The 57671-nt window shown below is 42.4% G+C and carries 54 protein-coding genes and 1 pseudogene (1 of these 55 running past the window's edge); 34 read left to right on the top strand and 21 right to left on the bottom strand.

Going from position 1 to position 57671, the window contains the following annotated elements:
• The 3 genes in view from ACGF49_RS04370 to ACGF49_RS04360 are tightly spaced (at most 12 nt apart) and all read left to right on the top strand, a layout consistent with a single transcriptional unit that may run on beyond the window.
• Window positions 1-733, top strand: partial view of a YdbH family protein gene (locus tag ACGF49_RS04370; protein WP_387489830.1) — the end only. The gene continues 1895 nt to the left of window position 1, outside the view; the window shows 733 of its 2628 coding nt (coding positions 1896-2628); its start codon lies off the left edge, out of view; the stop codon is at window positions 731-733.
• Window positions 730-927 (top strand): YnbE family lipoprotein, encoded by a 198-nt coding sequence (locus tag ACGF49_RS04365; RefSeq protein WP_011146401.1) that lies wholly within the window; start codon window positions 730-732, stop codon window positions 925-927. Before ACGF49_RS04370 ends, ACGF49_RS04365 begins: the two co-directional genes overlap by 4 nt.
• A gap of 12 nt (window positions 928-939) precedes the next feature.
• A complete protein-coding gene (locus tag ACGF49_RS04360; protein ID WP_113040619.1) occupies window positions 940-1266 on the top strand; it encodes a YdbL family protein in 327 nt (108 codons plus the stop codon).
• Between the two features lie 78 nt (window positions 1267-1344).
• Here ACGF49_RS04360 and ACGF49_RS04355 read toward each other — a convergent pair whose 3' ends face one another.
• On the bottom strand, window positions 1345-1947 hold the full coding sequence (locus ACGF49_RS04355; RefSeq protein WP_387489826.1) for an FMN-dependent NADH-azoreductase: 603 nt from the start codon (window positions 1945-1947) through the stop codon (window positions 1345-1347).
• A 266-nt stretch (window positions 1948-2213) separates the two neighbouring features.
• Between ACGF49_RS04355 and hrpA the strand changes: the two are divergent.
• A pseudogene (gene hrpA / locus ACGF49_RS04350) lies at window positions 2214-5945 on the top strand (ATP-dependent RNA helicase HrpA); the annotation flags it as partial.
• A 343-nt stretch (window positions 5946-6288) separates the two neighbouring features.
• On the opposite strand, the gene ACGF49_RS04345 reads toward hrpA, so the two are convergent.
• The 6 genes from ACGF49_RS04345 to ACGF49_RS04320 form a co-directional block, all read right to left on the bottom strand.
• On the bottom strand, window positions 6289-6822 hold the full coding sequence (locus tag ACGF49_RS04345) for a hypothetical protein (protein WP_113040616.1): 534 nt from the start codon (window positions 6820-6822) through the stop codon (window positions 6289-6291).
• A gap of 548 nt (window positions 6823-7370) precedes the next feature.
• Window positions 7371-7514, bottom strand: coding sequence for a hypothetical protein (locus ACGF49_RS04340; RefSeq protein WP_158536453.1), 144 nt, complete (start codon window positions 7512-7514; stop codon window positions 7371-7373).
• 211 nt (window positions 7515-7725) lie between these two features.
• Window positions 7726-8718: a fimbrial protein gene (locus ACGF49_RS04335; protein ID WP_262978448.1), complete on the bottom strand. Its 993-nt coding sequence runs from the start codon at window positions 8716-8718 to the stop codon at window positions 7726-7728.
• A gap of 19 nt (window positions 8719-8737) precedes the next feature.
• A complete protein-coding gene (locus ACGF49_RS04330; RefSeq protein WP_387489822.1) occupies window positions 8738-11359 on the bottom strand; it encodes a fimbria/pilus outer membrane usher protein in 2622 nt (873 codons plus the stop codon).
• A complete protein-coding gene (locus tag ACGF49_RS04325; protein WP_228902816.1) occupies window positions 11316-11990 on the bottom strand; it encodes a molecular chaperone in 675 nt (224 codons plus the stop codon). The genes ACGF49_RS04330 and ACGF49_RS04325 overlap by 44 nt, the downstream gene beginning before the upstream one ends.
• A gap of 113 nt (window positions 11991-12103) precedes the next feature.
• Entirely contained in the window at window positions 12104-12634 is a 531-nt protein-coding gene (locus ACGF49_RS04320; protein ID WP_113040612.1) for a fimbrial protein, read from the bottom strand.
• A gap of 532 nt (window positions 12635-13166) precedes the next feature.
• On the opposite strand from ACGF49_RS04320, the gene ACGF49_RS04315 reads away from it, so the two are divergent.
• Entirely contained in the window at window positions 13167-14009 is an 843-nt protein-coding gene (locus tag ACGF49_RS04315) for an alpha/beta fold hydrolase (RefSeq protein ID WP_113040611.1), read from the top strand.
• 393 nt (window positions 14010-14402) lie between these two features.
• Here ACGF49_RS04315 and ACGF49_RS04310 read toward each other — a convergent pair whose 3' ends face one another.
• Together ACGF49_RS04310 and ACGF49_RS04305 are read right to left on the bottom strand one after the other, a co-directional pair.
• Complete coding sequence (locus ACGF49_RS04310) at window positions 14403-15794, bottom strand: amino acid permease (RefSeq protein ID WP_113040610.1); 1392 nt, start codon at window positions 15792-15794, stop codon at window positions 14403-14405.
• 245 nt (window positions 15795-16039) lie between these two features.
• Window positions 16040-16171, bottom strand: a complete 132-nt coding sequence (locus ACGF49_RS04305) for a hypothetical protein (RefSeq protein ID WP_262405092.1) — start codon at window positions 16169-16171, stop codon at window positions 16040-16042.
• Window positions 16172-16873: 702 nt separating this feature from the next.
• On the opposite strand from ACGF49_RS04305, the gene stlC reads away from it, so the two are divergent.
• The 3 genes from stlC (at window position 16874) to stlE (ending at window position 19298) form a co-directional block, all read left to right on the top strand.
• Window positions 16874-17821: a stilbene biosynthesis aromatase StlC gene (gene stlC, locus ACGF49_RS04300; protein ID WP_113040609.1), complete on the top strand. Its 948-nt coding sequence runs from the start codon at window positions 16874-16876 to the stop codon at window positions 17819-17821.
• Entirely contained in the window at window positions 17822-18970 is a 1149-nt protein-coding gene (gene stlD / locus ACGF49_RS04295) for a beta-ketosynthase StlD (protein ID WP_113040608.1), read from the top strand.
• A gap of 85 nt (window positions 18971-19055) precedes the next feature.
• Window positions 19056-19298 carry a stilbene biosynthesis acyl carrier protein StlE gene (gene stlE / locus ACGF49_RS04290; RefSeq protein WP_113040607.1) on the top strand — a complete coding sequence of 81 codons (243 nt, stop codon included), beginning with the start codon at window positions 19056-19058 and terminating at the stop codon, window positions 19296-19298.
• Window positions 19299-19376: 78 nt separating this feature from the next.
• Here the strand turns inward: stlE and ydgH are convergent, their stop codons facing one another.
• The gene (gene ydgH / locus ACGF49_RS04285) at window positions 19377-20330 is read right to left on the bottom strand and encodes a DUF1471 family protein YdgH (RefSeq protein WP_113040606.1); all 954 of its coding nucleotides are present in this window, start codon (window positions 20328-20330) and stop codon (window positions 19377-19379) included.
• A gap of 268 nt (window positions 20331-20598) precedes the next feature.
• Between ydgH and pntA the strand changes: the two genes are divergently transcribed.
• Both pntA and pntB read left to right on the top strand, forming a co-directional pair.
• On the top strand, window positions 20599-22128 hold the full coding sequence (pntA, locus tag ACGF49_RS04280) for a Re/Si-specific NAD(P)(+) transhydrogenase subunit alpha (protein ID WP_387489813.1): 1530 nt from the start codon (window positions 20599-20601) through the stop codon (window positions 22126-22128).
• A 10-nt stretch (window positions 22129-22138) separates the two neighbouring features.
• Window positions 22139-23527: a Re/Si-specific NAD(P)(+) transhydrogenase subunit beta gene (gene pntB, locus ACGF49_RS04275; RefSeq protein WP_113040604.1), complete on the top strand. Its 1389-nt coding sequence runs from the start codon at window positions 22139-22141 to the stop codon at window positions 23525-23527.
• 126 nt (window positions 23528-23653) lie between these two features.
• Here the strand turns inward: pntB and ACGF49_RS04270 are convergent, their stop codons facing one another.
• From ACGF49_RS04270 to ACGF49_RS04260, 3 genes are all read right to left on the bottom strand, one after another.
• The gene (locus tag ACGF49_RS04270; protein ID WP_113040603.1) at window positions 23654-23953 is read right to left on the bottom strand and encodes a type II toxin-antitoxin system RelE/ParE family toxin; all 300 of its coding nucleotides are present in this window, start codon (window positions 23951-23953) and stop codon (window positions 23654-23656) included.
• Entirely contained in the window at window positions 23941-24231 is a 291-nt protein-coding gene (locus tag ACGF49_RS04265; RefSeq protein ID WP_113040602.1) for a CopG family ribbon-helix-helix protein, read from the bottom strand. The genes ACGF49_RS04270 and ACGF49_RS04265 overlap by 13 nt, the downstream gene beginning before the upstream one ends.
• A gap of 99 nt (window positions 24232-24330) precedes the next feature.
• Window positions 24331-25356 (bottom strand): HoxN/HupN/NixA family nickel/cobalt transporter, encoded by a 1026-nt coding sequence (locus tag ACGF49_RS04260; protein ID WP_113040601.1) that lies wholly within the window; start codon window positions 25354-25356, stop codon window positions 24331-24333.
• A 369-nt stretch (window positions 25357-25725) separates the two neighbouring features.
• On the opposite strand from ACGF49_RS04260, the gene ACGF49_RS04255 reads away from it, so the two are divergent.
• The 8 genes from ACGF49_RS04255 to ACGF49_RS04220 all read left to right on the top strand — a co-directional run bounded on the left by ACGF49_RS04255 (window position 25726) and on the right by ACGF49_RS04220 (window position 31451).
• Complete coding sequence (locus tag ACGF49_RS04255; protein WP_113040600.1) at window positions 25726-26028, top strand: urease subunit gamma; 303 nt, start codon at window positions 25726-25728, stop codon at window positions 26026-26028.
• Window positions 26029-26119: 91 nt separating this feature from the next.
• Complete coding sequence (locus ACGF49_RS04250; protein WP_113040599.1) at window positions 26120-26509, top strand: urease subunit beta; 390 nt, start codon at window positions 26120-26122, stop codon at window positions 26507-26509.
• The gene (locus ACGF49_RS04245; RefSeq protein ID WP_158536452.1) at window positions 26499-26663 is read left to right on the top strand and encodes a hypothetical protein; all 165 of its coding nucleotides are present in this window, start codon (window positions 26499-26501) and stop codon (window positions 26661-26663) included. Before ACGF49_RS04250 ends, ACGF49_RS04245 begins: the two co-directional genes overlap by 11 nt.
• Window positions 26664-26717: 54 nt before the next feature.
• On the top strand, window positions 26718-28433 hold the full coding sequence (locus ACGF49_RS04240; RefSeq protein ID WP_262978452.1) for an urease subunit alpha: 1716 nt from the start codon (window positions 26718-26720) through the stop codon (window positions 28431-28433).
• 76 nt (window positions 28434-28509) lie between these two features.
• A complete protein-coding gene (gene ureE, locus ACGF49_RS04235; protein ID WP_112895841.1) occupies window positions 28510-29106 on the top strand; it encodes an urease accessory protein UreE in 597 nt (198 codons plus the stop codon).
• Complete coding sequence (locus tag ACGF49_RS04230) at window positions 29103-29789, top strand: urease accessory protein UreF (RefSeq protein WP_113040597.1); 687 nt, start codon at window positions 29103-29105, stop codon at window positions 29787-29789. The genes ureE and ACGF49_RS04230 overlap by 4 nt, the downstream gene beginning before the upstream one ends.
• A gap of 52 nt (window positions 29790-29841) precedes the next feature.
• On the top strand, window positions 29842-30477 hold the full coding sequence (gene ureG / locus ACGF49_RS04225; RefSeq protein ID WP_113040596.1) for an urease accessory protein UreG: 636 nt from the start codon (window positions 29842-29844) through the stop codon (window positions 30475-30477).
• Window positions 30474-31451, top strand: a complete 978-nt coding sequence (locus ACGF49_RS04220) for an urease accessory protein UreD (protein ID WP_113040595.1) — start codon at window positions 30474-30476, stop codon at window positions 31449-31451. The genes ureG and ACGF49_RS04220 overlap by 4 nt, the downstream gene beginning before the upstream one ends.
• Before the next feature lie 63 nt (window positions 31452-31514).
• On the opposite strand, the gene uspE is transcribed toward ACGF49_RS04220, so the two are convergent.
• Together uspE and ACGF49_RS04210 are read right to left on the bottom strand one after the other, a co-directional pair.
• The gene (uspE, locus tag ACGF49_RS04215) at window positions 31515-32459 is read right to left on the bottom strand and encodes a universal stress protein UspE (protein ID WP_113040594.1); all 945 of its coding nucleotides are present in this window, start codon (window positions 32457-32459) and stop codon (window positions 31515-31517) included.
• Window positions 32460-32594: 135 nt separating this feature from the next.
• Window positions 32595-33350, bottom strand: a complete 756-nt coding sequence (locus ACGF49_RS04210) for an FNR family transcription factor (RefSeq protein WP_387489802.1) — start codon at window positions 33348-33350, stop codon at window positions 32595-32597.
• Window positions 33351-34161: 811 nt separating this feature from the next.
• On the opposite strand from ACGF49_RS04210, the gene ectB reads away from it, so the two are divergent.
• The 10 genes from ectB (at window position 34162) to ACGF49_RS04160 (ending at window position 46604) form a co-directional block, all read left to right on the top strand.
• Window positions 34162-36291, top strand: coding sequence for a diaminobutyrate--2-oxoglutarate transaminase (gene ectB / locus ACGF49_RS04205; protein ID WP_387489799.1), 2130 nt, complete (start codon window positions 34162-34164; stop codon window positions 36289-36291).
• Window positions 36292-36380: 89 nt separating this feature from the next.
• Window positions 36381-37583 (top strand): hypothetical protein, encoded by a 1203-nt coding sequence (locus tag ACGF49_RS04200; protein ID WP_387489796.1) that lies wholly within the window; start codon window positions 36381-36383, stop codon window positions 37581-37583.
• A gap of 2 nt (window positions 37584-37585) precedes the next feature.
• Window positions 37586-38704, top strand: coding sequence for a ThiF family adenylyltransferase (locus tag ACGF49_RS04195; protein WP_113040593.1), 1119 nt, complete (start codon window positions 37586-37588; stop codon window positions 38702-38704).
• A gap of 10 nt (window positions 38705-38714) precedes the next feature.
• Window positions 38715-39722 (top strand): TauD/TfdA family dioxygenase, encoded by a 1008-nt coding sequence (locus tag ACGF49_RS04190; protein ID WP_158536450.1) that lies wholly within the window; start codon window positions 38715-38717, stop codon window positions 39720-39722.
• A gap of 48 nt (window positions 39723-39770) precedes the next feature.
• Window positions 39771-40211 (top strand): GNAT family N-acetyltransferase, encoded by a 441-nt coding sequence (locus tag ACGF49_RS04185; protein ID WP_011146446.1) that lies wholly within the window; start codon window positions 39771-39773, stop codon window positions 40209-40211.
• A 35-nt stretch (window positions 40212-40246) separates the two neighbouring features.
• Window positions 40247-41347, top strand: coding sequence for a CapA family protein (locus ACGF49_RS04180; protein ID WP_113040591.1), 1101 nt, complete (start codon window positions 40247-40249; stop codon window positions 41345-41347).
• 8 nt (window positions 41348-41355) lie between these two features.
• Window positions 41356-42543, top strand: coding sequence for an acetyl-CoA carboxylase biotin carboxylase subunit family protein (locus tag ACGF49_RS04175; protein ID WP_011146449.1), 1188 nt, complete (start codon window positions 41356-41358; stop codon window positions 42541-42543).
• 40 nt (window positions 42544-42583) lie between these two features.
• Window positions 42584-43846: a phosphoribosylamine--glycine ligase gene (gene purD / locus ACGF49_RS04170; RefSeq protein WP_011146450.1), complete on the top strand. Its 1263-nt coding sequence runs from the start codon at window positions 42584-42586 to the stop codon at window positions 43844-43846.
• A gap of 17 nt (window positions 43847-43863) precedes the next feature.
• Entirely contained in the window at window positions 43864-45258 is a 1395-nt protein-coding gene (locus ACGF49_RS04165) for an MFS transporter (protein WP_262978096.1), read from the top strand.
• Window positions 45255-46604, top strand: coding sequence for an amidase (locus tag ACGF49_RS04160; protein WP_113040590.1), 1350 nt, complete (start codon window positions 45255-45257; stop codon window positions 46602-46604). Before ACGF49_RS04165 ends, ACGF49_RS04160 begins: the two co-directional genes overlap by 4 nt.
• A gap of 301 nt (window positions 46605-46905) precedes the next feature.
• On the opposite strand, the gene ACGF49_RS04155 is transcribed toward ACGF49_RS04160, so the two are convergent.
• The 3 genes from ACGF49_RS04155 to hcaR all read right to left on the bottom strand — a co-directional run bounded on the left by ACGF49_RS04155 (window position 46906) and on the right by hcaR (window position 49658).
• The gene (locus ACGF49_RS04155; RefSeq protein WP_113040589.1) at window positions 46906-47688 is read right to left on the bottom strand and encodes a fumarylacetoacetate hydrolase family protein; all 783 of its coding nucleotides are present in this window, start codon (window positions 47686-47688) and stop codon (window positions 46906-46908) included.
• Window positions 47689-47757: 69 nt separating this feature from the next.
• Complete coding sequence (locus tag ACGF49_RS04150) at window positions 47758-48657, bottom strand: alpha/beta fold hydrolase (RefSeq protein ID WP_271859437.1); 900 nt, start codon at window positions 48655-48657, stop codon at window positions 47758-47760.
• A 116-nt stretch (window positions 48658-48773) separates the two neighbouring features.
• The gene (gene hcaR, locus ACGF49_RS04145) at window positions 48774-49658 is read right to left on the bottom strand and encodes a DNA-binding transcriptional regulator HcaR (RefSeq protein WP_011146455.1); all 885 of its coding nucleotides are present in this window, start codon (window positions 49656-49658) and stop codon (window positions 48774-48776) included.
• 136 nt (window positions 49659-49794) lie between these two features.
• On the opposite strand from hcaR, the gene hcaE reads away from it, so the two are divergent.
• The 6 genes from hcaE to hcaD are packed head-to-tail and all read left to right on the top strand — an operon-like array spanning window position 49795 to window position 54968.
• On the top strand, window positions 49795-51156 hold the full coding sequence (hcaE, locus tag ACGF49_RS04140) for a 3-phenylpropionate/cinnamic acid dioxygenase subunit alpha (protein WP_387489787.1): 1362 nt from the start codon (window positions 49795-49797) through the stop codon (window positions 51154-51156).
• On the top strand, window positions 51153-51695 hold the full coding sequence (gene hcaF / locus ACGF49_RS04135; RefSeq protein ID WP_228900449.1) for a 3-phenylpropionate/cinnamic acid dioxygenase subunit beta: 543 nt from the start codon (window positions 51153-51155) through the stop codon (window positions 51693-51695). The genes hcaE and hcaF overlap by 4 nt, the downstream gene beginning before the upstream one ends.
• Window positions 51695-52012 carry a 3-phenylpropionate/cinnamic acid dioxygenase ferredoxin subunit gene (gene hcaC, locus ACGF49_RS04130; protein WP_011146458.1) on the top strand — a complete coding sequence of 106 codons (318 nt, stop codon included), beginning with the start codon at window positions 51695-51697 and terminating at the stop codon, window positions 52010-52012. Before hcaF ends, hcaC begins: the two co-directional genes overlap by 1 nt.
• Complete coding sequence (hcaB, locus tag ACGF49_RS04125) at window positions 52012-52854, top strand: 3-phenylpropionate-dihydrodiol/cinnamic acid-dihydrodiol dehydrogenase (RefSeq protein WP_271859436.1); 843 nt, start codon at window positions 52012-52014, stop codon at window positions 52852-52854. Before hcaC ends, hcaB begins: the two co-directional genes overlap by 1 nt.
• Complete coding sequence (locus ACGF49_RS04120; protein WP_113040585.1) at window positions 52844-53797, top strand: 3-carboxyethylcatechol 2,3-dioxygenase; 954 nt, start codon at window positions 52844-52846, stop codon at window positions 53795-53797. Before hcaB ends, ACGF49_RS04120 begins: the two co-directional genes overlap by 11 nt.
• A gap of 1 nt (window position 53798) precedes the next feature.
• Entirely contained in the window at window positions 53799-54968 is a 1170-nt protein-coding gene (gene hcaD, locus ACGF49_RS04115) for a phenylpropionate dioxygenase ferredoxin reductase subunit (RefSeq protein WP_113040584.1), read from the top strand.
• Between the two features lie 326 nt (window positions 54969-55294).
• Here the strand turns inward: hcaD and ACGF49_RS04110 are convergent, their stop codons facing one another.
• The 3 genes from ACGF49_RS04110 to ACGF49_RS04100 all read right to left on the bottom strand — a co-directional run bounded on the left by ACGF49_RS04110 (window position 55295) and on the right by ACGF49_RS04100 (window position 57250).
• Complete coding sequence (locus ACGF49_RS04110; protein ID WP_011146462.1) at window positions 55295-55612, bottom strand: type II toxin-antitoxin system mRNA interferase toxin, RelE/StbE family; 318 nt, start codon at window positions 55610-55612, stop codon at window positions 55295-55297.
• The gene (locus tag ACGF49_RS04105) at window positions 55609-56064 is read right to left on the bottom strand and encodes a hypothetical protein (RefSeq protein ID WP_011144683.1); all 456 of its coding nucleotides are present in this window, start codon (window positions 56062-56064) and stop codon (window positions 55609-55611) included. The genes ACGF49_RS04110 and ACGF49_RS04105 overlap by 4 nt, the downstream gene beginning before the upstream one ends.
• Before the next feature lie 625 nt (window positions 56065-56689).
• Window positions 56690-57250: an ABC transporter substrate-binding protein gene (locus tag ACGF49_RS04100; protein WP_349010436.1), complete on the bottom strand. Its 561-nt coding sequence runs from the start codon at window positions 57248-57250 to the stop codon at window positions 56690-56692.
• Window positions 57251-57671: the final 421 nt, after the last annotated feature.

The raw sequence follows: 57671 nt of genomic DNA, 5'->3' as shown, positions 1-57671 counted from the left end.
TGGTGAAATCAGTGGGCTTGATTTTGTCTTACCGTGGCGACTGAGAGATAGTATCTGGCAATTTGGTGTTAAATCGCCGGTACAGCTACGAGTGAAAACGATTAATAACCTGTTTGTAATGCGTAACTTGACGGCGGATTTACAGGGATTTTATCCACCATCGGAACAAAAACCGCTGGAATTGACTAATGTGAATATAAGTATATTGGATGGACATATTAACCTAGATAAATTAAGGCTTCCTCAGCAGCATCCTGCTATTTTGACGCTTGATAAATTGGAGTTAAGTCGCCTTTTTACTGTATTGAAAGTTAAACAATTTGCGATGTCCGGCAAAATCAGCGGAAAATTGCCGTTGTTTATTAATAATGAACGTTGGATAGTTCAGCAAGGGCGGATTGCCAATATCGACCATATGACCTTACGTCTGGATAAAGACACGATAGATTCCATTAACAAAGATAATATTTCCGCTGGCGCCGCTATGGATTGGTTACGCTATTTAGAAATCAGTCTCTTACGGGCGCAAGTCAGTCTTGATAATTTAGGGGTTCTGACACTTAATGCTGAAATTCAAGGTGTTAATTCATTAAGAGATAAAAAACGGCAAGTCAAACTGAATTACCATCATGGAGAGAATATCTTTCACTTATGGCGTAGTTTACGGTTTGGCAACAATCTTGAAGATTGGCTACAGCAGAATATATCTGTATTAAATGGGAGTGATAAATGACAAAACAAACTGGAATGAAGCTGTTCTTACTATCAATGGGGCCTTTAATGCTGTCAGGTTGTATACGCCTTGAAGTGGCAACACCGGAGAAGCCCATTAATATTAATATGAATGTCAAAATTGAGCATGAAATTCAGATAAAAGTAGACAGGCAAGTTGAAGAGATGCTTAAGAATAACACGGGTTTATTCTAGGGGGTTGGCATTATGAAGAGAACAGGTACGGGGATATTGTTATTGGCTGGTGTATTGTTCAGCTCTTCCGTTGTAGGAATGACCCTGAATGAGGCAAAGCAGAAAGGGTTGGTCGGTGAAACTTTCAGTGGTTATCTGGCTATAGTGAAAACAGATAGTCAGGCACAAGCTTTGGTGGCAGAAATTAATCAAGCCCGTGAGAAAAAATACGCAGAAATAGCGGCTGGCAATAATATTTCTACAAAGCAAGTGGCTAAACTTACTGGCGAAAAATTGGTGAACAGAGCTGAACCTGGTGAGTATGTGCTTGGTATTAATGGTAAGTGGTTGAAGAAATAAAAGCGCGTCGAATGACGCGCAAAAGACAACAATATAAAAATATAGGCAATGTATGAATTAGGAACAAAAACGTGGCTATCAGGAAGCTATTGCTTGCAAAACTTCACGGGCGGTTTGTTGCGCTTGATTTACGGCATCAGGGCCTAATGCTACACCTTCGGTAAATACGAACTCTATATCAGTGAGCCCAATGAAACTTAGGAACAGACGCAGATAAGGCACTAACAGATCACTGGGGCCGTCTTTATGGATGCCGCCACGGCTGGTCAGGATGATGACTCGTTTGCCTTTTAGCAGACCTTCAGGGCCATTCTCGGTATAACGGAAAGTCACGCCAGCACGGGCTATCATATCAAAATAGCTTTTCAGTTGGGTTGGAATGTGGAAGTTGTACATAGGCGCAGTGATAACAATAACGTCATTATCCTGCAATTCCGCAATAAGTTCGTCAGATAATGCTAACGTCTCTTTTTGGCGAGCGGTCATTTCATTGCCACTCGGACGCAATGCATAAACCCGTTCATTATCCAGAGCAGGAATGGGTTGTGCAGTCAGATCGCGTACTGTAATGCTGTCATCAGTATGATTGGCTTGCCACTTTTCAATGAAGAAATCGGCCATTTGGTTAGTATGTGAATGCTGCGCCATAATGCTGGATTTAAGAACCAGAACTTTACTCATGTTTATTCCTTAAAATTAACCTTTGATAGTTCACTTGTTAATCACGATATAGTTATTTTATGAGTTATTGACTTATGGTAACAGATCAATATTTAGAGAATAAAATTCAAATTTATTGAAAGACTTTTATCCACGTTGATATAACGTGGTGGAAATACTAGCTGAAATTATTGCCAATAAATAGGATGTGTTACTATATCGCCAATAAAAACTGGCTAATTAGCAAAGTAAGAAGTTACAAGGATCAATATAAGGTGAAAGAGTCTCAGAAAATCATTAACCGTCAGGCTGCTTGTCCAACGATCAAATATCCGGAAAACTTGCCCGTCAGCCAGAAGAAAGATGATATCTACAAAGCTATTCGTGACCATCAAGTTGTCATTATTGCCGGTGAAACCGGTTCGGGTAAAACAACACAGATCCCGAAAATTTGTCTTGAACTAGGTCGGGGAATAAAAGGACTTATCGGTCATACTCAACCCCGTCGATTGGCTGCTCGTGCGGTTGCCAATCGTCTGGCGGAAGAATTGGAAACCTCAGTGGGTTCTGCTGTTGGTTATAAAGTCCGTTTTAGTGATCATGTGGGCGATAACACGTTAGTTAAACTGATGACCGATGGTATTTTGCTGGCGGAACTGCAAAATGACAGGCTACTTAAACAGTATGACACGCTCATTATCGATGAGGCGCATGAACGCAGTCTGAATATTGATTTTATTCTGGGTTATTTGCGCCAATTACTGCCAAAACGTCCCGATTTGAAAGTGATCATTACCTCCGCGACTATCGATCCTGAGCGCTTTTCTCGCCATTTTAATCATGCGCCAATTATCGAAGTTTCTGGTCGAACCTATCCGGTAGAAGTGCGTTATCGTCCTGTCATGGGGGAAGATAATGATGGAGAGCGGGATCAGCTTGAGGCAATTATTGATGCTGTTGATGAACTCAACCGTGAAGGGCCTGGAGATATCCTGATCTTTATGAGTGGAGAGAGGGAGATTCGTGATACAGCAGATGCGCTGAATAAACAGAATCTGCGTCATACCGACGTATTGCCATTATTTGCGCGTCTTTCTAACAGTGATCAGAATCGAATTTTCCAATCACATACGGGGCGGAGAATTGTGCTGGCAACTAACGTGGCAGAAACCTCGTTGACGGTACCGGGAATTAAATATGTGATTGATACCGGGTATGCACGTATCAGCCGTTACAGTTATCGTACGAAAGTACAGAGATTGCCGATTGAACCTATATCACAGGCGTCGGCTAATCAGCGGAAAGGGCGTTGCGGACGTGTATCTGACGGGATCTGTATCCGGCTGTATTCAGAAGACGATTTCCTTTCTCGGCCAGAGTTTACTGATCCAGAAATCCTGCGTACTAACCTGGCATCGGTCATTCTGCAAATGACGGCAATTGGTCTTGGGGATGTCAGTGCATTTCCATTTGTGCAACCGCCTGATAAACGTAATATTCAGGATGGTGTTCGGCTTCTGGAGGAGCTTGGAGCTATTGACCAGAACACAACGGCTAAGAGTAATTACTGTCTTACATCAATAGGGCGACAGCTTGCTCAGCTCCCGGTTGATCCTCGGTTGGCGCGTATGGTATTGGAAGCTCGTCATCATGGTTGTGTACGTGAAGTGATGGTGATCACTTCTGCGCTATCTATTCAGGACCCAAGAGAGAGGCCACTGGAGAAACAGCAGGCTTCTGATGAGAAACACCGTCGATTTGCTGATAAAGACTCCGATTTTATTGCATTTCTGAAATTATGGGATTTTTTGAAAGAGCAGCAAAAGGCACTCTCCTCTTCGCAATTTCGCAAACTTTGCCGTCAAGATTATCTTAACTACCTGAGAGTCAGAGAGTGGCAGGATATCTATGCCCAGTTACGACAAGTTGTGAAAGAAATTGGTCTGTCGGTAAATAGTCAGGATGCAGATTACCGTGGTATTCATACTGCGTTACTTTCTGGGCTGTTATCTCATATCGGCCAAAAAGATACAGATAAACAGGAATATACCGGTGCGCGTAATGCCCGTTTTGCTATTTTTCCTGGTTCTGGTTTATTCAAGAAGCCGCCTAAATGGTCAATGGCGGCGGAATTGGTTGAAACCAGTCGCTTGTGGGGGCGGATTGTTGCGCGGATCGAACCTGAATGGGTTGAAGCGTTAGCCGGGCATCTGGTGAAATATCAATATAGCGAGCCGCACTGGCAAAAATCTCAGGGTGCGGTAATGGCTAGAGAAAAAGTCACTTTATATGGTTTGCCAATTGTGGCTAGTCGTCTGGTTAATTACAGCAAAATTGACCCAATGCTCTGCCGTGAGTTGTTTATCCGCTATGCGCTGGTGGAAGGCGATTGGCAAACTCGACATGCATTTTTCCGAGCGAATCTGAAATTACGTGAGGAAATTGAGGAGCTGGAACATAAATCCCGTCGTCGCGACATTTTGGTGGATGATGAAACCTTGTTTAGTTTCTATGATCAACGGATACCTCAGAGTGTGGTTTCTGCTCGCCATTTTGATCGCTGGTGGCTGAAGACAGGTAAAGAGCAACCGGACTTGCTTAATTTTGAAAAAAATATGTTGATCAAAGGCGATGCCGATAAAATCAGTGCGCTGGATTACCCTAATTACTGGTATCAGGGGGCATTGAAATTACGGCTTAGTTACCAGTTTGAACCGGGTACGCAAGCTGATGGTGTGACAGTTCATATTCCGCTGCCGGTGTTGAATCAGGTTAAGGATGAAGGGTTTGATTGGCAGATCCCCGGTATTCGTTATGATCTGGTTGTTGCGCTGATTAAATCATTGCCGAAACCGGTTCGTCGTAATTTTGTCCCTGCGCCAAACTATGCTCAGGCATTTATGGAGCGGGTACCTCAACCACAATCGACCTTGTTAGATAGCTTTGAGAAAGAGTTACGGCGGATGACTGGTGTTACGGTGTCACGTGATGATTGGCAGTTAGAGCAAGTCCCAGAGCATCTCAAAATGACATTCCGAGTGGTAGGAGAGAAGAACCGGACTATCGCTGAAAGTAAAGATTTATCTGCGCTGAAATTACGCTTGAAAGAGAAAGTTCAGGAAACACTTTCCGCTGTTGCTGATGATGGGATTGAACAGAGTGGGCTGCATATTTGGAGTTTCGGTGAATTACCGGGACGGTATGAGCAGAAACGTGGTGGTTACTCTGTTAAAGCATTTCCAGCGCTGGTGGATGAAAAAGAGAGTATCGGTATCAAATTGTTTGAAACCGAACCGGAGCAACAAATTGCCATGTGGGAAGGTACCCGTCGTCTGTTGTTACTCAATATTCCTTCACCAATTAAATACTTACATGAGAAATTGCCGAATAAATCCAAATTGGGACTCTATTTTAACCCTTATGGCAAGGTATTGGATTTGATTGACGATTGTATCGCCTGTGGTGTGGATAAATTGATGGCAGGGAATGGTGGGCCGGCTTGGAATGAACAGCATTTTATTCAGCTACAGGACAAGGTTCGGGCTGAGTTGAATGATACTGTTGTGGAAATAGCCAAGCAGGTGGAACAGATACTCACCACTATTTTTGCTATCAATAAACGTCTCAAGGGGAGAGTGGATATTTCATTTGCCTTGGCATTATCGGATATCAAAGAGCAGCTTTCTGGTCTGGTTTTCAAAGGATTTGTCACCACTAATGGTTGGAAACGCTTGCCGGATGTCCTGCGTTATCTGCAAGGTATTGAGCGCCGTCTTGAAAAATTGGCAATTGATCCGCATAGAGATAGAGCACAAATGGGGCGTGTCGAAAATGTTCAGCAACAGTGGCAGCAATGGCTGGCGAAATTATCACTGCAACAGAAACAGTTACCTGAGGTGCAAGAGATTCGTTGGATGATTGAAGAACTGAGGATCAGCTTGTTTGCTCAACAACTGGGTACGCCATATCCAGTTTCTGATAAACGAATCTTGCAAACAATGGAGCAAATTGCCTCCTGATCAAAGAGGACGGTCATATTCTAAACTGCGTCCAAAATTTTACATTTGTGATGCAGTTTTTTATAGATCAGCAAAGCCACCTATTCTAAAGGTGGCTTTTTATTTAGATAGACTATACCCGTCATCTTTCAAGTTGCCTCTTTGTTGGCTGCACTCACTCACCCCGGTCACATCGTTATCTATGCTCCCGGGGATTCGCTCCCTTGCCGTCGCGATGCATCTTGAAATCCATTGGGTATAAAACGAATGAGCTGGTTAGCAGGTACTTTCCGTATGTTTGGCTTTGTTAGCTTCAATGAAAGCATTAACCATAGCGGTTTTATTTTTGCGGTTACGAGCGTAGTCAGCCTGAGTTGCCTTCTTCTTGGTTGCTGTAGCACGTTTTAACAACATAATCGCCTCCTCCTAAATCTTCATACTCTAATATTAATCTTGACTGTACCTTTTGTAAAAGTCTTTCATAGGTTCTTTTATGAGAATCACTGTAACCACTAAAGTACAAGTAATGAACTTTAGATTCTTCAATATAATCCAGAATGTATGATATTAAAACATTAAAAAAGTAGTTATTTTCATTTCTATTGTAATGAACAGCTTTATCTATTTTATCAAATGGAGTCCTACCGTTTAATTCGTCTGTAGGGATTAATTCATAAGCTTGATCGAAAAAGATAATAGACACAGCAAATAAAATTTTGGGATTAACATCGTACACTTCAGCAATTCTTTCGGCTCCGACAACATCGTCAGTTAATGGAAAGAATACCAACCGAAAGGTTTGTGGTTTTTTGCCGTTAAAAGTGAATTCAATATCGTAACTGCTAATCTTACCGATTCCACCAATGGTTTTATTCTTGAGACTATGATACTTGGTCATTCTTTAACACTGTTGCTGTTTGAATAGTGGTTTATTATACCAAAATTCCTTTGTCACTATTCTTTCTAATTATCTAATATGCGAGCGGGTTCCAAATTTTATGTAGTTGCGTCATTCAGCTAATTGGGTTTCCACGCCCGGTCACAAATTTATCTGTGACGTATTTGACTTACCTGAACCTAAACAACACGTCAATAAAATTTATTGAAAATAATTGTTAATTGTGTTAGAAAACGCTATTTTTACCACTAATACTTTATTTCATTCTCATTTATGATGACATTATGGATTTTTTTTAAACAAGGTGTGCAAAATGCCATTCATCGCCATGTTTTTTATGTCAATTATAACGTTTTTCTTCTTAACTATATTAGTTAACTATTTTTTCATATTAGAACGAAATGTAAAAAAACCATATGGGTATCGTTATTAATGGCTGTTATTTTCATATTCAGCCTCTTTGCCCCAACAATTCTTTATCAAAATATTTTCTAGTTGACAAATATATTTCATATAGTCGCTCATTAAATGATCGACTAATGGCTGTTTTATCGATTGTTTTTATTGACCAAGGCAGTGATCTTACGCTCTAATGTATTACTCTGGTAGTTGATAATAATGTTGATAAATATTATATACCCGTCATCTTTCAAGTTGCCTCTTTGTTGGCTGCACTCACTCACCCCGGTCACATAGTTATCTATGCTCCCGGGGATTCGTTCCCTTGCCGTTATATTACTCCGACTATTGCATTTATTGACTCTAATAAAGAAAAAATATTTTATATATAATGTTGTGATTTCACGAAGAGAAATTTTCTCAAAGATTTTTCAGATAAAAACAATCAAATAACAGCGCATCAGCCAAGAAATAAACTTTCTATAACTGATGCAGATAAATTAATTACTGATAAGTTAATGTCATTGTTGCGGTTACATTTGCCTGCCCAGGGGTAATATTGCGATCGGTCTGAAAATAGCGGGCGTGTAAAGGGATAGATAACTTCCCACCTGAATAGCTATTACCAATATTGATTTGTGAATGGATAATGACAGGTTGGTTGTTATAAAGAATTTGCATACCTACACCGGAAGCAGTTGTATGATTATCATTTTGATCAAGCGCCCATACGTGATATAAGTTATTTTTTGCTTTCTTTCCGTCGAGCATTAATTGAATCTGGACATCATCATCACAATCTAAAATAATCTCAAAATCTTTCCCTCCTGCGGTGCTATTAATACCAGAAAAATCTATTTTTTTGATATCTCCCATAGGAACAGTAATATTGGTATCTTTCAGCGAACAGCTTTTAGTAATAATTCGGGTATTTCCCAAACGGTAAGTATGCACGATGTGGTTATTTACCCGTGCTTGAATTAACTGCTCATTTTTGACAAAACCAGAACCTGTTGTTGGTGCTATTTTTATTAGCTGAATGGTCAAATAACCCCATGTTTTACCACAATACCAACGACCAGAATTGTCGCAGCTTACGGGGTTATTAGCAATACGGGGTAACCAGTCGATACCATAGCCGGGACTCCAAGTATTTATTCTTATACCTACACCGGGAATACCGGACTCGTAAATAGCATCCTTGTTGTATTCTGCACTTTTGTAGGATGTGTATCCCCATGACGTATTAACATTTGTATCGCAATAGAAGATATTGTTTTTATTGTCTAATTCATCTGCCCGATATTCATAAATTGTTGTGCCAATAGGTTGATCCCTTGGAACATATAAGGTTCCAAAAGAGAGATGAGTGATTTCTGATTTAAATCCTTTCTCAAACTGGCAGTTAGCGGCAAAACTATAAGAACTGACTATCAAACCAATTAATAAGTTGGTGATAATGAGAAAATATTTAAGTTTATTGTAAATATTAAACATAGCGTTTTCCTGTGGGTGGTTATTTACAGTGAGCTGCCATTATATAAATACCGGATAAAGGACTTTTTTCCGGTAATTTGTAATTAACAACACATTCCTGAATATCTTTATAACCCCATTTAACGAATAATCGTCCACTATCGGGTAGACCAGTGAGGTAAACTTGCCCTTCATGACTAACAATAGCGCTATTTACTTCATCGATATCATGGCGTTTTTCTAACGTGACAACTGCACCAAAAGGAATAGGATTTTCTTGATAATAGAGATTGATGAGAACTCTGTGACCTATCCGGGTTTTAAAATCGGCCAGGACTAATGCCCCACGAGTAGGAATAACGGTTTGGGCATTAACGTCAATATCGACATTATCTGCTAATGAATGTGTATCCAGTGCAATCCGATTTTTCCGGTAACTGCTAACATAAGGAATAATCGCATAGCCATTCCAATCGGTGGCAATCCCAACATTATTTTGGATCTTTATTCCTTGAGCGCCATCAGCCCGGACTAATGCCAATGTCTCTCCCAAATGTTGTGAAAGCGTAATGCCGTATGGGTGAGCAACAATACCTCCTTGAAGACCGTAATTTAATTGGTGCGAATGACGATCATAGCTGTAACCAGTATTAAGTTGACCATAAGCGCCTTTATATTCCGCATGAATATGACCGCCAGCGCCAGTACCGTGATTCGTGTAACTCTGCTGTAAACTGTAGATTAAATTATCGTCTTCCAGCGCTGTGCCACTTAAACCCACTTGATGGGAAATGTCTTTGTTTTTATTGGTATTAAAATTATAACTAGTCCAGCTATTCTTTAGCCAGCGATCTAATGGAATTTGTATGCTGAATGAAAAGATCTGCTCATTTTTATCCGTATCTGGAAGTTGGCTGTAGGTATAATTCAAGCTGTAATTAACATTATTATAATTAGTGCTATAACCTGCGTTGATATTACGTTCATAGCCAGATTGTTGCCAGTAATTTTGTTGAAAGGCGGACAGATATAAACTGCCAAAATTTCCCAGAGATTGATTAATATGCAGTTGTAATTTACTTCTTTTATTGGTGCGGTAACGCCAGTCACTTTTATTAGCATCATCTATGTCATTGGCTTCTTTAAAATCATAAAAACCACGTGTCGAATAACGATAACCTGCCAGAGTAAAATTAGTTCCTGTTAATGAAAGGTCTTTTGCATATTGAAAACGGTAGGATTGCCCTTTGGTACTTATATTAGATGGTAAATCGGTGTTAGCGTGAGTGATGTCAAAAGAGAGAGAACCCAATATACCAAAGTTATAACCTGATCCTAAAGCAACGGATTGATAATCTTTTGAAAAAATCGTACCACCATAGGTAGTGATATTATTAGAAAAACCATAGATTAATGCGCCTTGGGTAAAATTAGGTTCTCTCCCATGATTATTTGATAATTGATATTGGCCCAGTGTTATCGAATATTGCAAGCCTCCTTCCCGTAACATAATCGGTATCGTCGAAAAAGACTGAGTTGATCGATATTCCTGACCATCTGCTTCCTTGATAATAACTTCCAAATCTCCACTTGTTGTCGTTGGGAAAAGGTCATTAATGACAAATGGGCCCGGTGAAACATAAGTTTGATAAATGATATAGCCGTTTTGTTTGATTGTAACTTGAGCATTACTTTGAGCAATTCCTCGGACACTAGGAGCGAAACCTTGTAAGCTGTCTGGTAACATATTGTCATCAGAAGCTAATTGTAAGCCACGGAATTGAACACCCTCAAAAATATAGGAGGAGGTAAAGCTATCACCTAGCGTTAATTGTCCTTTTAGTGCGTGAATATCCCGTTGTAAATAGGTGTTAATACTTTTCCAACTTTTATCACGACTGGTATAGGTAGAATAATGGCGTAGGCGCCATGCTTGCCAATTAGCGCCTGTTCGAAGATTTAGATAATGGGTCTGCGTAGAGCCGGATGGATTATCTTGCCAGGTATTTGAACCACTATAATTATAGTTAATCAGTAATGAAGTTAATCCTTGCTGCCATAATTCAGGCGAAACATAACCTCTTGCCTGATTGTGTAATATTGCTTGTGGAATACTGATATCCAGCCTTTGCTGACTAAAATTGAAGATGGTGCTTGCTGATGGAATATATTGACTTAAATCAGACAACTCTGTTTCTGGTGGTAAACTGATCAGCTCTGGAAAGCTATCAACTTTTACTCCCATATCCTGTAATTGCTGAATTGTCAGCTTGGGTAGCAATTTATTATTTATCGTGACAAAGGTTACGTTCCTGGTATCTATTTTATCTCTATTAAGGTAAATATCTACCCAGTAAATACCGGGCGGATAGTCATCTTGCGTGAAAATAGAGAGATCAATGTCTTCAGGTGAACCAAAATCAGTACCTATTTCCAGTGCATGAATGTTGAAATAATCTTCAGAATAAGTTTTAGCCGGGTAAAAAAGTACGCCAACAGCGATAAATGGCACTAATAAGAGCCATGAATGTTCAATATTGTATGGTTGCTTATTAATCTTATGCTGTGAGTACTTTCCCATAATTAATTTTCTGGCGTAGAGTAATGTAATAGTTTTATTAAATGGTTGTTTTTTCCTCGGCAGTAGCACCACCAAAATCATTAATTGCTTTCCAATTTACCTGTTTTATGTTCTTTGCCGGCAGAGGCCAGCTTAGTTGGCTAAAGGGCTTAATCATGCCCGCAGGTTTTATTTCATGTTGATCTACTTTAAGGTAAGAGAATGAAATGAAGTAAGGGGTGGGGTTCTCTGCGATCAATGAATTATTTTCCGTACGGAATTTGAGTTTTTTGTATGCGGTACTTGACTTTTCTGTTAAATTTGCAGGGCGGTAAAACAATTTAAACTTTGACTTAACTGTTATTTGCAATTGATTCTGATCTGATTTCACCGAGGTAGGAATAGACTTTACATTTAACCAAAAAAGTGATTCCCGATCTTGAGGCAGATTACTTTCTGTTTTTACAATACGCAGGATATTTTCATGGCCTGCTGTGAGTTTAAAGATGGGAGGAGTAACGATAAAAGGGGTTTTCGTATTGTCATTTTCATCTTGGATCCAAGATTGAATCAGGTAAGGGGCATCTTTTTCCGGGTTATTTATAGAAATAGACGCTTCTTTTTTGTCACTCATGTAAATAACACGAGTTCCACCAATGACGACACCTGCGATAGCGAAATTTATGCTGATGATATATAGAAAAATTATTGTCAATAGACGTTGATACTGCACAGTAACATCTCCGTTTTATTATATTATTTTGTGGGATTTGCGGGCATCCATGCCCCGTACTTCTTTATTAGAAACAAAACGCGGATGAAGTTCTGTTCTAAATTTGGCCTGCTTTAGTTATAAACAATCGTAAAATTAGCGACTGCATCACCCGATCCTGGGCTAATTGCTTGAGCTGTTGCAACATATTTTGCAATGAACTTCAGTTCTGCGGTTTTTTGATCAGTAAAAGCCTGGAGTTTGGAAGCTTGTGCCAAAGGAATTAGCGTTGAATTATCTTCTTCATAGATACCAACAGCAACACCACCAGCAACTTCTTGACCTTTATCATTGGATAAAGCCAGAAGATTATTATTTTTACTGTCTATCTGCCCGTCAAATTTAACTTGTGCATGGGTATGCTCTGGTGGGCAATCACTCATTTTAATACTAAAGGGGGTGGCAGCCGCAGTACTATCTACACCACTAAATGCAGTTGAGCTAATTGTTCCCATGTTTACGTTTTGGTTCGCAGAGTCAGTATCGATTTTACAAGCATTAGAGATGATATTACCGGTAAAGTTAATCTTTCCGTCCGCTGCATTTGCTACAGGAATAAGTACAGAAGATACAAGTAAGGATGAAATAATCAGTTTAGCTTTCATTGTAAATAGATCCTAACCCTAACGTGCATGGCGTCAGGGAAGTAGAAATATTGATTTAATTGGAACTGTATAAACATCAATACAGCATGTAAATATTCATAGCTTTTATCCGATAACAACAACGATAACTCAAAATGTGTCTTTTTAGGGATAAAGTTAGGCGATCATAGCGATTAATTATGAAAAATCCAAAGAATGACTCGATAATATATTATATTTAAGATTTTTATCTGCATCTTTTACTTAAACAGGATTATTTTTTAATATTAATGTTATTTATTATATGTAATAAATCATTATGCTGGTCAATGAGAATATCTTTTAATTAATAATTGGTTAGAAAATTAATTGTGATTTATATCACAATTAATTTATTACACTTAAAAAGTTATTTTTTTGCTGTTCTATCATTTCTCGCTAATATTTTTTCTCCTTGAGAATGTTTATTCTAAGAAGTAAGTCATCTGGATTAAATGGCTCTATAGTTTTCTCATGTGAACTTTCTATTATAATTAACTCTGTAAGGAAAAAAATGAAACAGTTCGTCTTTGCATTAGGATTCTTGTCCATCGTGTTTGCAGTCGCGCAGCCCGTCTTAGCCACGGAAGTAGAGCAGAAAACCGTCACCAATGGTGCGGCGCTGATCGAATATTCGATGCGCGGGGAGGGACCGCTGATTGTGATGATTGCTTCAACCGGGAGGGGAACAGCGGAGTTTGCGCCACTCGCGAATCAACTAGTGGCACGCGGCTATCGCGTTGCTCTGCCCGAGCCGCGCGGAATCTCGGGGTCGACCGGACCCATGGAAAATGTGACTTTCCACGACTTTGCCGGCGATTTTGCGGCAGTAGTTGCGGCGGAGGGAGGTAAGGCAATTGTGGTGGGGCACGCTTATGGCCATTGGATCGCCAAGACGATTGCTTCGGATTATCCCGAAATGACGCGTGGCATAGTACTTCTGGCAGGGGCGGCGAAATCTTGGCCCTCGGAGCTCTCGGATGCGATCATGGTGATTAGTGATCCTGAATCCACTCGTGAGGAGCGGCTGACGAAACTTAGGCTTGCCTTCTTCGCGGCAGGCAATGATCCAACGCCTTGGCTTGAGGGTTGGCATGCTGATGTCATAAAAAGTCAGTCTTCGGCGCGCGAGCTAACCAATCGCAAGGATTGGTGGGCTGGCGGGGCGGTGCCAATCCTCGATCTACGGGCTGGTTCCGACCCGTTCCGACCTGAATCGTCTCGGATGGAGGCGAAGGATGAGTTCGGTAACCGTGTTACTGTCGCAGTGATTGACGGGGCCAGCCACGCGCTACCTGCTGAGAAGCCGATCGAAGCAGCGGATGCAATTGCGGATTGGTCCGACAAATTGAAATAACTTAAGGACAATATCTGGTTTCTATCAGGGCATTCGTAACGAATTTTGTTTTGGTGCGAATGCTCTAGGCAGAGACGATTCCAATAGGACAAATATAGATACCAGTTTTACACCTTTGCCGATGATGATCTGGAATAGGGGGTTGAGGTCCAGCCACGCAAAAAACCACGCTAAGAGATTATGTATCTGTTATATATGACTTTCTCTACCTTTCAAATTCAACCGAATTGATTAAAGAATCATACCAATCAAGTTGTATTAACAATATTAGTTACAACATACTTATAAAGATAACAACAACAAAAATATGACAGAACAACGAAAAACCAAACAAACTGCTATATGAAAATCCAGAAAGCCATTACAAGAAAATAATGGCTGGATCTGACGAGATTACTTGATTAGCAACCCAGTGGCAGGGATTGCTGTTATCAGCAATGCGACAATAGTGAGCTTTTCAGCCAGATGTAAGCTATTTTTCTGCGGGTTTTGGCGGCGTGCATACAAAAAAACAATAAGACCTGGCGCATAGAGAACAACAGACAATAGCAAATTCATCAAACCGGATGCATAAAGCAGCCATATGCCATAAATGCATGTTCCAACAGCAATGAGTAATAACCCCTTATTGCTACGATCAAAAGCGACTTTTAAAAGAAATGCTCCGACAAGGAAATAGGGTACTAAAATCATTTCTGATGCAATTGTCAGCAATGAATTGTAGTTGCTTCCACTCAACCAGATCAAAACGAGAGAGAGTTGTACCGCGCCATTAGTGAACCACAATGAAGATGATGGCGAATTATTGCGGTTTTGCCGGTTAAATACTTTTGGAAAAGAGCCGTGTTGGGCAGCGATAAATGGCACTTCGGCTGCCATGATTGTCCAACTCAGATAAGCACCACAGACGGAGACAATCAATCCGGCAGCAATAATGATTTCACCTGCGGAACCAACAAGTCCTACCATCAGGTTTGCCATTGATGGATTGCGCATTGCTGCTAACTCAGGTCGTGGTACTAATCCAAGGGAGAGTAGGGTGACCAAGATGTATATTGCTAACGCCGCAATGACAGCCAGCATGGTTGCAATACCCACATCTGTCCGTTTTTTCGCTCTGGCTGAAACCACAACAGCACCTTCAATACCAATAAAAACCCAAAGGGTAATTAACATGGTATCTTTTACTTGTTGCCAGACAGGAACCCCTAGATCGATGCCTTTAAAGTCGAAATGAAAGATATCCATTTTGAAAGCTATGGCGGCAAGTATGATGAAAGCACCTAAAGGCAGTAATTTTGCCATTGTCGCCAATTTGTTGATTCCGGCTGCGGTTTGAACGCCGCGGAGTACTAACCAATGTACGAACCAGAGTAGAATAGATTCTCCCAATAGGGACTGCCAAGTATTGCCGTCACCAAAGATGACAATGCCTTCTTTATCAGTAAAAAAACTTAGAGCGGCAAAAACGATAACCAGATAGGAAACGTTGGCAACGACTGCGCATAACCAATATCCCCAGGCAGAGCAGAAGCCTATTAGCTCACCAAAGCCCTCTTTGGCATAAGTGAAAATCCCTCCATCAAGATCCGGACGAAGACGAGAGAGCAGTAACAGTGCGGTAGCCAGGAACAGGATACCGACACTTGTTATTCCCCAGCCGATCATTAACGCTGCCGGGCTGGCGATTTCAGCCATATTCTGCGGTAAGCTGAAAACACCCGCACCGACCATAGAGCTGAGTACCAGAGCAGTAAGAGCTGTGAGACCTAGTTTCTTTTCCAAAAATATGTTCCTAATATGACATAAACTGCATTATTAACCAGTTTGTTATCCTGATCACAAAGGTGAACTGGGTATCGGGTTTTCATCGCTTCCAAGCTGTACAGGGCGGAGAAACAAACTGATTGAACCTAGAAATAGGGGGGGATTCTACGAAGGGTATGAGCTGGATGCAATGGTTTTCTATGCAAATAACTATAAAATTTATGCATTATTTGATGGTAAATTTAGTGAGATACAATTTGTTTTTATAAGCTGATATGAGTTACTTTTATCATGCTGTTTATTGTACTAAGGTAAATAGGTAATAAGCATGAATTACTATACCCGTCATCTTTCAAGTTGCCTCTTTGTTGGCTGCACTCGCTCACCCCGGTCACATAGTTATCTATGCTCCCGGGGATTCGCTCCCTTGCCGTCGCGATACATATTGAAATCCATTGGTATAGTGTTATTACTAATTAAGTAATTTTTATTTTAATTTTTTCGATCGATCTCAAAATTTAATAAAAATAATTGTGAAAGATAAAGTTTTATCTCTAATTTATCTCTAATTTACCTCTAGTTTTCATTTTGTTATGCAATATTATTGCTAAGTAATAATAATCTCTTGTTTTTATGTCATATTATTAAATTAATCTATTAGATATATAATTTCATAATGTTATGAATATCTTATTAAATTAAAAAGATGTAATGTTTTTTAATTCGTTGATTTAATTTAAATATTTTTTCGATTTTAATTGATTTTGTTAATCTTATATTCAAGTTAATATATTTTTCATTGATTTTTCTATCAGTAACTAATTAATTTCCTACAATGTGATATAAAACTAATCTTATATAAAAATAAAAAAAATCATGTTGACAACGACTGTTTTGATTTATATTGTTTGTGAAAATATTACTCTGTGATTTATTAACTTATTTTTCTTGTATATGTTTTTAATTTTCAGGAATGATTATATGTACGTATGCCAAAAAATATTCTTAGATGGTTAGAGGACAGTTGTCATTAAAATTTTTATCTTTTAGGTGCCGATGAATGGCTCAGTATTAAATATTCATAAAGGTTAGAACATATGAAACGTGTTCTTGTGGTGTCGTATTCCCAAAGTGGCCAATTGATCGAGGTGGTAAAAAGCTTAATTTCACCCCTGCAAGAGTCTGAAGAGATATACATCCGTGAAGTTATTCTGAAACCGATTCCAGAATTTGAATTTCCCTGGAAGTTTTCTAAATTTGTTGATGTTTTCCCAGAAACAGTGCAGTTACATCCGCCTGAGCTAGCGCCTTTGAATCTGGAAGACGAAGAACCTTTTGATTTGGTCATATTAGGCTACCAAGTTTGGTATTTATCACCTGCTCCTCCGATAGTGGCATTTCTTAAGAGTGAAGAAGGAAAGCGTTTACTTAATGGCCGACCGGTGGTGACAGTTATTGCTTGCCGCAACATGTGGTTGATAGCTCAGGAAACTGTCAAAAGATTGTTGCATGAAAGTGGAGCATATTTGCGCGATAACGTGGTCTTTGTTGATAAAGCAAACTTTTTTGCAACAGTATTCACAACCCCGATATGGCTAATGACAGGAAAAAGACAGCCATTCCCTAGCTTACCGCGGGCGGGCGTATCGGAGGAAGACGTTAAAGATGCTACACGTTTTGGTGATGCATTGTTGGCAGCGCTCAAAACGGATAAAGAGAAAGTTGATGCTCCAATGTTGAAAGGTATGGGAGCAGCGGTTGTCGACCAAGCTTTTATTTTCGGTGAACGTGCGGCGCATCGAGGATTTAGATTTTGGTCCGGGTTGATTTGCCGTGTGGGCAAACGAGGGATATGGGTAAGACGCTCTTTATTAGCGTTGTTTGTAACCTATTTAATATTGATGGTACTAGTTGTTTTTCCTATTTCAGTGGTTGTTCGCCGTTTGCTTACCCCATTACTTAAAGAACGTCTTAATGAGTTACAGAAATACTATGAACAACCTTCTGGTTCTGCCCGCTATGATGATAAGGAGATAAATAAGTAAATGAGTAACAACGTTTATATCACTAAAGTTTCCGCGTTTATGCCGGGAAACCCAATAGATAATAATACAATGGAATCTGTCCTTGGTTTTGTTGGTGGTCGTCCATCAAGATCTCGTCATATAGTCCTTCGCAATAATGGTATCAAATATCGCCATTATGCACTGGATCCGGAGACAGGTGAGACAACTTATACATCTGCTCAATTAGCGGCTGAAGCAGTAAAAGGCTTGGTTGATGAACACTTTTCTTTAGATGATATGCAAAGTCTGGCAGCAAGCAGTGGTACTTCTGATCAAATTATACCGGGTCATGGTGTCATGGTTCATGGAGAGCTCAAAAATAAACCCTGTGAAGTTATCTCAACTTCCGGTGCTTGTGCTGCCGGTATGACAGCGATGAAATATGCTTATTTGTCCGTTCTCTCGGGAGCGACAAGTAATGCGGTTTCAACAACGTCGGAAGTACCTTCCACTGTATTGCATGCCCGCAATTTCCAGAGTGAAAACGAAGCTCGGGTTGCAGAACTGGAACGACGCCCTGAAATCGCTTTTGAAAAAGATTTTCTGCGTTGGATGCTTTCTGATGGTGCCGGCGCTGCTTTACTTGAAAACAAACCTCGACCTGATGGTGTTTCATTACGAATTGATTGGATAGATATTTACTCTTTTGCTAATGAGCAAGAGACATGTATGTACTCAGGTGGAGAAAAGTTAGCAGATGGCAGTTTGAAAGGTTGGGCTCAAATGAGTCAGGCTGATTGGCTTGCATATTCTGTTTTCTGCATCAAACAAGATGTCAGATATTTAAATGAGAGGGTCGTTAAATTCACACTTACCGAACCATTGAGACGGATAGTTGCTGATCGTAACTTATCGGCAGAATCTATTGATTGGTTCTTGCCTCATTACTCATCTGAATATTTCCGCATGAAATTCTCCGAGGGTCTTGAAGATATTAATTTTGGTATTGAACAAGAGCGTTGGTTTACTAACTTATCAGTGAAAGGAAATACCGGATCGGCTTCTATTTATATCATGTTGGATGAGCTTATGAAGTCGGGTAAATTGAAGAAAGATCAACGTCTGTTATGTTTTATCCCTGAAAGTGCCAGATTCACAGGGGCATTCATGCACCTGACTGTCGTGTAAATATTTAATCTTAGTGTTAATGAAGAATGGGGAAACAACCTGTTTCTGTTTCCCCTTGTAATTGGTACATCTAGGAAAATACAGCGTGGAAAATTTAGAGAATCGTGTCAAAAGTGTTGTTGCAGAGCAACTTGGAATACCTGAAACCCAAATTCTTAATACACAAACATTCGAGGAATTAGGTGCCGACTCGTTAGATAATGTTGAACTGATTATGGCTCTGGAAGAGCATTTCGGGATAACTATTGATGATGAAGAAGCGGAAAAAATAGTGACGATACAGAACGCCATTGATTGTATCGATTCGAAATTAAAATCCTCTAACTAATTTGAATAACTTTATTATCTTTATAAATAAAAAAAGCACATATGATTATCATGTGTGCCTTTTTTTGGGTTAAATAGATTATTTAAACAAGTCTGCACTGATAGTGGAGGTTCCACCGCTGGATTGCCATTCACGGGTAATATGATAGTACTTAGCACCTTTAGCTGCGGCACGTTTAGCCACTTCATAGGAAACATCAGGCATGCTGTTGTAGTAACCTGAAAAGGTGATGGACTCAAAAGGAACCATCTGAGCAGCGCTGATTTTATTTAATTCTTGGATTTTTGTGCCATCAGGAAGCGTTACCGTGTAACGTTTACCTTTAGAATACTGGGTTTCAAAGAAGCGGCCAACAGAATTACTGGTTGAAGTTGAAGAGGCTAAACCAGGAATTTCTACTTTCTTAGCTGATGCGCCACCAGCAGCCAATGCAATGCGTCCAGAATCGGAATCTGCCGGGATAACAGCTTCATCAGCCTGAATTTGGCGTTTTGGCGCATCATCTTTATAAACATAAGCTGTCACTGTCTGATTACCACCATCATTGATTGCAACCTGACGAACAATAAAGAAAGCCGCAGCGCCTTTTTTCTTAGCTTCTTTTGCAATGGCTTCATTCAAATCGGGTTCATTGTCGTAAAAGCCGTTAATAGTGACTGTATCGAATGGTTCCAACGTTATAGCTTCTGCTTTGGGTAATTCTTTGATGCCGCGGAATATACGATATTTAGGTGAATTATCAATTTCCTCTGCATCTTTGTGATACAGATCAGCTGTAACGCGCAGATTGCCGCTATTATTTAGATCGTCAAGGCTTTGGATATAAAACCCATCTGCCCCCATTTTGTCTGCACGACGGGAAACCGCATCGGCAGCTTCATAAATAGCATTAAAAGGGCCTGTAACCGTAATACGTTTAAATGGTTTCAGCTCTGCCGCTTTCTCCGGGGATAACTCTTGAGCTGCTTGAACAGTGGTAATACCCGTTAATGAGAATACCGCTGCTGCAATGATCGTTGTTTTCAGCTTCATAAAAAATTCTTCCACCTTGCGCATTAAATAGTTGTAACTTGCTGAACATGGTTATGCATCACATAGCCGATAATTATTACATGTAATAATAGCTAATGTCCCACGAATTTTACGCATTAGTTATCTATTATCGATAATATTTTCAATTTGTTATCAAAATATTTGTTGATAGATTTTACTGATGGCAGTAATAAAGTTAATTTAGTCGCTAAATTGACTGTAACAAGCAATAATCATCATTAATCTTAGGCTTTAGGAAGGGAACATTATGCGTATTGGTGTACCGAAGGAGCGACTTGCCAATGAAGCACGTGTTGCAGCCACACCGAACACGGTGGAACACCTGCTGAAATTGGGATTTAATGTCGTTGTTGAGAGTGGCGCAGGGCATTTAGCTAGCTTTGAGGATAGTGCTTACCAACAAGTAGGTGCTGAAGTTACTGATCGTCATAATATTTGGCGTTCAGATATTATTCTAAAGGTTAATGCTCCTGAGGATGATGAAATTGCATTAATGAAGGAAGGGTGTACGTTGGTTAGTTTTGTCTGGCCAGCACAAAACCCTGAGTTAATGCAGAAGTTATCAGACCGCAAAGTCACGGTGTTGGCGATGGATTCAGTACCGCGTATTTCCAGAGCACAATCGCTGGATGCGTTGAGTTCTATGGCAAATATTGCCGGTTATCGTGCAATAGTTGAAGCCGCTCACGAATTTGGTCGTTTCTTTACGGGTCAGATTACTGCGGCAGGAAAAGTCCCGCCAGCCAAGGTGATGATTATTGGTGCCGGTGTTGCTGGTTTAGCTGCTGTGGGTGCTGCGGGCAGCTTAGGCGCGGTTGTTCGTGCATTTGATACTCGTCCTGAAGTTAAAGAACAAGTTCAGAGCATGGGGGCGGAGTTTCTTGAGCTGAATTTTGAAGAAGAGGCCGGTAGTGGTGACGGATATGCAAAAGTCATGTCTGAATCCTTCATTAAAGCGGAGATGGCGCTTTTTGCTGAACAGGCAAAAGAAGTTGATATCATTGTAACAACAGCGTTAATTCCAGGGAAACCGGCTCCGCGTCTTATCACCAAAGAGATGGTTGAATCCATGAAGCCGGGTAGTGTGATTGTTGATCTGGCCGCTCAGACCGGAGGGAACTGCGAATTAACGCAAGCAGATAAATTGGTTATTACTGCAAATGGTGTGAAAATTATTGGTTACACAGATTTGCCAAGCCGCTTGCCAACACAATCTTCACAACTCTACGGCACTAACTTGGTTAATTTGCTGAAGTTACTGTGCAAAGAGAAAAATGGCGAAATCAATATTGATTTTGACGATGTTGTTATTCGTGGCGTGACAGTTGTCAAAGAGGGCGAAATTACCTGGCCGGCGCCACCCATTCAAGTTTCGGTTCAGCCGCAAGCAAAACCGGCATCAGTTAAAGCAGAAAAGCCAGCGGCGAAACCCGTTTCACCTTGGTTGAAATATGGTTTATTGGCATTGGTTGTTATCTTGTTCGGTTGGTTAGCCAATGTTGCGCCAAAAGAATTCTTATCTCACTTTACTGTTTTCGCGTTGGCTTGTGTGGTGGGTTATTACGTGGTCTGGAATGTCAGCCATGCATTGCATACACCGTTAATGTCGGTAACTAATGCCATTTCGGGGATTATTGTCGTTGGGGCGTTATTACAAATTGGTGATGGTGGATGGGTAAGTTTCTTCTCATTTATTGCTGTTCTTATTGCCAGCATTAATATCTTCGGTGGCTTCACTGTCACTCAACGCATGCTGAAAATGTTTCGTAAGGACTAAGGGGTAACTAATGTCGAGTGGAGTCGTTACAGCAGCATATATTGTTGCCGCCATTTTATTTATTTTCAGCCTGGCAGGTTTATCTCGTCATGAAAGTTCTAAACGCGGAAATATTTTTGGTATCACCGGGATGGCAATCGCGTTGATTGCGACTATTTTCGGGCCTGATACCGGAAGTGTTGTCTGGGTTATTCTGGCGATGGTGATCGGTGCGGTGATTGGTATTCGTCTGGCAAATAAAGTTGAAATGACCGAAATGCCGGAATTGGTTGCTATTCTGCACAGTTTTGTTGGTTTGGCCGCCGTGCTGGTCGGTTTTAATAGCTTTATTGCTCACGATAGTTTTGCAGAACCCGTGATGGAAAATATCCATCTGACGGAAGTTTTCTTGGGGGTTTTCATTGGTGCGGTTACCTTCACCGGTTCTGTTGTGGCATTTGGTAAATTATGTGGAAAAATTTCCTCTAAGCCGTTGATGTTGCCAAATCGTCATAAATTAAACCTTGCAGCGCTGGTGATCTCTTTTGTGCTGTTGATGACTTTTGTGAAAACGGAAAGTACAGGTCTGCAAGTGTTCACGTTGTTGCTTATGACAGCAATTGCATTGGTGTTTGGTTGGCATTTGGTTGCTTCCATCGGTGGTGCTGATATGCCAGTGGTGGTTTCAATGCTGAACTCCTATTCGGGCTGGGCCGCGGCAGCGGCAGGTTTCATGTTGAGCAATGATTTGCTGATTGTAACGGGTGCACTGGTTGGTTCTTCGGGGGCGATTCTCTCTTACATCATGTGTAAAGCCATGAATCGGTCTTTTATCAGTGTGATTGCCGGCGGGTTTGGTACTGATGGTTCTTCAACCGGTGATGAGCAAGAGATGGGCGAGTACCGTGAAACCACAGCGGAAGACGTTGCTGAACTATTGAAAAACTCAACTTCTGTTATCATCACGCCGGGGTACGGTATGGCTGTTGCACAGGCGCAATATCCGGTACATGACATCACGGACAAACTACGTGAGAAAGGCGTCAACGTCCGCTTTGGTATTCATCCCGTCGCGGGGCGTTTGCCTGGGCATATGAACGTGCTGTTGGCAGAAGCAAAAGTGCCTTACGACGTTGTTCTTGAAATGGATGAAATCAATGATGATTTCTCTGATACCGATACTGTGTTGGTCATTGGCGCCAACGACACTGTTAACCCTGCGGCACAGGAAGATCCCAATAGCCCAATTGCGGGTATGCCCGTTCTGGAGGTTTGGAAAGCACAAAATGTTGTTGTGTTCAAACGCTCAATGAACACAGGTTACGCCGGTGTGCAAAATCCACTGTTCTTTAAAGACAATAGCCAAATGTTGTTCGGTGATGCGAAAGCGAGTGTAGAGGCAATCCTACGTGCACTGTGATTTTCTATCGTTTTAACTTACAGATTTGATAGATTTACTGTCTCTTAGTCAAATTTCTTGATTAAGAGACAGAGATTACATCCGTTGTTTACTTAATTTACGGTTCACTAGTTATTAATGTTTAAGTTAGTGCTTCTTATATTTGATTTCTCTCTGGTGACGGAGAGCCACGATGTAACGAGTATTACTTCTGGGAAGCTCTTTGTATAGCAATACATAGCCTGTACCGCCAAAAGGGATAATTAATTCAAAGAATGGATAAATTTCTGTTGGCCGTCCAGCTAAAACATTAGATTCCAGTGCTTGGATATGTTTGCTAATGATATTAAATGCCGACTTTGCAGCCGCTGTATCGCGTTGATGTAAAAAATCAATAAGGCGATTTATATCTCTCATGGCTGCTGGAGTGACTATTACAGATGGCATTCAGGGGGTTCCTTGTCCTCGCCACGAGCAAGAGCATCCAGCCAATTGCAAAGTTCACCGCCAGTTAAATGCAAGCCGGTAGTTTCATATTCTAACCAGGCGTTTTGGGCATCGCGTAAAAATTGTTGTCTGGCCTCCAAAGTATCAATTTCGCTTTCAATTGAACGTACCATAAGAGAATGGGCAGAAATGCCTTGTGCATCAGCCAGTGCTTTAATACGTGTTTTCAACCCTTCATCTAAGCGAAGGGTTATTGTCTGTTTCGTTTGTTTATGCATAGCCTTCTCACAATGATATCACTAGTAATACAAATGCTATCATTAGGTAGCGAGCATAACAACCTTTCGGGATGTAATACATTGCCCGCTATGTAAATATTACTTAATCTCCAGCGTATCGTAGCCCCGCCAGCGGTAATTCATCACCGATAAGGTCCAGAACAGAATAAAAATCCCGACGACCCAAAAACCAACATTGCCCATATTGTCATTTAATGCCCCGATAGTGTTCCAGAAAACGCCATGCAAATCCCACTGTTCAGCGATAAGTCCGAGCGCTTCCAATCCGCCAATGAACAGCGCTACGGCAACGGAAGCCGCAGTAATGGTCATGTTGTAGTAGAGCTTGCGTGCTGGTTGGGAAAATGCCCAACCATAGGCACCGACCATAATAAAATTATCCAGTGAGTCGATGAGTGCCATACCGCTGGTAAATAGCGCCGGGAATACCATCAACGACCACAGAGGAAGTCCACTGAGAGAACCGGCGGCAGATATACTTAATAGCCCAACTTCGGTAGCGGTGTCGAAACCCAATCCAAACAGAAAACCGACCAAATACATATGCCAGCTTTTGCTTACCAGTCGGAAAACCGTGTGGAACAGGCGCGTCATGATTCCCCCTGGCATTGTTGCTAGTTCGGTAAAATCACTTTTAGCTAGATCTCTTCCACGTTTGAGCTCCTGAAACTTTTGATAGACGCTTTTTAATATCAGCAAATTAATCAGTGCTATTGCTAGCAGAAAGCAGGCAGAAACTAAGGTGCCAACAATACCGCCATAGTCATGAACCCAACCCATTTGATCTTTAAACGCCATAGAGGTCAGGACGATGGCGAAGCAGGCCAGAATAACAATGGTAGAGTGCCCAAGAGAAAAGAAAGCGCCGACGGCAATGGGTGATTTACCCTGTTGCATCAGTTTACGGGTGACGTTATCAATTGCCGCGATGTGATCAGCGTCAACTGCATGGCGCAGTCCATAACCGTAAGCCAGCAGGGCTGCCCCCATCATAACCGCATGATGACGGAAAGCGATAAATGCCCAAACCCAAGCCAGTATGTTGGCGGCAATCAAAATAACAAGAAGAGATACAGCACGTTTTTTATCCGTTACATTATTCATATATGGAATACCTGTAAATCTGTGAATGTAAAACCCGCCTTACGGGTGATTGCTAGAAGTCAAAAAAATAGTAAGTATTTTCTGACTTCATGACCTATAATTTTTTCACTAAGTAGGCATACTAATCAGCTTGTAATATTACCTTGGATAAACTTAAATAAGAGGTAAGAGGACTAACCTGTGTTGAGAAGAATGATCTTAATTGACATATTATGGTCTTTGTGTCAAAGCTTTTTTACTAAAAGATTATCTCAATCAATATTCGGATGGACAGCAGCTTTTGAATAAAGTTTGTTGGAAAAATCGTATTAAGTTATATATTGACATAGCAGTGTGGCCGTATGGAATAACCAATGATTAGGGGGTTTTATGCAATTAACACCAAGGGAAATCGAAAAACTCATGGTATATACACTGGCTGATGTCGCATTAAAGCGTAAGTCTCGTGGTTTAAAACTCAATTATCCTGAAGCCGTTGCGATTATTACTGCGGCTGCATTGGAAGGTGCCAGAGAGGGGAAAACACTGGAAGAGGTGATGGATGATTCCAGACACGTTCTGACTAAAGAAGATGTGATGGATGGCGTCGCTGAGCTTATTCCGCATGTACAGGTTGAAGCAATATTTACTGATGGTAGTCGCTTGGTCACGGTGCATGATCCCATTCAATGATTGCTGAAACAAATTGTAAATAGCAGGAAAAATGATCTAGACAAAATATTAACTTATGTCTTGACTCACGTCTTAACGTGGAGATTTTCCGATGGAAAAAAATAATAAAGAAGATATTACTCCATTGGGGGGATATATTCTGGCTAAAGACCCGATCTCCTTTAATGAAGATTGTCCGGTTATTCAATTAAAAGTTCGTAATTCTGGTGATCGTCCTATTCAGGTGGGATCTCATTTCCATTTTTTTGAGGTAAATAAAGCTTTACAATTTAATCGTGCGGCGGCGTTTGGTAAACGACTTAATATCACGGCAACAACCGCTATCCGTATTGAACCCGGTGACGAAATTGAAGTGTCATTAATCCCGATTGGTGGGAACCAAAACGTTTATGGATTTAATAATTTAGTCGATGGTTGGGCAGGTAAAAGTCTGGTTGCTATTGATGAACCTGTGGAAAAAACCTGGTTGCATGCTGGGTAGTAGAATTGAGTTATATACCCTATGGATTTCAAGATGGATTGCGACGGCAAGGGAGAGAATCCCCGGGAGCATAGGTAGCTATGTGACCGGGGTGAGCGAGTGCAGCCAACAAAGAGGCAACTTGAAAGATGACGGGTATAAAGTTATCGAATAAATTCAAGGTAGAGTTGACGAACGTTGGAAAATCTTTCGAACAAAGGAATAAATTATGCCAACCATTTCCCGACAGGAATATGTAGGTCTTTTTGGCCCAACGACCGGCGATAAGATCCGCTTGGGTGATACCAATCTATTTATTGAAATTGAGAAAGATCTGCGTGGCTATGGTGATGAATCGGTCTATGGCGGAGGTAAATCACTGCGTGATGGTATGGGTGCGGATAACTGTATGACCAGCGAAAACGTGTTGGATTTGGTGATTACCAGCGTCACGATTTTGGATGCCCGACAAGGAGTCATTAAAGCGGATGTCGGCCTAAAAGGGGGTCGCATTGTCGGGATAGGTAAAAGCGGTAACCCCAACATGATGAATGGCGTCACGCCAGGTATGGTGGTTGGTGTCAGTACTGATGCTATATCTGGAGAACATCTCATCCTCACGGCTGCTGGCATCGATACCCATATTCATTTTATTTCTCCTCAACAAGCTGAACATGCTTTATCCAATGGTGTGACAACTTTCTTTGGCGGTGGTGTTGGCCCCACCGATGGCACTAACGGCACTACTGTTACCGCCGGCCCGTGGCATATCCACCGTATGTTGCGTGCTTTTGAAGGTTTACCGGTTAACGTAGGTATTTTGGGAAAAGGCCATGCTGCGGTAGCAATGCCGCTGGTTGAACAGATCAAAGCTGGCGTTGCCGGTCTGAAAGTGCACGAGGATTGGGGCGCAACTCATTCTGCATTGCGTAATGCCTTACGTGTAGCGGATGAAATGGACATTCAAGTCGCGGTACATACCGATAGCCTGAATGAGGGAGGTTATGTTGAGGATACCATTGATGCTTTTGAAGGTCGCACCATTCATACTTTTCACACTGAAGGCGCCGGTGGTGGACATGCACCGGATATCATTAAAGTTGCCAGCCAGATGAATGTGTTGCCTAGCTCGACTAATCCCACACTGCCTTACGGAATCAATAGTCAGGCAGAACTATTTGATATGATTATGGTTTGCCATAACCTTAATCCCAAAGTGCCGGCTGATGTTGCATTTTCGGAAAGCCGTGTACGCCCGGAGACCATTGCGGCGGAGAATGTTTTACACGATATGGGTGTACTGTCGATGTTTTCCAGTGATTCTCAGGCAATGGGACGAGTGGGAGAAAACTGGCTGCGCGTGATGCAAACTGCTCATGCCATGAAAGCGGCTCGTGGCAAGTTGCCGGAAGATTCAGCACATAACGATAACTTCCGTGTATTACGTTACGTTGCCAAAATTACGATTAACCCGGCGATTGCTCAGGGAATAAGTCATGTGCTCGGTTCAGTTGAAGTGGGCAAAATGGCTGATCTTGTGCTGTGGGAGCCACGTTTCTTTGGCGTAAAACCTAAGTTAGTCATCAAAGGCGGTATGATTAATTGGGCGGTGATGGGGGACCCAAATGCTTCGCTGCCGACACCTCAGCCGACATTTTATCGTCCGATGTTTGGCGCATTAGGCAAAACCCTTCAGGAAACCTGTGTCACTTTTGTATCTCAGGCGGCAATGGAACTGGGGGTAAAAGAGAGTCTTGGTTTGGAACGTCAGGTGATGGCGGTTCGCAACTGCCGGGTTATCTCTAAAAAAGACATGGTGCGTAATGCTGAAACGCCCACCATTGAAGTGGATGCTGAAACCTTTGCCGTCAAGGTGAATGGTGAATATGCCACAGTAAAACCGGTCAGGACAGTCGCGCTCAATCAGCGCTATTTCTTTAGTTAGTCTATTTTTTGCTGCTGGTCAGAGAACGTTTTTTCTGGCCGGATTAACCGATCCACGCGTTCAGAGGGGTTATCTTATGATTGTTATTGAACAGATTCTTGGTAATGCCAAAAAAGATGTTTTCTGGCGAGATCGCTTGCAAGGGATCTCGCCGGATATCTTGGTGCTTTCGCAATGGGAAGCGCAAAAAAGCCGTTGTCGTAAATCCACCCTTAACGGATTGGATTTAGGTATTTCCCTTGACCGTCATCAGGTATTGTCTGACGGCGATGTTTTATTGTGGGATGAAACCAAAGGGCTGGCGGTTATTGTCCAGATGAGCTTGCGTGATGTGATGGTTATTCATTTGAAATCATTGCTGTCACTAGATTCAGAGACGGTAATGAAAACCAGCTTTGAACTTGGTCATGCCCTAGGTAACCAGCATTGGAAGTCAGTGATTAAAAATCACCAGATTTATATTCCGCTAACAGTATCAACTAAGGTCATGGATTCAGTCATGAAAACCCATGGCTTTCACGCATTGCCTTACTCCTTTGTTAAAGGCGAAGAGATATTGCCTTCTCTTAGTAACGCCGAAGCTCGTTTATTATTTGGTGGCGCAGAGGATTCTGCAACACACGTTCATGTCGATAATACGTTTCTGAACCAGCATGTGATTAAACTAAAATGAACGCTCTCCGCTTAATCAGAATCATGCAATTTGCGGATTCAGTACTGCCTGTTGGCGCATTTTCTTTCTCAAACGGTCTGGAATCAGCCATTCAGAGCAAAATCGTGTATGACGTGGCAACGTTAAGCGAGTTTACGCGGACAGCGCTGTTACAGGCAGTGAGTAGTGATGGCCGCGCAGTAGTGGCCGCGAGTCAGGCGCTGAATTGTGGGCAGCATGACGCTGCTATCTCCCACGATTGGGCAGTATTTAACCGCAAATTAAATGAAGAAAGTCGCACTATGGTTACGCGGATGGGGAAAAAGTTAGCGGAAATGGCAGTTGAAGTCACCGGTGAGTCGTTAATTGCATGGTGGTTAGCACAAATAAAGAGCGATATTGCTGCAGGTACCTATCCGATTACTTTGGCGGTCGTCATGAGCGCATTGGGTGCTTCTCCACGTGAAGTGATCGTCATGCATCAATATGGCGTAGCAATGACGATACTCAGTGCGGCTATACGCCTGATGCGTGTTACCCATATTGAAATTCAACGTATCTTGTTCTCATTAAATCAAGATATTGAACTGTTTTGTGATGAGGCGGAAAAGGGGGGAATTGACCAAATGACATCTTATGCACCTATGACTGATGTTCTAGCGGCACTACATGTTAGCGCATTCACCCGGCTGTTCAGTAACTAACTTAATCCTGATATTGCTTTTAACCACCTCTTAATCATGTGAGGAAATCTCTGTGAAAAAAATTACTCGAATTGGTATTGGCGGTCCGGTGGGTTCAGGCAAAACTGCCGTTATTGAAGTGATCACACCTATTTTGATTCAACGCGGAATAAAACCTCTGATTATCACCAATGATATTGTTACCACCGAGGATGCTAAACAGGTTAAACGTACCTTGAAAGGCATTTTAGATGAAGAAAAGATACTTGGTGTGGAAACCGGCGCTTGCCCTCATACAGCGGTGCGCGAAGATCCCAGTATGAATATTGCGGCGGTAGAGGAGATGGAGGCGCGTTTTCCTGACAGCGATGTTGTGTTAATTGAAAGTGGTGGTGATAATCTGACACTCACTTTTAGTCCGGCGCTGGCAGATTTTTATATTTATGTGATTGATGTCGCCGAAGGGGAGAAAATTCCGCGCAAGAACGGACCGGGTTTGGTACAGGCGGATATTCTGGTGATCAACAAAATTGATTTAGCACCTTATGTTGGTGCCAGCCTGGCGGTGATGGAGCATGACACTCAAATTGTGCGTGGTCAGCGCCCTTATATCCTTACCAATTGCAAAACAGGTGAGGGTGTTGAAACGCTGGTAAATATGATCATGCGTGACTTCCTGTTTACTCATTCATTACAGGCGACACAATGACTTCCACCAGCTCGCCGCAAAATATTGGCGAAGTTATTGGCGAAATGTATCAACGGGCAAATAATCTTGGTGCCAACGCGCCGGAACTTGCACTATTTCAGGATGAACCGCCTCAGATGGCAAGCGGTGATGTCGGTAAAAGTGGCTATCTACAGTTGGGATTTGCCCGGCGTGGTGATCGTAGCATTTTGGCGCAAATGAAACGCCGGGTTCCTTATTTGGTGCAGCGGGCGCTGTATTGGGATGAGGCACTGCCGCAGATGCCGTGTGTATTTATGATCTCCACGTCGGGATGTATCTTACAAGGAGATAGATTGGCGCTGGACATTCATGTTGCTCCAGAGGCGTTTGGTCATGTTACTACCCAATCGGCTACTAAAATTCATTCGATGGTGAATAACTATGCGGCGCAAGTGCAAACTATCCAGATAGAGCAGGGAGGCTATCTGGAAATGATGCCCGATCCGGTTATACCTCACAGTGGTTCTCGGTTTATCACAGACACTCAAATAACCATTCACTCGACTGCCACACTGATTTATTCTGAAATTATTATGTCCGGTCGTAAATACCACCCTGCTGATCAAGGGTTTAAATTTGATGTTTACTCATCACGAATTACGGCAACTGATTTTGATGGCAAGATATTGTTTGCGGAACGTTATGTACTGGAGCCGAAAAAACAACCGTTGAACAGCGTAGGGGTGATGGGGCCGTTTCATGTATTCGGCAATGTGATCTTGCTCACTCCTCAAGTTCACCACGATCGTATTCTGGCTCGCATGACGCCTCAGTACGATGCTGAAACGGGTATAGCGAGTGGTACCAGTCGTTTACCTAATCAATGTGGTTTAATCTTTAAGGTGTTGGGAAAAGAAACTTATCAAGTTAAAGCGGGTGTTCGCCTTTTCTGGCGTATAGCCCGTGAGGAGATCTTGGGTGTTACACTGCCTGAGCCGTTTATCTGGCGATAAAACCTGGGATGAGAATCTGTTTCGGGCTTTATCGCCAAATGGAGGGTTGTCATGCTATTACTATCACTCTTTAACGGCTTTAATTGGACATTCAAAACCATCAGGTTTTATCGTTAGAAGGTCACATTTAAGATGGTCGATCACATGTTCTGCGGTATTTCCTAGAAAAGCAGCGGACAGCCCAGTTCTGCCGAGGATACCAAGAACGATAATGCCCGCATTCATCTCATCGCACATTTTGGGAATAACACTCTCCGGTAGTCCTTCATGGATATGAGTATATTTTTCATCAATGCAGAATTTTTGGCGCAATTCTTTCATGGCAATAAGATGCTGACCACGTAGGGCATGGTTATAAACACTTGGATCGAAATCGGGTAGCTCAATAGCGATATTCAGTGGCGCAACAGGATAAGCGCTGACCAAATGAATTTCCGGGTTTTTCATTACTTGATTTGCCAATTCCTGAGTTTCCTTAACGAGTTTCAGGTTCAGCTCATGATGATATGATTCTTCATTAGATAAATTAACCGCGACTACAACGGAGCCTTGGTCCGGCCATATCTGATCTTTTACCATCCATACTGGACATGGGCATTTGCGGAGTAACTGCCAGTCAAGTGGGGTAAAAATCAAGGAGCCAAGCTTGTCATGTTTATGCGTCATTTTCAGAAGTAAATCATGATTACCTGTAATGACCTCCTGGATAATTGCTTCATAAGGTCGATTATGCCATACCACTTTTATTTCAATATCAATACCGGCTTCCAGATAGTAGTACGCTTGTTGTTTAAGCCAGGCAGTGCGTTGGCTGGTAACACCTTTACGCATAGCACTACCTTCTTCTGGGGAGAGTAAAGTGGTCATTTCATAAGAAAGATCATAAATGGGCAAGAAAGCTTTAATCCGGCCACCGTTGCGTTGCACTATATAAACTGCACGCCTTAATGCCGGTTGATCGTCCTGACTTGGGTCAATTGCAACTAAAAGGTTTTGATAGTTTGCCATAATGGTATCCTCACAGAGGCTAGACAAAACACACTTCAATACTCACGTTTCAATACTAAAGATAAACCAATATAAGCAAACCGAACAGGTCAGAGGAGAACCAGATCAACAAAATAAGATGATCTGGTTTTAAGATCAGGTAGTTGAAACAGATTTTTTTCCGACTAACTCAGACAACTTATCCATGTTTTCAATCGTGATGTATTTACCTTTTACACCGAGAGTTTGGTTTTTCTGGAAACGCCCAAGCAGACGACTAATAGTTTCAACCGTTAAACCTAGGTAATTACCAATATCACTGCGGGTCATGGTTAAACGGAATTCTTTTGGTGAGAAACCACGCTGAGCGAAACGACGAGAGAGATTATAAATAAATGCGGCTAACCGTTCTTCAGCGTTTTTCTTAGATAACAACAATATCATTTCTTGGTCGCCTTTAATTTCTCCACTCATCAAGCGCATCATTTGCTGGCGGAGATTAGGCATTTTGCCGGACAGATCATCGAGTGTTTCAAACGGAATTTCACAGACCATTGATGTTTCCAGAGCCTGAGCAAAACTTGGATGCTGAGTATTGAGGATAGCATCAAAACCGACTAAATCCCCTGCGAGATGGAAACCTGTAATCTGCTCATCACCTTCTTCGGTGATGGTGTAGCTTTTAATTGTGCCAGAACGGATAGCATAAAGAGATTTCAACTCATCGCCTGCTTTAAATAACGTTTGCCCTTTCTGGATAGGTTTCTTACGCTCAATGATATTATCAAGCTGGTCAAGCTCGTGCTCATTCAAGGTAAAAGGAATACACAGTTGGCTAATGCTACAATCCTGGCAGTGGATCGCACAACCACCAGACTGGATTCGACGAATAACACGTTTTTCCTGGATCATATGGCATGCTCATTTGAAATATTCATATCCTTCAACTTTAGCATTTCTTGATGATTCTGGTAAGAGCTATAATAGTTTTCTGCAATTTATTTAAGAAAATGTATTACCTGTTTATCCTGATAAATGACAAAGCATTAAAAGCTCCTTTTCCTGCTCAACCAGCACAGCTACAGCAACCTGATTATTATGTTTTGCGAAATATCAATTGCAGTGTGAATGATGTTGCTGACTAAGTAGATTTGCCAGTCCTTCGATGACAAACCAATATCGACAATAGACAGTAATCCGTCTTTAAGTACTGTTAAAACGTAACTTAATGCAATAAAAGAATTAACTCTATAGCCATCAATTGAAATAATGAGGGCAGAGAGTACGGATTTTCATCCGGGCTCATTGAAGCCGAATATATGTTTGCGACTTCGTTGCCAGAAAATTTATCCATCTACTTGAATCGAGTCGGTGTCCATATATCTATTTAGATACATCAGATAATACCCAATAGTAATTATTGCATTATGCAATTATTTCAATAAAAAATTAGGTGGTATTGGTACTTATCATATTCTCATAAAAATATTAATTTTATTTTTCAAATAGTTGAATATTTATTACTTTACGTGATTAATAATTTATTGAAATGCTAGTTAAGATAATTTATGGTTTCATCAATGAAATGCAAATGTTTATTTTTCGTTGGTATTGATTGTTAAGAGATTATAAGCACCGCAGTACTTATTCTATTGTTACTAGTAAAGAACTGTTTGTTATAGAGATCAGAGATGCGTTTTATTTCAGAAACAGGAGAGGCAAGGTGAGTGAACAAAATCAAACTGTAACTTTACCCGATAAAAAAGATATAGGATTACTGACCGAAGAAGGACTCTGGGATAACTGGCTGGATATAGATGCGGTGAAAAAGCTGGTTAACCACCCGTTACTCATCGCAATGAGTGAAGAACGAATCACTCTGTCCGGAATGCGTTATTTCTTGATTCAACATCATCATTATTCACGTAATTTTACTCGCTTTTTGTGTGCTCTGATCAGCCATATTGATAACTTCAATGATATTCATCATCTGATGGAAAATTTGCGTGAAGAGATGGGGGTAAATGGGGAGGGAAAAGTCACTCACGCTGAGTTGTTTCAGCGCTCATTGATGGAAACAGGTGCACAGGTCAGTTCTATTCCTGCACTTGAAGAAACCTCTCATCTTGCTTCATGTGTCCTGAATTATTGCTGCTCAGGGGAAATTGCTGATGGTTTAGCTGCACTTTGCTTGGGGGCCGAAGCAATTGTTCCAATGATCTATAAGCCTGTATTGCATGCTCTTACGCACTTAGGTGTTGCTGAACGGGGATTAGAATTTTTCAAATTACATATTGAAGAGGACGAAGATCATGCCATTACCATGATGCATATTCTTCACAATATTACAGAAAATAACGAACAGTTAGCGAAGCGAGTAAAGGCGGTTGGTAAAAATACGATATTGCTGCGTTGTAGAATGTTTGATGCTGTGTATGAAAATATAAAAAACGAGATACTTTTCACTGAAGACGACGCGTGCAGGATTTTTGAAAAGTACGAATCAAATGTGCGTAGCTACTGCCGTAATTATCCGGCCATATTCACTACGGCAAGCAATGCCCTAGTGACTGACAGGCAGGGTAAGTCATGGATTGATTTTTTATCAGGAGCTGGATCATTAAATTACGGTCACAACAACCCTCGCTTAAAATCTCATCTTATTGAATATATTGAAAAAGATGGCATAACGCATTCTCTGGATTTATATACCAATGCCAAACGGGCATTCATTGAAAGCTTTAATCAGCAGATACTGAAACCACGGGGCTTGCAGTATCGTTTTCAGTTTACCGGGCCGACAGGAACCAATGCAGTTGAAGCTGCAATGAAAATCGCACGCAAAGTTACAGGGCGCAGCGATATTGTTGCGTTTACTAATGCGTTTCACGGAATGTCTCTGGGCGCTCTTGCAGCCACAGCCAGAGAGAAAAAAAGAAATGCTGCAGGTGTTTCCCTGAACAATATAGTACGCCTTCCTTTCGAAAATTTCCTTAGTCAGAATGACACGTCACTGGACTTTTTGGAGAAAATGCTAGTTTCTCCGGGTTCTGGTATTGACTTTCCTGCAGCAATTATTCTTGAAACTATTCAGGCAGAGGGGGGAGTCAATGTGGCGAGTGTAGAATGGTTACGGGGTGTAGCAGAGATCGCAGCTGCAAACAATATCCTACTTATTGTTGATGATATTCAGGCTGGTTGTGGTCGTACAGGAACTTTCTTCAGCTTCGAAGACACTGGGATAAAACCGGATATCATCTGCCTTGCAAAGTCTGTTTCAGGATATGGACTCCCTATGTCTCTTGTTTTAATGAAACCGGAACTGGATATATGGCAGCCTGGAGAACATAACGGAACTTTCCGTGGTAATAACCTTGCATTTATTGGTGCCACATATGCTCTTGATTACTGGCATGATTCACATTTCTTGCGAAGTCTTAAAGATAAATCGGAAATCGTGCATAAATATCTGCTAGGTTTGCATCAACGATACCCCCAATTGATCAGAACAATTCGGGGAAAAGGAATGTTGTGGGGCTTAGAACTCTTTTCTTCGCAGGCAGCAGAAAATGTCAGAAACCAAGCCACTGAGTTAGGACTCATTATAGAAACATGTGGTCCGCTGGGACAGGTCATCAAATTACTTCCCCCGCTGACTATCGAAATCAATGTCCTTGAGCATGGATTATTATTACTTGAAAAATCCCTAAAACAAGTTTCCGTTCAGTTAGGTGTGGAGAATAAAACAGACACTTCATCATTAACACCTCATGACACTCTGTTTTATCAAGACGAAATCTTGATTGAAAAAAATTACTTAGTCTTGACGAAAATGAAAAATCTTCTTTATTAGAAGCGCAGAAAAGTCTAAGCCAGAAACTCGTTGATGGAGGACTAAATTTTGAGGGAAAAAACTATCCGGTTTCAATTCGTCCTCTTATTTTGTCTGATAACCTAATTCGGCAACTCGCCAGCATCGGTGAGCGTTTTACAGAAATATTTGAAAAATTTGCTCATGCATGGGTGGAAAATGTCTCGATACGTGAATATTTTCCGGCTTATAAGAAAAGCGAACATTATTTATTTAATTTGCCAAATCATACCCCTTTGACCAGAATTTTCCGCTTGGATGGTCTTTTCAGTGAAGATGGAACTTATCAGATCTTGGAAACTAATACCGATTGCCCCGGGGGAGTGATCCAAAATGGGATTGCAGGTGCATTGTGGTCAGAGGTGTCAAATCCTTTACTGAACGGTATTGAAGCCAGCGCCGATTTTCAGCCCTTTGTCCAAAAACCGGATTTATTTCTTGAGACATTACTGGAAACTCATCGCGAACGTACCGGAGAGCCAGCCAGAAGAGCAGCCATTGTCACTTATAAAGGCCGGTTCGGAAATGAGGTAACTTGGATGGTAAATGGTTTCAATCGTCTGGGGGTTCCTACCGAGGAAATTGATGCGTCTCTGTTACGTCGACATAACAACAAGGTAATAGATCCGCAGGGTCGTGTTATTGATTTGGCCTATAATAAACTCGATTTGCGCGACTTGATCGATGAACCCGAAGTTGAAGAATACCTTACTGCAACATTTCATGGAGAAGTCACTTTCATCAATCCTCTCATCTGCCAATGGCCGCTCGCAGATAAAGCTATAATGGCTGTCCTAAGTGATCCGCAAATGCTCTTTTTCCTGCCCGAAGAGGAAAAGGCTTTTTGTCTTAAACATATTCCCTGGACACGCATCCTCCGCGCGTGCCAAACAACATCCCCTCAGGGAGAGCAAATCGATCTAGTTGACTGGGCAATTCAAGAACGAGGGACTCTTGTGCTCAAACCTTCTAATGCAACAAGAGGAGAAGGTCTGTTGGTCGGTCCGTTTACCGCCGCTCAGGAATGGGAAGCGACCTTACGTCTTGCAGCGCAAAGCGACGAAACATGGGTCATTCAACGATACATTCGCGGGCGTGTGATTTCCGCAGTTCATCCTGATATCGGCATTACAGATTCAATGTGGTCAGGTGTGGATACCTATGTATATGGTGGCCGGTTTGCTGGTTTTCAGGCACGTGCCAGTTTTGATCCGGTCATGAATGTAGGACGCCGGGGAATTCTTTTGCCGGTAGTGAAAATTAAAGAGGCATAGCTATGGCGAGTTCCATTTCACTTAATAATCCACGGCTTCAGCCAACGGTTGTTGCTGTTCCGATTAGCAGTAATGTCATTGCAATACATTCCGGTACCCGTCAGGGTGAAGCAAGCAAAATAATTCCAGATCCCGATGGCTGGAAAATAGTTGCGCTTAACCACATGCAAGGAAAATTGAACAGCAATGGTCTCCTTGAAGTACTGAAGCAAAACGGTCATGACGTTGAAGAGTCGGCGTTAACAAAATTGATCGAGGAACTTCAGTCTCACAACCTCGTTCAGGATGAGAAATATTTCGATTATCAGGCTCTCTGTGCCGATCAAAGAGAGCGTTATTCCCGAAATCTCAATGGATTTGCTGCGTTAAGTGACAATGACATTTCACCCGCTGAGTATCAGCAGAAACTTTTCAAAGGGCATGTGCTACTGTTGGGATGTGGGGGGCTTGGAAGCTGCACGGCAACGGCTCTGGCAATGACTGGCTGCGGTACCATCACTGTCGTTGATTTCGATGATATTGAACTTAGTAACCTCAACAGGCAGCTTTATACCGTTGATGACATAGGGATGCGGAAAGTCGAAGGGTTAAAATCTCGTCTTAATAAGATCAATCCGGACGTCACGGTAAATACAGTATTCAAGCGTATAACCGGTTCAGATGTTGTTAAGGAATTAATTTCTCAATTCAAACCCGATATCGTCGTAGCTGCAATTGACCGACCAGTTATCGCGGCTGACCGCTGGACCAGTGACGCCTGTTTTGCCATGGGAGTTCCGGGTGTTTTCAATAGCGTTTCTGCCGGAATGGGTATGTTCTGGACAAAATTCCCTGACCAGAGCGGTTGTTTCCGCTGCGACGAAAAGTGGTCACGGACTCAGGAGCCTGACCATTACTCCATGCGCGCCTGGCGAGAAGAACATGATTTAATCCCTGCGACTTCGGCTTTCAGTTATTCGGCAATGATTGTCGGAGGGATGATGTCTGCGGATATCATCAGGAAACTTGTTGGATGGCCAATGATTTCAGCAGGGAAACTGGTAACCATCTCATTCACAACTTTACAAACGAATGTTGCGGATAAACCGCAACATCCAGATTGTGAACTTTGTGCATATTGAGGACACCAACATGAACGAATCATATCAGATTATTGATGACGATCCGGCAGTATGGTGCTCAGCGCAGTTGGAAAGCAAGAAAGACGTGCTATTGCCTGTTTCAGATGAACAAATCGAAGCATTCAGGTATCACTTATCCGCTATGGAAGACAGACCCAGCGAAGCGTTTAATACGTCAGATTTTAGCTTTGAGGAAATAACTATCTTACAGGAGAGCATTCATCAGCGATTGACTGAAGGACGCGGGGTTGTGGTAGTGTCAGGTATTCCGCGAGAAATGTTTACTGACTCAGCCTTGCATCATCTATTCTGGGGAATTGGAACAGGTCTTGGACGTCCAGTCGTACAAAACTCACAGGGTCACAGGATAGGTCATGTAAGGAATGAGAAAAATAATCCGAATAATCGAGGCTATATGTCTAATCGGGAGCTTGGATTTCATTCGGATGCCTTTGAAGTTGTTGGGCTTATGTGTTTGAGGGGGGCTGCTTCAGGGGGATTGACTCAAATCGTAAGTGGCCTAGCCATCTATAACCAAATGCTAAGGGAAAAACCAGAACTACTTGACGACCTTTTTGAAGGATATTATTACGCTACAGCTGAACGCTCTTCGAGTAAACTTCCCTACACGTCATACAAAATTCCGATTTTCTCAAAAATGTCAAGTAGGGTGAGCTCTATGTGTCTCGGTGCTTATATGCGAGCAGCAGCAAAACTTCAGGGACTAGCTCTCCCTGACGCACTTGATGCTGGGCTTCACGCATTTTATGAAATATGTAACCGCCCAGAGTTCAGACTCGAATTTATGCTTGAGCCTGGCGAAATCCTTTTTCTCAACAACTATACCACGCTGCATTCCCGCACGGAGTTTCAGGATGATGCACTCAACCAGCGCCATTTATTAAGGCTCTGGATCGAATTATCCGATGGCAGACCTGTGGTACCTGCACTAACAGCTCGCGGTCGTGATTATGAGCAGTTATTTCTGGAAACGCGTTTGGTGAGTACGGCAACTTAATATAACCAACCGGGCCGATATATCGGCCCGGTCAATCAGGATCAATGCATGAATCGAGATATTCTGGACTCCGGGCACTCCATCAAAAGTTCCGATCAGGGTGATGTTGAAAGCCGGGGAAAAATCAGTCAGTTACTTGATATATGGAATGTGGAACAAACCAATATTTCTGACAACCAGCCGCTGGATTTCTATGTCTATGACCAGCAAGGTGAAGTCGTTGGTGGCTTGGTGGGTCGTACCTCTCTGGGTGTGCTTTTCATTAGTTATTTCTTTCTTCCGGAAGAACTGCGTCGGCAGGGACTGGGAAGTACATTGCTGAAACGGGCCGAAAAAAAAGCAACTCTACGTGGATGTCATATGGCGGTGCTGTTTACCATGGCGATTCAGGCACCTGACTTTTATCTGAAGCATGGTTACAGCATTTTTGGTGAGGTGTCCTCTTTACCGGATGGAAATGCCCGTATTTTTATGCAGAAAAGGCTTTGAGCAACGACCAGCGTTAGTCAGAAGGATAGAAATTTATGTCGAGTATTACTATTGCTTCATTTGGGGATGTGCTCATTAATCGTGAAGATCCCGCTTCTGCTTTCAGTCACATGACGTCTTTAGTTGAGAATGCCGATATCGTTATCGGTAACTATGAAGGTGTACTGACTGACAGACCTGAGCCAATTCCCGGACGGCGAGGGATGACGATATCATCAGTAAAAAACGCCAAAGGCGTGGCATTGTTCGATGTGCTTTCCCTTGCGAATAATCATGCCATGGATTCTGGATTGCAGGGTCTGACTGACACCTTGAAAGCATTACATTCTGTAGGAGTGCAAACCACCGGGGCCGGTCTGACATTTCAGCAAGCTTGGAAACCTGCTTTAATTGAATGTAGAGGGATCAGGGTGGCTGTTTTCGGCGTAACGGGCATTTACTATGCCGGAACTGAAGCCGGTAGTTTTCAGGGAGGCGTTGCAGCGTTACGTTCAAGAGATTATTACAGTCCCCCTTTTTCCGGCGCTGTGGTTCCCGGAGCGTTACCCGATATTATGACTGTCATCAATGAAGATGATTGGGCGCATTTTTCATGCTTAGTTGGCAATATCCGTAGCCAAGCTGATTTTATTATTGCAGCGATGCACTGGGGCGATCATACTCGTAAAGACATTATTACAAGATACGAAAAGGAAATATCAAAACGATTATCACAATGTGGTGTGAACCTAGTGATAGGCCATCATCATCATTCCTTGCGAGGTGTTGAATGGCATAAAAACATGCTGACATGTTTTGGACTGGGAAACCTCATTTTCGATCAACCTCTCTCATGCTCAATAAATGAATGGTCGAAAACCGGTTTTCAGTTGCCTGATTATGCACGATATACCGCAGCCATTCTGACAAGATGTTCACCGAACGAAATTTTATCTGCTCATTTGCTCCCACTTTATATTGAAGCGGATACCCCTGTCCCTGTTTCCCATGGAAGCGATGAATGGCATGCTTTTTTACGCATTATGAGGCGTTGTGCTCGGCAGGACATGACGGTCAATCATCTTGTTGATAACGGTACTCGATGGGGCGATTTCACTGTATTGGATATTATCAAACCCATTTCTGACGTTATGTGAGGTAAAGCATGGCAATACTATGCCTCGGAAGAAGCATCAAGATTAACTTTGCAGAATGGTTGGAGGAATGCCGTGATGACCTGTGGCTTATCAGTTCTGCACCACAATTTCCTCTTCAGCACCGTTACCGGTACGTCCGGCAGATCGACAGCCTTGATGACGGTGAAGGTGTTTTATCTATCGCCACAGAATTAGGACGTCACACCTCATTCAGCCAGATTCTGCCTCATTCGGAATTTGACCTTATCCGAGCTGCACAACTTCGGGAATATTATGGCCTCCCAGGCCAGAACGTTGAAAGTGCCTTGGCGTATCGAGATAAGGTTTTAATGAAAGATTATCTTCAACGTGCAGGCATTGAAGTGGCTCCGTTTAGACGACTTGGCAGTTGGCTGGATGTTCTAACTTTCAGTGAAGAGCATAATTTCCCAGTTGTGATAAAACCGGTGGATGGATGCAGCTCGAAATACGTTAAGGTATGTAGGAGTCTCAGAGAAGTATCCGATTTTTTCCGCGACAGAACCGTTGATGGCTGGATGGTAGAAAAGTTTATCTCTGGAAATATGTATCATGTTAACGGTGTAATTAATGAAGCAGGAGATTCATTTTTTGCTCCCTGCGCTTATATCAATAATGCTCTTGATTACCAGCATGCAGGTATATTTGGTAGCCGTACTATTGATCCTGCTACCCCCTTGGCAGAGCGACTGAACAGTATTACCTATCGAACTATATCAGCGTTGCCTGCTGCGCCTACCCTCGGGTTTCATGCCGAAATATTCCACACCGCCGATGACCGATTAATTTTATGCGAGATTGCGGCCCGTACTGCGGGTTCACTTACGGGGGAGTTAATAGAACACACTTGGGGGATAAATATACATAAAGCTTGGATACAGAGTTGTGCAGGTATCAATGATGTACTGAAAGTCCGGACTGAACCAAGAGAATTCGCAGCATCAATTCGCGTTCCTGTTCGTCCGGCATATCTGATTTCTTTGCCAGATTCAGTTCCTTATGATTGGATATCCACACTCTGCTTATCAGGGAGAGTCGGGCAAATTTATCAACAGGCAACAACTTATACCGATGACGTTGTTAGCGCCATAATTACCGGCAATAGTGATGTACAACTTACTGAACGAATTGAACATTTTGCCGACTGGATCGATGATTTAGTCAGGTGGCAAAACTGATGAAATTCCTTTTAACCCTGTGTTTTGAGAGAAGACTATAATGAAAATCCTTATAGCAGGTTCAGGTGCCGGCGCACAGGCGCTGGCATGGAAATTATTACAGGACCCAGCAGTAGAAAAAGTATGGTTAGCCCCAGGTAATCCGGCTACGTCATGCGCACCCGGAATGGAAAATATTCCAGTGTCTTCAGGAGATGTTGAGGGGCTGGCTAGGGCTGCTCTGGAACTAAAAGCAGACTTTACGCTTATCACACCGACCCAAACTTTGGCAGCTGGGGTAGCCGACTACTTTAAATCTCGTGGGTTACCCATCATTGCCCCGACTCGTGAAGCCTCCCGACTTGAATGGTCGAAAGGCTTTTCCAAAAAATTCATGAAAAAATATCAAATACCTACACCTTACAGCGCAATTTGTGAATCACAGGAACAGGCCCAAAAATTTGCCGACACATTACCTTTACCTGTGGTTATCAAAGCAGACGGTATGGTTCATGGGGGAACGGGTGTAGTGATAGCCCAGGATCGCCAGCATGTTAAAAACACGCTGGAAGAGTTTTTCACAAGAAATGTCGGACCAATGCTGGTTGAAGAATTCATTGAAGGTGAAGAAGTCTCTTACACCATCCTCTTTGACGGAAAAAACTATCTACCACTGGCTGAAAGCCGAGATTATAAAAAGCTGCTTGATGGGGATAAAGGCCCTAACACTGGTGGTATGGGAGCTTATTCCCCAGTACTGTCCTCCGCACAGCATGAGGCTATCATTACCCAAATTGTAGAACCTTGTCTGGCAGCTCTTAATTCTGAAGGAATCGAATATATAGGATTCCTCTATTTTGGTGTCATGATTGACAAAAAAGGAATGCCGAGCCTTCTTGAAATCAACTGTCGGCTGGGTAATCCAGAGGTCTTCACGATCCTTGAACGACTTGAGAGTCCCCTTCATGAATTATTCATATTGACCCTACAAAAACAGCTGGGCAAAGCAAATGTACGCTGGAGTAAGCTTGTTTCTGTTGCCTTACAAATATCGTCTGAAGGTTATCCTTTTACCGAGCGAAAAGGTGATGAGCTCATCTTGCCGTTACCTTCAGAAGATACTCATATCTTTCATTCCTCCGTTGTATCTGATGATGGAAAACTAATAAGTCATGGAGGAAGAGTTATTGCATTAAGTTCAATAGCCCTGACGTTCAACGAGGCTAGAGAAAAGTTGTATGAAACGGTCAAGCAAGTCCATTTTGAAGGGATGCATTACCGTACCGATATTGCGCTGAATATCAATACTCCTAGTGGAATGTAATTAATCGGGGAATGCTTATGGACAACATGAAGCGTAACAAGCGTAATGTTCTGCTCGCAGCTAATATAAGTTACATACTCGTCATTCTGGATTCGTCCATAGTTAATGTAGCTTTACCGACTATTAAAGAGAGCCTTTCACTTGGTGTAACAACGTTACAATGGGTTGTAAATGCCTATCTGGTTTTATTTGCAAGTTTGTTACTATCAGGGGGAGCTCTTTGTGATCGTTTTGGTTCAAAAAGTGTTTACATTACAGGGCTTGGATTATTCACTCTCTCCTCCGCTTTGTGTGGAATTAGCAGTGAAGCCGCTATTTTATTAACCGGTCGCGTGCTTCAGGGTATTTCCGCCGCCATACTCGTACCAGGTTCACTTGCTTTGATCACTCATACCTACACAGATAAAACAGAACGAACCCGTGCCATTGCCAGCTGGGCGAGCTGGGGAGGTATCGCTCTGGTGGCGGGGCCTGTCATAGGAGGGTGGCTGACCGAATATCTGTCGTGGAGATCGATTTTCCTAGTAAATGTGCCGCTCTGCTTAGCAGGGATCTTTTTGACACTTAGGGTGCAGTCTCCAGAGCATGAACATAAAAGTTTAACTATGGATATAAAAGGCCAGCTACTTCTTTTCCTGACAATATTTCTATTTATTGCTGGTGTCATCCGGCTGAATGACTCTCCTCAAATCAATTTGAACTCAGTTATCTTGTTGTGCTTGTCTTTAATCATCATGACTGCATTCATAGTGGTAGAAAGAAGAAGTAAAGCTCCTATGCTTCCACTGGAGCTGTTCAGGCGGCCAAATTTTAGCGCTATTTCATGGATTTTCTTTTCTGGCGCTTTTTCCTTTTTTGGTGCCATGTTTATTCTGACCTTTTGGTTTCAGGATATTCAGCACCTGAGTGCAACGCAAACGGGTATGGCCCTGTTACCGCTCTCAATCAGTGTCATATTGGGAAATAAGGTCTCTGGATGGCTTGCACGCCGTTACCAGACGAGCCACATGATGATTGTTGGGGCCATGATAAGATTAGTCGGTTTCAGTGGATTACTGGTTACACAGTTCAACAATGACTATGCTTATCTTTTTGTTCCACTTGTGTTGATTGGTTTTGGTGGAGGGCTGGGATCACCAATGTCAACATCTTTATTTATGCAAAGTACTCCGAAACAGTACACTGGCGTTGCCTCAGGAGTTTCCCGTGCAACTGGTCAGATAGGTTCCGCTTTTGCCGTGGCAGTTTTTGGGCAAATGGTAAACAGTGAAAAACTCTTTATTTTAAACATGAAGTATGCGGTTATTACTATTATCATAGCCACTCTATCCATTTTGATTATCAATTTTCTTTTTGTAAAAAATGATATTGATGAATATCACAATTCTATAACACTAAAGGCAGATAAATGATGGATGAAATTATCAGTCTTTCAATTAATGAATTAGGAGAAAGAATACGGAGCGGAGTGATATCACCTGTTGAGATTTTAGGTGAGTACATGAAGCGTATTTTATGTTACGACCATAAGCTGAACGCCTTTTCAGAGATCTATGAAGCTGATGCGCGGGCCGCAGCAAAACATGCCGAACAGGAAATACGATCAGGAAATTGGCGTGGCCCTCTCCATGGCATTCCTTTTGCTGTTAAGGATTTTTTTGATCTGAAAGGTAAGGTCACTGGAGGAGGCACGAACTGTTTTAGTCAAAAAGCATATGTTACGGCACCAGTGGTAGCTACCCTCTTGAAACAGGGAATGATTCTGACAGGAAAACACAGAGCAGTAGAGCTCGGTATGGGAGTAGCGGGCATCATGGAAAATAGCCCGACGCCATTCAACCCTTGGGGACAATCACAGAAAGTTGCCCCAGGTGGCTCAAGTAATGGCTCCGCTGTAGCAGTGGCAGCCGGTCTGACACCGATAGCGCTTGTAACTGACACGGGTGGATCTGCACGTATACCCGCTGCTTGGTGTGGCGTAAGTGGGTTTCGGCCATCGATGGGCAATTTGTCATCATCAGGTATGCTTCCATTAAGCCAGACGATGGATACTGTGGGAATTATTGCCAGACATGCATCTGATATATTCATTATCTATAATCAGCTGAACCCAAATTTAGCGTATCACTCATGCATTAATAATCTGAATATTGGCATATTACCGTCAGAAGAAGAACATATTTTAGATAAGGAAACAGATTCGCATTATGCGTCATTGCTGAAAGTTTTTTCTCAAATGGGTATGGTAACTCAAAAGAAACCTTTCCCATATCCTTTATCGCAGTGCATGAAAGCTAATTCTATAATTACTGCGTTTGAGGCTTGGCAGAATTATGGATATTTGTGTAATTCACAGAACTCCCTCAGCGATACAATTAAAGTAAGATTAGAACGTGGCAAAGAGATAAAGGAGAAAGAGTATTCGGAAGCATTGATATTCTGTCGTCACGTACGGAAGATATTTTCGAATTGGTTTCAGAATGTGGATGCGTTAGTAATTCCTACAACCCCAGAACCTTCTTGGCCTATAGCTGAAAAAGATGAACATCAACCCCCAAATGACTTCACCCGTTTCGTGAACTTTGCTGACTTATGCGCGGTCTCCATCCCAACAGGATTAAACAGTCAGGGGCTACCATTTTCATTACAGATCGTATGTAACCGAAAAAAAGAAAAAAACGCCCTTGCTCTTGCGGAATTGATTGAATGCCGTATCGGTTTCAGCAATACAGAACTTAAAATACGACTCAAGACATGATGAATGTTGTCGCTGAAAACGACGAATGTGTCCGACATTCCGCACCGCATTCATAATTTGTTGTTTTAATTAAGAATTAACAAATGCATAAATTTTATACAAACGATTTTAAATCAGTATATTACAGATATAGCTGCGGAATGACAGATGTGTATTACCACGAAACTTATGAAATTATTGTTTTTAGCTTGAAATGATAATAAGCCATTTACGCCCCTGCCACTAAGTTGCCAGTAACTTTGTTGCCAATAGCTTTGGTGGGGCTTTTTATAACTCCTATTTGGAGACTAAAGCTAATTTTTCAGGCGAAACTTACCTTGGCAGATCCCACACCGAGTAAGTTAATTTTCAACTGATCACCCGTATTAACAGGCACCATTGTGGTGAGGGAGCCAGAAAGAATAATTTCTCCGCGGAGTAACGCCATATTCAGTGTTCCTAGCATATTCGCTAGCCAGGCAACCGCATTGGCTGGATGCCCTAGTGCAGCGGCACCAATGCCAGTGTCAACCAGTTTACCGTTTTTCTCTAGCGTTATTGTCACGGCAGCTAAATCAATTTCTGAGGGCAGACGGGCGCCATTGCCAATGACAAATAACCCTGATGAGGCATTATCAGCAACAGTATCTGTGATTTTTATTTTCCAGTCACGGATACGGGAATCGACAATTTCGATACAGGGCACGACATAATCTGTTGCTCTGAGTACATCTCCTGCTGTAATACCTGGTCCACACAGATTGTGTTTCAGGATAAAACCAATTTCGCCTTCAGCTTTCGGCGCAATTAATTGCTCAATGGGTACAGTGGCATTGTTTTTGTAATGCATATCTGAGGTGAGAATGCCAAAATCGGGTTGATCGACGTTCAATATATCCATAACTGCTTGGCTAGTAATCCCGATTTTTTTACCGACAATTCTCTCTCCAGTTGTTTCCAGCCGGTAAGCAATCACTTTTTGCTGGATGAGATAGGCGTCGTGCAATGTTAGTTCTGGATATTCACTAGAGATAGGATCGATGGCTTGATGACTCTGCCATGACTGAAACAATTTTTCGCCAAGATGGGTTATGACGTTATTCATCTGTTGTTGCTCCTGCTCAAACCACAGAAGTGACATTCCAACTGGAATATCACTCGTCTGAAAGGGACATTATTTGTTGCCGTTGAGTAAAAAATCGATATGGAGCCGGTTGAATGTGTCCGGGTCTTCATATTGAGGCCAGTGACCGCATTTTTCCATCACGACAAAACGGCTATTTTCGATAAGCCCGGCAAGACGCTGACCTACTGAAACCGCAGCAGTCGGATCGTGTGTAGTCCATAGCACTAGGGTTTCAGCCTGGATCTTTGCCAGTTCATCTTCGGTCAAAAGGTTACGTAAACGGGTATCCATATCTTGTAGGCACATGATGTTTTCCATTGCGGACAATATACCCGGCTGACGATAAATGGCAAAACGGGTTTCAACCAAGTCTTCTGTCACCATTGCAGGATCTTCCATCAGGAATTCAAGACGCTTGCGGGTAGCTTCCCGATCGGGGTTTTTCACTGCATTTAAGCTCAGTGTGCGCAGGCGTTCCATCACATTTGGATCAGCAATCATGCCACCGGCGGTGTTCAATACCAGACGGTGAATATATTGCGGATATTTTGCCGCAAACCGGGCTGCAACCCATCCGCCTAGCGACTCGCCAGAAAGGTGAATTTTCTTCAGATTTAATGTTTCAATAAGATCCCGTAGGTGTTCCACATAATCGATAATCTCATAGGAACGGACAGGTTTATCCGTGAAGCCATGTCCCAGCATATCAATTGCCAGTACACGAAAATGGGCAGCATGGGGCAGTATGTTGCGCATATAAGCTTCTAAATGACCTGCAATACCATGCAAGAAAATCAGAGTAGGTCCGTTACCCGCTTCAAGAACACGAGTTTTTATCCCTTTTACATTGAGATGATGTAGATGGATTTCACCGCTGGCAATGGCAGACCAAAGCGAACGTAATTCGGGCTGTATAAGTTTATGTTGAAGATTCGCTGATATTGACATAATGATATCTTCCTTATTTATTTTAAATTAATACGTTATTAATATAACGACAGCGGGTAATATTCACTAATACTTAATATGTCTAGTCTGAAAGAAAAAAACGATGATGCTTATTTTTATTCTTGCAGATATTTATTTTCAACAACATCTATTAAGTGCAATAATAATTCTGATGTGTTGTCTTTTCGCCATGCCATTATTAACTCTATTGTGGGAGAATATCCTGATAATGGCCGGCAAATAACGGCATCTGTCATGATGCTGGTAATATAGAAGGGTACTATTGCACACCCTAAATTTAGACTAACCATGTTTAAAATTAATAGCATATTATTAGCAGTTTGAATAATATTAGGTACGACATTATGTTCAGTAAAATAATTTTCTATAATCTGTTGTAATACACCAGATTGTGTTGGATCAGGAGTAATAAAATTTTCTCCTTGTAGGTCGTTGACTGAAATTTTCTCACAATATCTTAGCCTGTGATTAGCAGGCATCAGAACCACCAGCGGTTCATTAAGAATGACTTTAAAATCAATAGAATCACTCTTTATTGGCGGGCGCATGAAAGCGACATCAATGTCACCTTGTAATAATTTCTCTTCTTGTCCTGGATTAAATAAACTAATAAGTTCTACTTTTGCTCCAGGATGAGCCAAGCGAAATATTGGGATGACTTCAGGTAATACTTTAACTTCTGCTGATGGGACAAATCCGATAGTTAGCACAATTTGTTCTTGTGCCGCTCTGCGGGCCATTTTTTTTGCTTTCTCTGCATTTTCAAGAATAAGCCGGGCTTGTTGTAAAAAAACTTCTCCGGCTTTGGTTAGAGAGACTCTGCGTTTATTTCTCTCTAATAGTGTAGAACCAATATAATCTTCTAAATCTTTTATTTGTTGACTTAGCGAAGGCTGTGCAGTATGCAATTTTTTTGCGGCCTTAGTGAAGTTTAATTCTTCTGCCACCGCAATAAAATAGCGTAAGTGTCTTAATTCCATTGCTGTTTCCTCACATATCGAAAAAAAGTCTTAATTTAAACAAACAATGTATTTCACAAAATATTAATCTATTAATAGCATTCATTTTGCATGTTGGCAAAAAGTCAACTTTTCTTTTACTTGAGGACTGAATAATATGACATTGAGCAAAGATTCAGATATTTACCGCCTGATTGATGCCCGAGCCGGTCGTGTAACTCCTCAGATTTATATCGATCCCGAGCTCTATCAATTAGAACTCGAAAGAATATTTGGCCGTTGTTGGCTGTTTCTAGCTCATCAGAGCCAAATTCCCAATCCGGGTGATTTTTTCAATACTTATATGGGAGAGGACAGTGTTGTTGTTGTCCGCCAAAAAAATGGTTCCGTTAAAGCTTTCCTAAATCAATGTCGCCATCGTTCTATGCGGGTTTGTTACGCGGATAGCGGTAATACCCGTGCATTTACTTGCCCTTATCATGGTTGGTCATATGGTGTGGACGGTCGATTAATCGACGTCCCGTTGGAAGCGTGTGCCTATCCACATGGGCTTTGCAAAGAGCAATGGGGACTTCAGGAAGTGCCGTGTGTGGAAAGTTATAAGGGATTGATTTTTGGTAACTGGGATACGACGGCTCCCTCTCTGATTGATTATCTCGGTGATATGGCTTGGTATCTTGATGGTGTACTTGATCGCCGTGAAGGAGGAACTGAGGTTATTGGTGGGGTGCAAAAGTGGGTGATCAATTGTAACTGGAAATTACCCGCTGAACAGTTTGCCGGTGATCAATACCATGCTTTATTCAGCCATGCCTCCGCTGTACAGGTTTTAGGTGTAAAAGAGGGCGACAGTAACAAAGCATTAGGTTCTGGTCAGACTTCTCGGCCAGTTTGGGAAACGGCAAAAGATTCCGTGCAATTTGCTCAAAATGGTCACGGTTGTGGATTTTTCTTGACCGAAAAACCTGATGCCAACGTTTGGGTTGATGGTGCCGTTGCCCGTTACTACCGTGAAACCTATGCAGAGGCAGAGCAGCGGTTGGGAAAAGTCAGGGCACTGCGTCTTGCCGGTCACAACAATATTTTCCCGACACTTTCCTGGCTTAACGGTACTGCAACCATGCGGGTGTGGCATCCACGTGGACCTGATCAGGTGGAAGTTTGGGCGTTCTGCATCGCAGATAAAGCCGCTTCTCTGGAAGTAAAAGCCGCTTTTGAAAACAGTGCTACCCGTGCATTTGGTCCGGCAGGTTTTCTCGAACAGGATGATTCAGAAAATTGGGTGGAAATTCAGAAGGTACTTAGAGGTTACAAAGCCCGTAACAGCACCTTGTGCATGGAAATGAGATTGGGACAAGAAAGAGTGCGGGATGATGGAATTCCGGGTGTGACCAATTATGTTTTTTCCGAAACCGTTGCCCGTGGTATGTATCAGCGTTGGGCTGACTTACTCACCAGTGAAACCTGGGATGAGATAGAGGAAAAAAGCCGGGTTTATCAGCAGGAGTTGGTCAAATGAAAGAGTTAATTGTTAATCAGGAAAAAAGAGTATCGCCGGAACTGCACTATGAAATAAGCCAGTTCTTGTATTACGAAATTGCATTACTGGATGAGTGGAGATTTCGCGATTGGCTTGAGTTGTTATCAGAAGATCTCAGCTATACCATGCGTACCATTGTTAATGCCCAAACCCGCGATCGCCGTAAGAGTATCCAGCCGCCAACCACTTGGTTGTTCAATGACAATAAATTTCAGCTTGAACGCCGGATAGCTCGGTTGGAGACCGGTATGGCATGGGCAGAGGAACCCCCATCCCGTACACGTCATCTACTGACAAACTTAGTGATTACTGAAACGGATTTGCCTGACCAATTTCATGTTCAGTCCAATTATTTGCTGTACCGTTCACAAAAAGAGCGAGATGAAGCTTTTTATGTTGGTAAGCGGCTAGATTGTGTTCGCCGTAATCCAAAAACGGATAGCTGGCTGATTTGCAAACGTGAAATTACCTTGGATCAGGCAGTCTTAACTTTCCATAACTTGAGTGTCTTATTCTGATGAGTCAATTATTCGTATGTACTGTTGAAGAATTGCCCGACGGAGGAGCGCGTAAGGTTGAATACACACCGGATATTGCGTTGTTTCACTATGATGGCGAATTCTTTGCTGTTGATGACCGGTGCAGTCATGGTAATGCCTCTATATCCGAAGGGTATTTGGAAGACAATGCGACAGTTGAGTGTCCACTGCATACGGCCAGTTTTTGTCTTAGAACCGGGAAGGCACTTTGCCTTCCTGCTACAGATCCATTGAAGACCTATCCTGTTGTTGTTAAAGACGGAAACATTTATATCACTGTATCGGAGGAGCAATAATGAGTTGGATCAAAGATCAAGTCATTTTATTAACAGGCGGTGGCTCCGGTTTAGGTTTGGTTTTAATAGAGCGTTTTATTGCTGAAGGCGCCAAAGTGGGCGTTTTGGAGTTATCGGCAGAAAAAGCGACAGCTTTGGCACACTGTTTTGGTAACGATATCTGTGTTATTCACGGTGATGTTGTCTCTTTTGAGGACAATGAGCGAGCAGTGGCTGAAACTGTTCGGTGTTTTGGCAAACTAGACTGCTTTGTTGGTAATGCCGGGATATGGGATCACAAAATTAGCCTGCTTGACGCCTCACCAGAGCAGATTGATAAAGGATTTGATGAGCTGATGGGGGTTAACCTGAAAGGGTATATTCTAGGGGCTAAAGCCGCGTTACCGGCGCTAACCGCATCAGAAGGCAGCATGATTTTTACGTTGTCAAACTCGTCATGGTTTTCTGGTGGTGGAGGGGTGTTGTATACCGCCAGCAAGCACGGTGCGGTCGGCATGATCCGCCAGTTAGCTTATGAATTAGCGCCAGTTATCAGGGTTAATGGTGTTGCGCCTTGTGGTATGCCAAGTGATCTTCGTGGGGCGGCTTCACTATCTCAGCAAGATAGATGCATTACAGATAACCTGTCATTAGAAAGTCTCAGTGCAATTTTACCTTTGCAATTCATACCTCAGCCAAAAGATTTCACCGGTCCGTATGTCATGTTGGCTTCCCGTGCCAATAACCGCACTTTAACGGGGGTGATGATAACGGCTGATGCCGGATTAAGTATCCGTGGCATTCGCCAAACGACAGCGGGAGTGATGTCTCCGACCAAGAAGGAGAGTTCAGATGACCGTTAAATTGATTTGTACTTCACACACACCTTTGATGGGTTTTGGTTCTCCGCCTGAAGCGACGGAAAAGCATGTTCGGCAGGTTTTTCAGCAATTGGCTGAACAGATAAAGGACTACGATCCACAATTGATAGTGATTTTCGCTCCCGACCATTTTAATGGTTTTTTTTATGATCTCATGCCGGCATTTTGCGTTGGAGTAAGAGCGAATGCAGTGGGGGATTGGGATATTGGTAAAGGCCCACTCAATGTTCCTGAAAACACCGCGAAGGATTTAATTTCTGCCTTATATAATTCAGGGATTGATGTGGCTCACTCCTGGCGTATGCAGGTCGATCATGGCTTTACTCAGCCATTGATGCTGCTTTGCCAGAATTTACAGCGTTATCCAACTATCCCAATATTTATTAACTGTGCAGCTAAACCATTGCCGACCTGCCGTCGTGCTGTTGAGTTAGGTCGTGCAGTGGGTCAATTCCTATTCACAACAGATCAACGGGTATTGCTGTTAGGCTCTGGTGGCTTATCACATGATCCCCCGATACCACAAATGGGACAGGTTCCGCCGGAAGTTGAAGAAGGGTTGATTGCCGGGAGAAATCCGACAAAAGAAGCGCGTCAAAAACGGCAAATCCGGGTAATTAAGGTTGGAAAATCGTTGGCTCGTGGCGAGAATATCGTTGCTCCGTTGAATCCACAGTGGGATGACGAGTTATTGCGTATTTTTTGTAGTGGCGATATTCGGCGTCTTGCTTCGTTAACCGAGGGAGGAATCGCCATTCAGGGCGGGAAAGGTGGACAGGAAATTCGCTGTTGGATTGCGGCTTTTGCGGCACTTTCTATTTATGGCGAATATAAAGCGCAACGGCATTATTACCAACCTATTAAGGAGTGGCTGGCAGGGATGGCAATGGTCAGTGCTCAACCTGTCACTCAGATAGGAGCATAATATGCGGAATCAGACTTTTATTATCGTTGGAGCAGGGCAAGCGGGAGCTATGGCTGCCGCAACCTTAAGGCAGCAGCAGTTTGATGGCGATATTATTTTAATTGGTAAGGAATATCATGCGCCTTACGAGCGGCCAATTTTATCAAAAGACTATTTAATCAACCCAGAGGAAGCGCCTAAATACCTGTTCTCCGAAGATTTTTATCTGGAAAACCAGATAGATCTGCGCATAGGCCAGTTGGTCAGCCAGATTATGCCATCGAAACATTGTGTTGTTTTAGAAAATGGCGGCAAGCTCAGGTATGACAAACTCCTGCTCACTATGGGGGCAAGAGCCAGACGATTTCCGCTGCTCGATCAGCTGGGTGAAAATATTTATACCTTGAGGACGCTGGATGATGCGCAACGTTTACGCCAGGCGGTGAAAAAAGACAAACGGATTTTGATTGTTGGTGGTGGTGTGATTGGCCTGGAACTGGCGGCAACCTCTTGTGAATTGGGGGCAAACGTGACGGTTATCGAACAGGCAGATAACATCATGGGGCGTTGTGCTCCTCCATTATTGCAGGATTATCTTTTGAATCGTCATCAGGAAAAAGGGGTACAATTCTTCCTTGATACCAACATTGTTTCCGCACAAAAACAAGGGAGTGAATTAGTGCTTATATTGAACACCGGTGAAAAGGTGATCGGAGATATTATTATTTATGGTATCGGCGCTGAATTCAGGGATCAGCTTGCCGCTGATGCTGGTTTGGTGACTGATGGCGGTATCGTCATTGACAGCCGTTGCCAGACTTCTGAACCGGATATTTTTGCTGCCGGGGATGTTTGCCTTCAGAGAGAACCGCTGACAGGTGATCTACAGCGCCGTGAAACTTGGGAAAATGCTAACCGTCAGGCGACCATCGCCGCGCATGCCATGATGGGGTTGGCCCCCCCGCAGCCAGGCGCGCCGTGGTTCTGGACTGATCAATGGGGCATTAACATCCAAATGGTTGGTAACATGCAGGCTGAAGAGTGGCATATTCAGGGTGATTTGCAATCAGATAAGGCCATTTTATTTGGTACAGAAAATGAAGTTTTAGTCGGTGCTGTGGCGATTAATCAGGGAAGGGAAATGCGCAATTTACGGAAATTACTTGCTAATCCTGCGGTTGTTCCGGCGTAGTTTTATTGACAATGAATGATTTTATTATTGCCTCTGAAAAAGATTACGGTTAAAAACCGTAATCTCAGATTGCTGACGAACCCCATTTAAAAAGTGGGGTTCTGTTGATGTCAATCATATTGTTGTCGTGTGGGGGCTTTTAGTATATCGAGGTATCGATTTTCCAGTACCTCTATTAGATCAAAGACCGGCTCCCGATGGTTAGCACTTTTGTCATTAATCCGATGGGGCTATTAAGGCCCTACATGATGTTTACTGACTTCATTTTCTAGCGCTTGATTTACGAAAGCATTAATCGTCACATCTTCTTCAAATGCTACTCTTCCTCAGACTTTCCCACCAGAAACGCTCTCGCTTGACTTGGCCGGGGGCCATTGCTGGGCCGCATGGAGCACGCGCAGCACAACTACCGTACCGCTTTCATCCTTGATGCGATAGACAATCACATAATTAGGCCGCACGACGATTTCACGGGTACCGTGCACACGGCCGGGGCGGTACAGTTTAGGCCGCTGCGCAGCGAGTTCGATTTTAGCATCAAAGTCTGCGTCAAGCTCAAGCGCGGCGCTGGGGTTGTTTTGTGCGATGTAATCAAAGATACGTTCTCGATCTGCTTCCGCGATCTTTCGCCAAATGATTTTCATGCGCGACCCTGTACAATGCGTTTACGCAAGGCTTCACGTTTGGCGGCAAATTTGGCCTTGACATCAGTGTGAGGGATACCCGGTCCGGGTTCATCTATGGCTTGCTGCACCTGCTCACGAAACCACGCATCATATGCAGCAGCCTCGTGGGTACGCTTGAGCGCTTCGGCACGATCTGGCCTGCGCGTTGAGGTATTGGGGGGAGCGGGGGCGTAGTTTGATGAATCCACGTCGAAGCGGGCAATGCCAATTTTTTTAAGGTAGGAAACCAGCGTTTCGAACTTGCGGAACAGCCGCACATTGCGGCTGCGCTGTGCGGCCAGTGGTCGCTCGTGCATTCCATAGCGCACCATCACGGCCCAGCCGCCTGGCTGGCCTACGATGTGCGCTCCTTTAACGGCTCCGGCCTCCACTAGATGTGAGAGGGTGCCGTGGTCAATAGTTTCAGCCATGTTGTCACCTCGCAATTTCTAAATATTTCACAATGTAGACTACTGTAATTTATAGAGCAAATTATAGTAAATTGCAAAGCGATTTATTATTTATCACCCAATAACTGAACGGAAAACAGGCAGTTTTCCTTGCCACATAAATGCCCCACAGTTTTTTATGCTCTCGCCCATTTTCGCGGGTTGCAGAAAATGCAAATACAGTATCTAACCCCCTGACGGGCGATTGAATCGAGTCAATGAGGAAAATGGGTTGTATTAGGATTCATTATGAAAAGAACAGACCCCATTATTTTCAATGAGGTTTGTCAGCGGTCTGAGATTACGGTTAAAAACCGTAATCTTTATTTTAATCTTACAAACATCTCTTATTAATGATTAATAACATAGAGATCTTTCGATGACATAAGACCAAGTGGACTGATATAATATCCGCCAATATAAGGTTTTATTAATTTGGCACTAACATAGTAATAAATAGGAATTGACGGGACATCTTTTGTAAGAATATCTTGTGCTTGCTGGAAATATTCTATGTTGTTTGTTGCTTTGGCTTTACTGATCAGATCATCATAAATATCATTATGATATAATGATGTATTATTAGAACTATTGGTGACAAAATTATTTAAAAACGAAGCATATTTAAAAAATAGGATAGCGGTTGCTCTAATGTTACTTCTACCGTTAAATTATCCAATGCTTTTACACCTAATTCATTGGCTTTTTTCTTACCAGCAAGAATATCTTTGGCATTTACTATATACATGTTTTCAATATAACTGCCATACGGGGATGCCATTTGGGGATCAATTAAACGTCTCCAACTAAAAACCACATCATGAGCGGTAATAGGTGAACCGTCAGACCATTTTATTCCTTCTCTTAGATGAAATACCCAGGTTTTATTATCGTTGGTTTCCCAACGGATCGCTAAATTAGGATTAAACTTACCATCATTTCCTATACTAATTAATCCACTAAAAAAGTCGTTTATAATATCAAACTCAACATCACTTTCAACTTTATGCACGTCAAGAGAAGCAGGTTCTGAGCCATTATGACGAACAATATTCTGGTTGGTTGCCAGTTGTGTACCGGGTGGAATAATTGCTGCATGAGCTAATGTCAAGCTTCCAAGCACAATTCCTGTGAATAAGGATATGTTTTTTATTGTTTTTTTCATCATGATTTCTCCAGTAATAACGCGTTTTTTCAGATTGATACTACAAATTGGGCAATACCCGATATTATTTCTTCTGTAAATGGGATTTTAGTTTTAAATTTAATGGAACAAAGACGTACGCGAATGGTATTCGGCCAGATCCTATGGTTGTATTCAATAGTCAGAGCTTCCTGTTTATGACTTGTTCTACCAAGAGGAATGAGTAGTGGTCAAGCATATTCACATGTTTATAACTGTAACTAAACGGCTATAACTTGGCTTCGTCCCATGAATTTTTTGTAAATACTCAATTGACAGAACTCTGATCAACTTCCAGGGCACGAGCATACTTTGACTGCTATTCATCCAAAGAAAACTCTTGCCCGATAATCATCGCACCAACCCGCTTTTTTAAGCTTGTTCCTTTGGCTCGGTGCCCCGCAAT

This window comes from Photorhabdus sp. RM96S (assembly GCF_042879335.1).
Taxonomy (GTDB): domain Bacteria; phylum Pseudomonadota; class Gammaproteobacteria; order Enterobacterales; family Enterobacteriaceae; genus Photorhabdus; species Photorhabdus kayaii.
The sequence above is the reverse complement of the archived record's forward strand: the minus strand, read 5'-3'. Positions and strand labels throughout refer to the sequence as shown.

What these genes read in the sequence shown, in the direction of transcription:
- ACGF49_RS04160 (WP_113040590.1), top strand. Translation starts at nt 45,255, where the DNA reads ATGATGGATGAAATTATCAGTCTTTCAATTAATGAATTAGGAGAAAGA.
- ACGF49_RS04335 (WP_262978448.1), bottom strand. Translation starts at nt 8,718, where the DNA reads ATGTTTAATATTTACAATAAACTTAAATATTTTCTCATTATCACCAAC.
- ACGF49_RS04190 (WP_158536450.1), top strand. Translation starts at nt 38,715, where the DNA reads ATGAACGAATCATATCAGATTATTGATGACGATCCGGCAGTATGGTGC.
- ACGF49_RS04230 (WP_113040597.1), top strand. Translation starts at nt 29,103, where the DNA reads ATGAACGCTCTCCGCTTAATCAGAATCATGCAATTTGCGGATTCAGTA.
- stlD (WP_113040608.1), top strand. Translation starts at nt 17,822, where the DNA reads ATGAGTAACAACGTTTATATCACTAAAGTTTCCGCGTTTATGCCGGGA.
- pntA (WP_387489813.1), top strand. Translation starts at nt 20,599, where the DNA reads ATGCGTATTGGTGTACCGAAGGAGCGACTTGCCAATGAAGCACGTGTT.
- ACGF49_RS04355 (WP_387489826.1), bottom strand. Translation starts at nt 1,947, where the DNA reads ATGAGTAAAGTTCTGGTTCTTAAATCCAGCATTATGGCGCAGCATTCA.
- ACGF49_RS04320 (WP_113040612.1), bottom strand. Translation starts at nt 12,634, where the DNA reads ATGAAAGCTAAACTGATTATTTCATCCTTACTTGTATCTTCTGTACTT.
- hcaF (WP_228900449.1), top strand. Translation starts at nt 51,153, where the DNA reads ATGAAAGAGTTAATTGTTAATCAGGAAAAAAGAGTATCGCCGGAACTG.
- ACGF49_RS04240 (WP_262978452.1), top strand. Translation starts at nt 26,718, where the DNA reads ATGCCAACCATTTCCCGACAGGAATATGTAGGTCTTTTTGGCCCAACG.
- ACGF49_RS04250 (WP_113040599.1), top strand. Translation starts at nt 26,120, where the DNA reads ATGGAAAAAAATAATAAAGAAGATATTACTCCATTGGGGGGATATATT.
- ACGF49_RS04175 (WP_011146449.1), top strand. Translation starts at nt 41,356, where the DNA reads ATGGCAATACTATGCCTCGGAAGAAGCATCAAGATTAACTTTGCAGAA.
- ACGF49_RS04165 (WP_262978096.1), top strand. Translation starts at nt 43,864, where the DNA reads ATGGACAACATGAAGCGTAACAAGCGTAATGTTCTGCTCGCAGCTAAT.
- ACGF49_RS04210 (WP_387489802.1), bottom strand. Translation starts at nt 33,350, where the DNA reads ATGATCCAGGAAAAACGTGTTATTCGTCGAATCCAGTCTGGTGGTTGT.
- hcaE (WP_387489787.1), top strand. Translation starts at nt 49,795, where the DNA reads ATGACATTGAGCAAAGATTCAGATATTTACCGCCTGATTGATGCCCGA.
- ydgH (WP_113040606.1), bottom strand. Translation starts at nt 20,330, where the DNA reads ATGAAGCTGAAAACAACGATCATTGCAGCAGCGGTATTCTCATTAACG.
- ACGF49_RS04105 (WP_011144683.1), bottom strand. Translation starts at nt 56,064, where the DNA reads ATGGCTGAAACTATTGACCACGGCACCCTCTCACATCTAGTGGAGGCC.
- ACGF49_RS04150 (WP_271859437.1), bottom strand. Translation starts at nt 48,657, where the DNA reads ATGTCAATATCAGCGAATCTTCAACATAAACTTATACAGCCCGAATTA.
- ACGF49_RS04220 (WP_113040595.1), top strand. Translation starts at nt 30,474, where the DNA reads ATGACTTCCACCAGCTCGCCGCAAAATATTGGCGAAGTTATTGGCGAA.
- ACGF49_RS04195 (WP_113040593.1), top strand. Translation starts at nt 37,586, where the DNA reads ATGGCGAGTTCCATTTCACTTAATAATCCACGGCTTCAGCCAACGGTT.
- ACGF49_RS04260 (WP_113040601.1), bottom strand. Translation starts at nt 25,356, where the DNA reads ATGAATAATGTAACGGATAAAAAACGTGCTGTATCTCTTCTTGTTATT.
- hcaC (WP_011146458.1), top strand. Translation starts at nt 51,695, where the DNA reads ATGAGTCAATTATTCGTATGTACTGTTGAAGAATTGCCCGACGGAGGA.
- ACGF49_RS04185 (WP_011146446.1), top strand. Translation starts at nt 39,771, where the DNA reads ATGAATCGAGATATTCTGGACTCCGGGCACTCCATCAAAAGTTCCGAT.
- hcaD (WP_113040584.1), top strand. Translation starts at nt 53,799, where the DNA reads ATGCGGAATCAGACTTTTATTATCGTTGGAGCAGGGCAAGCGGGAGCT.
- ACGF49_RS04345 (WP_113040616.1), bottom strand. Translation starts at nt 6,822, where the DNA reads ATGACCAAGTATCATAGTCTCAAGAATAAAACCATTGGTGGAATCGGT.
- ACGF49_RS04245 (WP_158536452.1), top strand. Translation starts at nt 26,499, where the DNA reads ATGCTGGGTAGTAGAATTGAGTTATATACCCTATGGATTTCAAGATGG.
- ACGF49_RS04110 (WP_011146462.1), bottom strand. Translation starts at nt 55,612, where the DNA reads ATGAAAATCATTTGGCGAAAGATCGCGGAAGCAGATCGAGAACGTATC.
- pntB (WP_113040604.1), top strand. Translation starts at nt 22,139, where the DNA reads ATGTCGAGTGGAGTCGTTACAGCAGCATATATTGTTGCCGCCATTTTA.
- ACGF49_RS04315 (WP_113040611.1), top strand. Translation starts at nt 13,167, where the DNA reads ATGAAACAGTTCGTCTTTGCATTAGGATTCTTGTCCATCGTGTTTGCA.
- ACGF49_RS04360 (WP_113040619.1), top strand. Translation starts at nt 940, where the DNA reads ATGAAGAGAACAGGTACGGGGATATTGTTATTGGCTGGTGTATTGTTC.
- ureE (WP_112895841.1), top strand. Translation starts at nt 28,510, where the DNA reads ATGATTGTTATTGAACAGATTCTTGGTAATGCCAAAAAAGATGTTTTC.
- uspE (WP_113040594.1), bottom strand. Translation starts at nt 32,459, where the DNA reads ATGGCAAACTATCAAAACCTTTTAGTTGCAATTGACCCAAGTCAGGAC.
- ACGF49_RS04120 (WP_113040585.1), top strand. Translation starts at nt 52,844, where the DNA reads ATGACCGTTAAATTGATTTGTACTTCACACACACCTTTGATGGGTTTT.
- ACGF49_RS04100 (WP_349010436.1), bottom strand. Translation starts at nt 57,250, where the DNA reads ATGATGAAAAAAACAATAAAAAACATATCCTTATTCACAGGAATTGTG.
- ACGF49_RS04365 (WP_011146401.1), top strand. Translation starts at nt 730, where the DNA reads ATGACAAAACAAACTGGAATGAAGCTGTTCTTACTATCAATGGGGCCT.
- stlC (WP_113040609.1), top strand. Translation starts at nt 16,874, where the DNA reads ATGAAACGTGTTCTTGTGGTGTCGTATTCCCAAAGTGGCCAATTGATC.
- ACGF49_RS04270 (WP_113040603.1), bottom strand. Translation starts at nt 23,953, where the DNA reads ATGCCATCTGTAATAGTCACTCCAGCAGCCATGAGAGATATAAATCGC.
- hcaB (WP_271859436.1), top strand. Translation starts at nt 52,012, where the DNA reads ATGAGTTGGATCAAAGATCAAGTCATTTTATTAACAGGCGGTGGCTCC.
- ACGF49_RS04255 (WP_113040600.1), top strand. Translation starts at nt 25,726, where the DNA reads ATGCAATTAACACCAAGGGAAATCGAAAAACTCATGGTATATACACTG.
- purD (WP_011146450.1), top strand. Translation starts at nt 42,584, where the DNA reads ATGAAAATCCTTATAGCAGGTTCAGGTGCCGGCGCACAGGCGCTGGCA.
- ACGF49_RS04180 (WP_113040591.1), top strand. Translation starts at nt 40,247, where the DNA reads ATGTCGAGTATTACTATTGCTTCATTTGGGGATGTGCTCATTAATCGT.
- ACGF49_RS04155 (WP_113040589.1), bottom strand. Translation starts at nt 47,688, where the DNA reads ATGAATAACGTCATAACCCATCTTGGCGAAAAATTGTTTCAGTCATGG.
- ACGF49_RS04265 (WP_113040602.1), bottom strand. Translation starts at nt 24,231, where the DNA reads ATGCATAAACAAACGAAACAGACAATAACCCTTCGCTTAGATGAAGGG.
- ACGF49_RS04330 (WP_387489822.1), bottom strand. Translation starts at nt 11,359, where the DNA reads ATGATTTTGGTGGTGCTACTGCCGAGGAAAAAACAACCATTTAATAAA.
- hcaR (WP_011146455.1), bottom strand. Translation starts at nt 49,658, where the DNA reads ATGGAATTAAGACACTTACGCTATTTTATTGCGGTGGCAGAAGAATTA.